At 66.9% G+C, this 56,315-nt stretch carries 46 protein-coding genes, 5 tRNA genes and 1 pseudogene; 9 read left to right on the top strand and 43 right to left on the bottom strand.

The genetic code is table 11. The features are described from left to right. On the bottom strand, nucleotides 1–268 hold a 268-nt coding region (locus tag ABIS05_RS11730), incomplete at its 3' end, for a hypothetical protein (RefSeq protein ID WP_348012428.1). Nucleotides 269–270: 2 nt separating this feature from the next. Here ABIS05_RS11730 and ABIS05_RS11725 point away from each other — a divergent pair. The 5 genes from ABIS05_RS11725 to ABIS05_RS11705 all read left to right on the top strand — a co-directional run bounded on the left by ABIS05_RS11725 (nucleotide 271) and on the right by ABIS05_RS11705 (nucleotide 7,737). Then, the gene (locus tag ABIS05_RS11725) at nucleotides 271–990 is read left to right on the top strand and encodes a hypothetical protein (RefSeq protein ID WP_348012427.1); all 720 of its coding nucleotides are present in this window, start codon (nucleotides 271–273) and stop codon (nucleotides 988–990) included. Nucleotides 991–994: 4 nt separating this feature from the next. Next, nucleotides 995–3,211 (top strand): HD domain-containing phosphohydrolase, encoded by a 2,217-nt coding sequence (locus tag ABIS05_RS11720; protein WP_348012426.1) that lies wholly within the window; start codon nucleotides 995–997, stop codon nucleotides 3,209–3,211. Between the two features lie 38 nt (nucleotides 3,212–3,249). After that, complete coding sequence (locus ABIS05_RS11715) at nucleotides 3,250–5,379, top strand: adenylate/guanylate cyclase domain-containing protein (protein ID WP_348012425.1); 2,130 nt, start codon at nucleotides 3,250–3,252, stop codon at nucleotides 5,377–5,379. Between the two features lie 301 nt (nucleotides 5,380–5,680). Further along, on the top strand, nucleotides 5,681–6,598 hold the full coding sequence (locus tag ABIS05_RS11710; protein ID WP_348012424.1) for an alpha/beta hydrolase-fold protein: 918 nt from the start codon (nucleotides 5,681–5,683) through the stop codon (nucleotides 6,596–6,598). A gap of 407 nt (nucleotides 6,599–7,005) precedes the next feature. Further along, a complete protein-coding gene (locus ABIS05_RS11705; RefSeq protein WP_348012423.1) occupies nucleotides 7,006–7,737 on the top strand; it encodes a prepilin-type N-terminal cleavage/methylation domain-containing protein in 732 nt (243 codons plus the stop codon). 137 nt (nucleotides 7,738–7,874) lie between these two features. On the opposite strand, the gene ABIS05_RS11700 is transcribed toward ABIS05_RS11705, so the two are convergent. The 6 genes from ABIS05_RS11700 to ABIS05_RS11675 all read right to left on the bottom strand — a co-directional run bounded on the left by ABIS05_RS11700 (nucleotide 7,875) and on the right by ABIS05_RS11675 (nucleotide 17,091). Continuing rightward, on the bottom strand, nucleotides 7,875–9,314 hold the full coding sequence (locus tag ABIS05_RS11700) for a GGDEF domain-containing protein (protein WP_348012422.1): 1,440 nt from the start codon (nucleotides 9,312–9,314) through the stop codon (nucleotides 7,875–7,877). 124 nt (nucleotides 9,315–9,438) lie between these two features. Then, nucleotides 9,439–10,788, bottom strand: a complete 1,350-nt coding sequence (locus tag ABIS05_RS11695; RefSeq protein ID WP_348012421.1) for a glycoside hydrolase family 27 protein — start codon at nucleotides 10,786–10,788, stop codon at nucleotides 9,439–9,441. A 253-nt stretch (nucleotides 10,789–11,041) separates the two neighbouring features. Continuing rightward, the gene (locus tag ABIS05_RS11690) at nucleotides 11,042–12,853 is read right to left on the bottom strand and encodes a response regulator (protein WP_348012420.1); all 1,812 of its coding nucleotides are present in this window, start codon (nucleotides 12,851–12,853) and stop codon (nucleotides 11,042–11,044) included. Next, a complete protein-coding gene (locus tag ABIS05_RS11685) occupies nucleotides 12,850–15,936 on the bottom strand; it encodes a two-component regulator propeller domain-containing protein (protein ID WP_348012419.1) in 3,087 nt (1,028 codons plus the stop codon). Before ABIS05_RS11685 ends, ABIS05_RS11690 begins: the two co-directional genes overlap by 4 nt. Nucleotides 15,937–16,147: 211 nt before the next feature. Further along, nucleotides 16,148–16,276 carry a hypothetical protein gene (locus tag ABIS05_RS11680; RefSeq protein WP_348012418.1) on the bottom strand — a complete coding sequence of 43 codons (129 nt, stop codon included), beginning with the start codon at nucleotides 16,274–16,276 and terminating at the stop codon, nucleotides 16,148–16,150. 23 nt (nucleotides 16,277–16,299) lie between these two features. Beyond that, complete coding sequence (locus ABIS05_RS11675) at nucleotides 16,300–17,091, bottom strand: ThuA domain-containing protein (protein WP_348012417.1); 792 nt, start codon at nucleotides 17,089–17,091, stop codon at nucleotides 16,300–16,302. 312 nt (nucleotides 17,092–17,403) lie between these two features. Here ABIS05_RS11675 and ABIS05_RS11670 point away from each other — a divergent pair, with 312 nt between their 5' ends. Both ABIS05_RS11670 and ABIS05_RS11665 read left to right on the top strand, forming a co-directional pair. After that, nucleotides 17,404–18,105: a GH39 family glycosyl hydrolase gene (locus tag ABIS05_RS11670; protein WP_348012416.1), complete on the top strand. Its 702-nt coding sequence runs from the start codon at nucleotides 17,404–17,406 to the stop codon at nucleotides 18,103–18,105. 42 nt (nucleotides 18,106–18,147) lie between these two features. Continuing rightward, a complete protein-coding gene (locus ABIS05_RS11665; RefSeq protein WP_348012415.1) occupies nucleotides 18,148–18,393 on the top strand; it encodes a hypothetical protein in 246 nt (81 codons plus the stop codon). 74 nt (nucleotides 18,394–18,467) lie between these two features. Here the strand turns inward: ABIS05_RS11665 and ABIS05_RS11660 are convergent. The 36 genes from ABIS05_RS11660 to scpA all read right to left on the bottom strand — a co-directional run bounded on the left by ABIS05_RS11660 (nucleotide 18,468) and on the right by scpA (nucleotide 52,073). Further along, nucleotides 18,468–18,544: transfer RNA gene (locus tag ABIS05_RS11660), tRNA-Asp, on the bottom strand. Between the two features lie 73 nt (nucleotides 18,545–18,617). Next, nucleotides 18,618–18,693 (bottom strand) — tRNA-Glu (locus tag ABIS05_RS11655). A gap of 78 nt (nucleotides 18,694–18,771) precedes the next feature. Then, nucleotides 18,772–18,848 (bottom strand) — tRNA-Asp (locus ABIS05_RS11650). A gap of 52 nt (nucleotides 18,849–18,900) precedes the next feature. Next, nucleotides 18,901–18,976, bottom strand: a tRNA-Glu gene (locus tag ABIS05_RS11645). A gap of 49 nt (nucleotides 18,977–19,025) precedes the next feature. Further along, nucleotides 19,026–19,101: transfer RNA gene (locus tag ABIS05_RS11640), tRNA-Ala, on the bottom strand. 91 nt (nucleotides 19,102–19,192) lie between these two features. Next, complete coding sequence (gene gltX, locus ABIS05_RS11635; protein WP_348012414.1) at nucleotides 19,193–20,593, bottom strand: glutamate--tRNA ligase; 1,401 nt, start codon at nucleotides 20,591–20,593, stop codon at nucleotides 19,193–19,195. Then, on the bottom strand, nucleotides 20,590–21,816 hold the full coding sequence (locus ABIS05_RS11630) for an O-succinylhomoserine sulfhydrylase (protein WP_348012413.1): 1,227 nt from the start codon (nucleotides 21,814–21,816) through the stop codon (nucleotides 20,590–20,592). The genes gltX and ABIS05_RS11630 overlap by 4 nt, the downstream gene beginning before the upstream one ends. Nucleotides 21,817–21,820: 4 nt before the next feature. After that, nucleotides 21,821–23,332 carry an amidophosphoribosyltransferase gene (purF, locus tag ABIS05_RS11625; protein ID WP_348012412.1) on the bottom strand — a complete coding sequence of 504 codons (1,512 nt, stop codon included), beginning with the start codon at nucleotides 23,330–23,332 and terminating at the stop codon, nucleotides 21,821–21,823. Nucleotides 23,333–23,343: 11 nt separating this feature from the next. Then, nucleotides 23,344–23,886, bottom strand: a complete 543-nt coding sequence (locus ABIS05_RS11620) for a CvpA family protein (protein ID WP_348012411.1) — start codon at nucleotides 23,884–23,886, stop codon at nucleotides 23,344–23,346. Between the two features lie 10 nt (nucleotides 23,887–23,896). Continuing rightward, on the bottom strand, nucleotides 23,897–24,655 hold the full coding sequence (locus ABIS05_RS11615) for an SPOR domain-containing protein (protein WP_348012410.1): 759 nt from the start codon (nucleotides 24,653–24,655) through the stop codon (nucleotides 23,897–23,899). Between the two features lie 14 nt (nucleotides 24,656–24,669). Further along, entirely contained in the window at nucleotides 24,670–25,980 is a 1,311-nt protein-coding gene (folC, locus tag ABIS05_RS11610; protein WP_348012409.1) for a bifunctional tetrahydrofolate synthase/dihydrofolate synthase, read from the bottom strand. A gap of 68 nt (nucleotides 25,981–26,048) precedes the next feature. Further along, complete coding sequence (accD, locus tag ABIS05_RS11605) at nucleotides 26,049–26,921, bottom strand: acetyl-CoA carboxylase, carboxyltransferase subunit beta (protein ID WP_348012408.1); 873 nt, start codon at nucleotides 26,919–26,921, stop codon at nucleotides 26,049–26,051. 3 nt (nucleotides 26,922–26,924) lie between these two features. Beyond that, nucleotides 26,925–27,728, bottom strand: coding sequence for a tryptophan synthase subunit alpha (trpA, locus tag ABIS05_RS11600; RefSeq protein ID WP_348012407.1), 804 nt, complete (start codon nucleotides 27,726–27,728; stop codon nucleotides 26,925–26,927). Beyond that, complete coding sequence (gene trpB / locus ABIS05_RS11595) at nucleotides 27,725–28,978, bottom strand: tryptophan synthase subunit beta (RefSeq protein WP_348012406.1); 1,254 nt, start codon at nucleotides 28,976–28,978, stop codon at nucleotides 27,725–27,727. Before trpB ends, trpA begins: the two co-directional genes overlap by 4 nt. A 9-nt stretch (nucleotides 28,979–28,987) precedes the next feature. Next, complete coding sequence (locus ABIS05_RS11590; protein WP_348012405.1) at nucleotides 28,988–29,617, bottom strand: phosphoribosylanthranilate isomerase; 630 nt, start codon at nucleotides 29,615–29,617, stop codon at nucleotides 28,988–28,990. After that, entirely contained in the window at nucleotides 29,614–30,396 is a 783-nt protein-coding gene (gene truA, locus ABIS05_RS11585; protein ID WP_348012404.1) for a tRNA pseudouridine(38-40) synthase TruA, read from the bottom strand. Before truA ends, ABIS05_RS11590 begins: the two co-directional genes overlap by 4 nt. Before the next feature lie 57 nt (nucleotides 30,397–30,453). Continuing rightward, nucleotides 30,454–33,018, bottom strand: coding sequence for a FimV/HubP family polar landmark protein (locus ABIS05_RS11580; protein WP_348012403.1), 2,565 nt, complete (start codon nucleotides 33,016–33,018; stop codon nucleotides 30,454–30,456). A gap of 211 nt (nucleotides 33,019–33,229) precedes the next feature. Next, nucleotides 33,230–34,342, bottom strand: coding sequence for an aspartate-semialdehyde dehydrogenase (asd, locus tag ABIS05_RS11575; RefSeq protein ID WP_348012402.1), 1,113 nt, complete (start codon nucleotides 34,340–34,342; stop codon nucleotides 33,230–33,232). Between the two features lie 86 nt (nucleotides 34,343–34,428). Beyond that, entirely contained in the window at nucleotides 34,429–35,529 is a 1,101-nt protein-coding gene (gene leuB, locus ABIS05_RS11570; RefSeq protein WP_348012401.1) for a 3-isopropylmalate dehydrogenase, read from the bottom strand. 4 nt (nucleotides 35,530–35,533) lie between these two features. Continuing rightward, nucleotides 35,534–36,181 carry a 3-isopropylmalate dehydratase small subunit gene (gene leuD, locus ABIS05_RS11565; protein WP_348012400.1) on the bottom strand — a complete coding sequence of 216 codons (648 nt, stop codon included), beginning with the start codon at nucleotides 36,179–36,181 and terminating at the stop codon, nucleotides 35,534–35,536. Then, nucleotides 36,181–37,593 (bottom strand): 3-isopropylmalate dehydratase large subunit, encoded by a 1,413-nt coding sequence (gene leuC, locus ABIS05_RS11560; protein WP_348012399.1) that lies wholly within the window; start codon nucleotides 37,591–37,593, stop codon nucleotides 36,181–36,183. The genes leuD and leuC overlap by 1 nt, the downstream gene beginning before the upstream one ends. Further along, a complete protein-coding gene (locus ABIS05_RS11555) occupies nucleotides 37,590–38,483 on the bottom strand; it encodes a LysR family transcriptional regulator (protein WP_348012398.1) in 894 nt (297 codons plus the stop codon). Before ABIS05_RS11555 ends, leuC begins: the two co-directional genes overlap by 4 nt. Nucleotides 38,484–38,564: 81 nt before the next feature. Continuing rightward, nucleotides 38,565–39,905, bottom strand: coding sequence for a hypothetical protein (locus ABIS05_RS11550; protein WP_348012397.1), 1,341 nt, complete (start codon nucleotides 39,903–39,905; stop codon nucleotides 38,565–38,567). Nucleotides 39,906–40,121: 216 nt separating this feature from the next. Continuing rightward, the gene (locus tag ABIS05_RS11545; protein WP_348012396.1) at nucleotides 40,122–40,601 is read right to left on the bottom strand and encodes a VOC family protein; all 480 of its coding nucleotides are present in this window, start codon (nucleotides 40,599–40,601) and stop codon (nucleotides 40,122–40,124) included. A 5-nt stretch (nucleotides 40,602–40,606) separates the two neighbouring features. After that, nucleotides 40,607–41,806, bottom strand: coding sequence for an NAD(P)/FAD-dependent oxidoreductase (locus tag ABIS05_RS11540; RefSeq protein WP_348012395.1), 1,200 nt, complete (start codon nucleotides 41,804–41,806; stop codon nucleotides 40,607–40,609). Then, nucleotides 41,799–43,844, bottom strand: coding sequence for an acetyl/propionyl/methylcrotonyl-CoA carboxylase subunit alpha (locus ABIS05_RS11535; protein ID WP_348012394.1), 2,046 nt, complete (start codon nucleotides 43,842–43,844; stop codon nucleotides 41,799–41,801). The genes ABIS05_RS11540 and ABIS05_RS11535 overlap by 8 nt, the downstream gene beginning before the upstream one ends. An 8-nt stretch (nucleotides 43,845–43,852) precedes the next feature. Then, nucleotides 43,853–45,121: a type II toxin-antitoxin system HipA family toxin gene (locus ABIS05_RS11530; RefSeq protein WP_348012393.1), complete on the bottom strand. Its 1,269-nt coding sequence runs from the start codon at nucleotides 45,119–45,121 to the stop codon at nucleotides 43,853–43,855. Continuing rightward, nucleotides 45,118–45,438, bottom strand: coding sequence for a helix-turn-helix transcriptional regulator (locus ABIS05_RS11525; RefSeq protein WP_348012392.1), 321 nt, complete (start codon nucleotides 45,436–45,438; stop codon nucleotides 45,118–45,120). The genes ABIS05_RS11530 and ABIS05_RS11525 overlap by 4 nt, the downstream gene beginning before the upstream one ends. An 82-nt stretch (nucleotides 45,439–45,520) precedes the next feature. After that, a complete protein-coding gene (locus ABIS05_RS11520; RefSeq protein WP_348012391.1) occupies nucleotides 45,521–45,811 on the bottom strand; it encodes a helix-hairpin-helix domain-containing protein in 291 nt (96 codons plus the stop codon). A gap of 4 nt (nucleotides 45,812–45,815) precedes the next feature. Next, nucleotides 45,816–47,348 (bottom strand): acyl-CoA carboxylase subunit beta, encoded by a 1,533-nt coding sequence (locus tag ABIS05_RS11515; RefSeq protein WP_348012390.1) that lies wholly within the window; start codon nucleotides 47,346–47,348, stop codon nucleotides 45,816–45,818. An 11-nt stretch (nucleotides 47,349–47,359) separates the two neighbouring features. Beyond that, entirely contained in the window at nucleotides 47,360–47,749 is a 390-nt protein-coding gene (locus tag ABIS05_RS11510) for a VOC family protein (protein WP_348012389.1), read from the bottom strand. Continuing rightward, nucleotides 47,746–48,714, bottom strand: a complete 969-nt coding sequence (gene meaB / locus ABIS05_RS11505; RefSeq protein WP_348012388.1) for a methylmalonyl Co-A mutase-associated GTPase MeaB — start codon at nucleotides 48,712–48,714, stop codon at nucleotides 47,746–47,748. Before meaB ends, ABIS05_RS11510 begins: the two co-directional genes overlap by 4 nt. After that, entirely contained in the window at nucleotides 48,711–49,142 is a 432-nt protein-coding gene (locus ABIS05_RS11500; RefSeq protein ID WP_348012387.1) for a GNAT family N-acetyltransferase, read from the bottom strand. The genes meaB and ABIS05_RS11500 overlap by 4 nt, the downstream gene beginning before the upstream one ends. 1 nt (nucleotide 49,143) lies before the next feature. Further along, nucleotides 49,144–49,551, bottom strand: a complete 408-nt coding sequence (locus ABIS05_RS11495) for a PIN domain-containing protein (RefSeq protein ID WP_348012386.1) — start codon at nucleotides 49,549–49,551, stop codon at nucleotides 49,144–49,146. Then, a complete protein-coding gene (locus tag ABIS05_RS11490) occupies nucleotides 49,548–49,874 on the bottom strand; it encodes a CopG family transcriptional regulator (protein ID WP_348012385.1) in 327 nt (108 codons plus the stop codon). Before ABIS05_RS11490 ends, ABIS05_RS11495 begins: the two co-directional genes overlap by 4 nt. A 30-nt stretch (nucleotides 49,875–49,904) precedes the next feature. Continuing rightward, nucleotides 49,905–52,073, bottom strand: coding sequence for a methylmalonyl-CoA mutase (scpA, locus tag ABIS05_RS11485; RefSeq protein WP_348012384.1), 2,169 nt, complete (start codon nucleotides 52,071–52,073; stop codon nucleotides 49,905–49,907). A gap of 84 nt (nucleotides 52,074–52,157) precedes the next feature. Between scpA and ABIS05_RS11480 the strand changes: the two genes are divergently transcribed. Both ABIS05_RS11480 and ABIS05_RS11475 read left to right on the top strand, forming a co-directional pair. Next, nucleotides 52,158–52,817 (top strand): GntR family transcriptional regulator, encoded by a 660-nt coding sequence (locus ABIS05_RS11480; RefSeq protein ID WP_348012383.1) that lies wholly within the window; start codon nucleotides 52,158–52,160, stop codon nucleotides 52,815–52,817. Between the two features lie 287 nt (nucleotides 52,818–53,104). Continuing rightward, nucleotides 53,105–56,315 (top strand): annotated as a pseudogene (locus ABIS05_RS11475) (heme utilization protein); the annotation flags it as partial.

Below are 56,315 nucleotides of genomic sequence, written 5' to 3'. Positions count from 1 at the left end.
GCACCCGCACCTGCCCCAACGCCGGCACCCGCACCCGCACCTGCCCCAACGCCGGCACCTGCACCCGCACCCGCACCGGCTCCTGCACCTGCACCTGCACCCGCACCCGCACCGGCTCCTGCACCTGCACCCGCACCCGCACCGGCTCCTGCACCTGCACCTGCACCTGCACCGGCTCCTGCGCCGGCTCCCGCACCTGCGCCCGAGCCTGCACCTGCCCCAGCGCCAGCTCCCGTACCTGCACCTGCACCTGCACCGGCGCCCACACCCATGCCCGCCTCGGCCAACGTCACGGCCGGGCTGGTCTGGAGCAATGACAAGGGCGAGAGCGCCTCGGGCCAGATGGCCGGCACCGCCAAGTTCAACGCCCAGAGCGGCCTGACGGAGCTGGCTGACACGGCCGGCAAGAAGCTGATCGAAAAGGGCACGCCCACCGACATCGGCGCGAGCGGCGCCATTGCCTGGGGCCGATGGATCAGCGGCGATAGCAAGGTCAAAGATTCCAGCGGCTCCGGCGGCGGCGAGGGCAATGGCAAGCTCGCCACGCTGCACTACGTCACTGCCCTGTCGACACCCACCGGCTCGACGGCCGGCACGTTCACCTCTTTCGCGTCGACTTCACCCACGGTCGTGCAGTCCAACGGAAAACTGGTGGCCACGGGCACGGTCAACAGCGCCAGCGGCACGTTCAAGGCGGCCCTGTTCCTGCAGACGACAGGCGGTGTCAACTACACGCTGACGGTGCCGGTGTCGGGTCAGACCTTCACGCTCACCGGTATGGCCACGCAGACGTCGCTGTCGACGTTCTCGGGCATCTCCAACATCACGAGCACGGGCACGGGCTGCGCAACCACCTGCACCGGCAGCCTGGGCAACAATGTGTCGGTCATCGGCCAGATTGCCGGGTCGCAGGGCACGCAGGCAGGCGTGCTCTACGGATTCGACAGCCGCCTGGGCAATGTGTCTGGCGTCATCGTCTTCAAGCGTTGAGTTCATGAACCCGTCCGGTCCTGATCGCTCACCCCTGAACGCCGGTCCCTTCGGGCCCGAGTTCACGACGGCGGTGGGCGGCATCCTGCTCGTCAACGGCCCCGCACCGCAGGCGAACCAGGCCCTGGTAGCCGGCCTGCGCCATGCTCGCCTCGTCATCCGCCATTGCAGCGCGCAGGAGGCGCTCGCGCAGGTGGATCGCGGCGACTGGGACGTCGTCGTGCTGGATGCGCAGATCGCATTCGATGACGCGGTGGCCCTGGCCGCCGCCATCCGCGCACGCTATCCCGCAGCAGTGCTGCCCATCGTCATGCTGGGCGCGCCTACCGCAGGCAGCGACCGGCAGCGCGCGTTCGACGCCGGCGCCAGCGACTGGATCAACGACCCCACGGACATCGCCGACATCGGCCGCCGCCTGTCCACGCTGGCGGAGTTGCGCCGGCTGCGCCGCAAGAGCGCGATAGAGCACACCCGCTTCGGCGCGGAGCTGTCGTCACGCTCGCTGCGGCTGAACGGGCTGATCGAGACCTGCATCGCGATGTCGATGAGCCGCGACCGCAACGACCTGCTGCAACAACTGCTCAGCGAAGGCCGGCACCTGCTGAACTGCGACGGCGGGACGATGTACATGGTCACCGAGCAGGAGACGCTGCGCTTCGAGATGCGCACACGCAACGACGAGCTGCCGGCGATGCAGATCCCGCTGCACGACGCGGCCACCGGCCAACCCAACGAGAACTACGTCTCCGTCTACACGGCGCTGCACAACCGATCCGTGCGCATCGACGACGTCTACACCGAGACCCGCTTCGACCTGAGCGGCACACGTGCCTTCGACGAAGCCAGCGGCTACCGCACCGTGTCGATGCTGACGGTGCCGATCGCCCCGCGCGGCGGCGCGCCCATCGGGGTGCTGCAGTTCATGAACGCCATCGACCCGTTCACCGGCGCAGTCATCCCCTTCGACCCGGAGGCCGGCGCGCTGGTGGAGGCGCTTGCCGCCCAGGCGGCGGTGGCGCTGGACAACATGGAACTGGTCGATGCGCAGAAGCTGCTGACGGAGAGCCTGATCCGCGTGCTCGCGACGACGATCGACGCCAAGAGCCCGCACACCGGCCGCCATTGCGAGCGCGTGCCCGAACTGGCCTTGCGCCTGGCGCAAGCGGCGTGCGATGCCGCCGACGGCCCGCTGCAGCATTTCGCCTTCCGCTCCGAGCGGGAGTGGGAGGAGTTCCGCATCGGCGCCTGGCTGCACGACTGCGGCAAGGTGACCACGCCGGAATTCGTCATCGACAAGGCCACCAAGCTCGATGTGCTCTACAACCGCATCCACGAAGTCCGCATGCGCTTCGAGGTGATGCACCGCGACCTCGACATCGAGCGCCTGCGCGCCCAGCTTGCCGGCACCTGGAACGACGCGCAGGACGCCGCTCACCATGCTGCGCTGGCCCGCCTGAAGCAGGAGTTCGAGTTCGTCGCCCGCTGCAATGTCGGCGACGAAACGATGGAGGCGGACGCGCTGGCGGCGCTGGCGCGCATCGGCGCACAGCGCTGGACGCGGCACTTCGACGATCGCCTGGGCCTCTCGGCCGCAGAACTGGCCGCGCGCACCAGCGAGCCTGCGCAAGCGCTCCCCTGCACCGAACCGCTGCTGGCCGACCGGGCGACCGACATCGTCAAGCGGCCGGATGACGAGCAGTTGGACCCCGCGTTCGGCTTCCGCATGGAGGTGCCGGAGCACCTGTACAACCGCGGTGAGCTGTACAACCTGTCGGTGCGCAGTGGCACGTTGACGCGCGAGGAGCGCTACAAGATCAACGAGCACATGGTGCACACCGTGATGATGCTGGAGCGCCTGCCCTTCCCGAAGCATCTGCGGCGCGTGCCGGAATACGCCAGCACCCACCACGAGCGCATGGATGGCCAGGGCTACCCGCGGCAACTCGGGCCCGAGCTGCTGTCGGTGCCCAGCCGCATCATGGCGGTAGCCGACATCTTCGAGGCGCTGACCGCGAGCGACCGGCCGTACAAGAAGCCCAAGCCGGTGTCCGAGGCGCTGGGCGTCATGCAGCGCATGGCCGGCGCGCACATCGACGCCGACATCTTCAACCTGTTCCTGAGCGCCGGCGTCTACCTGGAGTACGCACACAAGTACCTGGGCCCGGAGCAGATCGACGTCACCGACCCGACGCCGTTCTACGCCCCGACTCGGCATGGCTAGCAGCGTGGCCTGCGCGGCGGCGCTGGCAGCCGGTTTGCATGCGGTCCCCGAACGCTGAATCCCGGCTGGCGCGCTGGGCCTGGGCGCTGCCCGCCGCCGCGCTCGCGCTGGCCATCGGCACCTCGTGGATGGACCCGCCGGCATTGCGCGGCCTGCGCAATGCCACGTTCGACCAGTTCCAGCGCTGGCATCCGCGGCCCTACGGCGATCCCCCGGTCCGCATCGTCGACATCGATGACGAAAGCCTGCGTCGCGTCGGCCAATGGCCCTGGCCGCGCGACCAGGTGGCGCGGCTGCTGGCCGACATCGGCAGCAGCCAGCCCGCTGCGGTCGCGGTGGACGTGCTGTTCGCCGAGCGCGACGGCACAGCCCCCGGCGCTGGTGGTGCTGGTGGCGCCGCAGCCCCCGACGCCGACCTCGCCCGGACGCTGGCGCAAGGCAAGGTGGTGCTGGGCTTCGGCCTGACACCTCGGCGGACAGCCCCGCCCCCCGGTGCCGACCCGGACGACGACGGCCTGACCTTGAAGGCCGGCTACTTCCCCCTGGGCGGCGACCCCGTACCCTTCCTGCCCGCCTTTGCCGGCAGCGTTGCCAACCTGGCCGAGCTGCAGCAAGCCGCCGCGGGCCAGGGGGCGATGACCTTCATCCCCGACGTCGACGGCATCGTCCGCCAGGTGCCGCTGGTGCTGAGCCTGGACGGCCGGCTGGTGCCCTCGCTGACGGCCGAGGCCCTGCGGCTCGCTGCGGGCGTGGGCCACTACACGGTGCGCAGTGAGGGCAACAACGGCGGCGTCATCGACGTGCGCATCGGCGAGCGCGTCATCGCCACCGACGCCAGCGGCTCGTTCTGGGTGCACTACGCCCGTCCGCAACCCGCGCGCTACATCCCAGCCTGGCAGGTGCTCGACCACTCGCTGCCGGCCGACGCGCTGAAAGGCAAGGTCGTGCTGGTAGGCACCTCGGCGCAGGGGCTGATGGACCTGCGCTTCAGCCCGCTGGGCGGCATCATTGCCGGCGTGGAGGTGCACGCCCAGGCGCTGGAGCAGGTGCTGAGCGGCAGACACCTCAGCCGGCCAGGCTGGACGCCGGCGCTGGAATGGCTGGCCATGCTGCTGGGCGGCACCCTGGTGGGCGTGCTGGCGATGAAGCGCAGCGCGGCGGTGTCGTCGGCCGGGTTCGTCGCCCTGTCCGGCGCAATGGGCGGAGCGGCCTGGGCGGCGTTCGTGCACGGGCAAGTGCTGGTCGACCCCGTCGCGCCGTTGCTGGGCATGGCGCTGGTGTTCATCCCCACCACGGTGATGCGCTACCTGCAAAGCGAACGCAGGCAGCGCTGGATGAAGCAGACCTTCTCGCGCTACGTGTCGCCCAACCTCGTCGACTACCTGATCACGCACCCCGACGCCCTCGTGCTGGAAGGCCGGCGCCAGCGCTGCAGCTTCGTCTTCACCGACCTGGCCGGGTTCACCAAGCTCATGGAGACCATGGACCCGACGACCGCGGTGGGCCTGGTCAACCGCTACCTCGACCGCATGATCGCCATCGCCTTCGAGCACGACGGCACGCTGGACCGCATCGTCGGCGACGCCGTGGCCATCATGTTCTCGGCGCCCGTCGAGCAGACCAACCATGAACAGCGCGCCTTGCGCTGCGCGCTGCAGATGCACGCGTTCTCGCGCCGTTATGTCGACGACCTGGCGCGCCGAGGCATCGCGTTCTCCGAGACACGCATCGGCGTGCACACGGGCGAGGTGACGGTCGGCAACTTCGGCGGCGAGGCGATCTTCGACTACCGCGCGCTGGGCGACCCAGTCAACACCGCGGCCCGGCTGGAAGGCGCCAACAAGTACCTGGGCACGCTGATCTGCGTGTCCGAGGCGACGCTGGCCGGCTGCCCCGGCGCCCCGGCCCGCCCTATCGGCCGTTTGCGCCTTGCCGGGCGCAGCAGCTACCTGATGGCCCACGAACCGCTGTCGCAGGGCACGGGCGGGCAGCCGGCCGACGTCGACTACCAGCACGCGTTCGACCTGATGAGCGCTGGAAACGACCAGGCGCTCGCCGCGTTCGAGGCGCTGAGCAGCGCCCGGCCGCACGACCCGCTCGTCGGGCTGCACGTGGCCCGGTTGCGGGCCGGCAAGACCGGAGACGCGATCGATCTGCTGGAGAAGTAGGCGCGCCCGCTGCCCTGGCTGCAACTGCTGGCCTGCCAGGCCGGTGATCGCAGCTACGAGGTCTCGGTCGAGCCGCAGATCAGCGAGAACGCCCCAATGGCGACGGCGGCCTGGTCCAGGAAGAGCGCTACCCGGGCAGCTCGAAAGTGATGGAGAAGGTGATGAACGCGATGTCGCAGATGATGCCGTCGGCGCCCCTCACTGCGGCGCAGTAACGCGAGGCCGACGCGCTGGCAAAACAGGTGGTCGACGCCTGGAAGCGCGGGCGCAAGAGCTGAACACATCGGAGACCACCGCACCCATGCAACACACCAGAACCCTCGCCGCCATCGCCCTGCTGGCACTCGCCACCGCCTCGCTGGCCCAGGGCGTCGAGACCGTCACGCCGGACCGCGTGCGCGCCAACTTCGGCCGCCCCATCACGCTCGCGGCCGACGACATTCGCGCCTTCCCCGCGCCACCCGCCGGCTTCGCCGATGCGCGGCCCGGCGTGACGGCCGCCCGCGTCGAAGAGTTCAGTTATGCCTCCGGCGTCACCGGCACGCGGCGCTTGGCCAGCGTCTACCTGCCGGCCGGCTACTCCGCCGAGCGGCACTACCCCGTGCTCTACCTGCTGCACGGCATTGGCGGCAACCAGGACGAATGGCGCGGCTATGTGCGGGCGCCCCAAGTGCTGGACAACCTGATCGCCGACGGCAAGGCATTGCCGATGATCGTCGTCATGCCCAACGGCCGCGCGTTGCCCGACGACCGCTCGCCGCCGGCCGACCGCGTGTTCACGCCGGAGAACGCTGCCGGCTTCGCGAAGTTCGAGCGCGACCTGCTGGAGTTCCTGATTCCGGCCGTCGACGCCAGGTATTCGACGCTCGCCGACCGTCAGCGCCGTGCCCTCGCCGGCCTGTCGATGGGCGGCGGCCAGGCGCTCAACTTCGGCCTGGCCCATCTGGACACGTTCGCCTGGGTCGGCGGCTTCTCCTCCGCGCCCAACACCCTGCCCGCCGCCGAACTGCTGCCCGACCCGGCCGCTGCGCGCCGCCAGCTCGCCCTGCTCTACCTGTCCTGCGGCAACAAGGACGGGTTGATCAACATCTCCCAGGCCGTGCACCGCGCGCTCAAAGACCACGAGATCCCGCACGTCTGGAACGTCGACGACTACGGCCACGACCGCGACAGCTGGGCGGAGAACCTCTTCCACTTCGCGCAGCGCCTGTTCCGCTGAAGGCCGTGTCCGGCAAACGCATCGACGTCGTCGACGCCCTTCGGGGCTCGGCCTCGCTCGGCGTCCTCCTGCTGCACGCCGCAGGGCAGCGGTACTTGATCAGCCTGCCCTTTCGCGCTTCACGCGTGCGTTCGCATGCGGCGCGCGTTCGTAAAAGGCCGTCAGGATCCCTAGTTCAGATGGCGAAGCTCAGAGAGCGCCGTTGCGCGCATCTCACTTTGCTGGCAACCTCTTCGCAGCACTACCGTCGCCGTGTTTACCAAGAATGCCTGTCGGATTCAGCCACGTCGAACCTCGGCCGCAGTTCAAGGGGTTCACGAGCCGGCTTTATTGCGCCCGGTTGAGCTCGGCATTCTGAAAGCGAACTTTCGACCGGGTCTGGTGCGCGCGAATTGAAAGGTGGGGCCATGGCGACAACTCGAACCAACTCCCGGGGATTCACACTGATCGAATTGCTGGTGGTGATAGCGACCATTTCGGTGTTGATCGGGCTCCTGCTGCCTGCTGTCCAGGCAGCTCGCGAGGCGGCCGCCAAGCAGGCGGCCGAGCAACTGCAGGCGGCTGCCCTACTGCCAAACGACGCCTATGGGGCCGCAGTCATGTGCCCGCCGCCTTACTGCGACTCGCTTGTCAACAATCAGTTCCCGGTGACGCTGCGTTACCCGGCAATCGATAGCGGTGTCATCAAGGCGCCGGACATCCTCGCTTCGGGCTTGCGCGTTAGCTATGACTCAGCCGCCCTGCTGCAGAATGGCCAGCCCTTTGGTCTTGTCCCTTGGTCAGACGTAGATCCCCACGACCCGGGCGTCGTCACATTGGAAGCGCTGGCTTATGTATTGACGGATACCGATTACGCCTTCGACGACATCGAGTGGCGAGATGCAGAGCTCGACTTTGTCGTGCGCCAGACGGCGGATGGCCAGACGCTGAACTTGCGCGCGCTGTTCGCAAGCGGCGCCCAATCGGTGAGTGTGGAGGTGCCCGAACCGTCGAGCTTGCTGCTCGTCGTCGCTGCGCTTTCGGGTCTCACACTGGCCAGAACCAGTCGTCGCGGCCGTCAGGTTTCTGGCGATCCAGCGGGCGCCCGGAAGCACCTTCACGTCAGCGTGTGTGAGTCCGCGCGCGCACCAGCAAGCTGATCTCGGCCGTCAAACTTCGTTGTTCGAGCGACGGCTTTCTGGAAGCGCCGGGAAATGTTGGTCCCGGCCATCTTCGGACGGCGGCGGGAGTCGACTTTCGGGATGCCTGTCGAGGCTTCTTACGTCCAGCGCGTGGCCTATGCCGAGATCACACGGTCGCGGCCCAGTTGTTTGGCGATGTACATACGCTCGTCAGCCATGCGCAGAATCGCTTCGACCGTGTCCGCGCCATCGCGCCCGAACTGCGATACGCCAATGCTCACCGTGACATCGGCCAGGTGCTGCACGCCGCTGACAAAGACGTTGCTTGCAATGGAGCTTCGCAGACGCTCGGCGGTGACACGCGCGGCTTCGAGTGCCGAGTTGGGCAGAAGCACCATGAACTCCTCCCCACCCACCCGGGCAACGCTGTCGTTGGACCGGATCACACGCAGGCATCTCTGAACGACCTCCTTCAGGACGTCGTCGCCAACGGGGTGACCGTAACGATCGTTGATGGACTTGAAATTGTCCAGGTCGAGGGCCAGGACGGAAAACGGCGCGCCGCCGCGCCCGACCCGTTCGACCTCGGCTTCGGTGCGTTCGAAGAAGCGACGACGATTCTCCGCGCCGGTCAGCGAATCTGTTGCGGCCAAACGCTCAAGCGCCTGGTTCGTGAGCTTGACTTCCCGAAGCGCGTCTTGAGTACTTGCCATCGACCGGGCTAGCCTCGCCATCAATTCCTCCTGGCTGTAGATCGTCGAGAAAGAGCGCGTGGTGCGGAACGCCTGCGCCACCCCGAAGCTCAGCATGAAGAATGCCGCCGCGAAAATCGCATGAGCGAGCCACCACATGTGGTTCCACGGGCGACCGAGCATGAAGGCCAGGGACGACAGTGCAAACGCTGTGATCGAGATGGCGAAGATCACCATCAGGGGTGAGCGGATGCGGCGCAGCAGGAGCAGCATCACGTTCATTGCGGACAAGGCGAGCGCTCCACCTTCCATCGAGAGGCGCAGCGCAGGGTTGCCGGCGATCGATGAATTTGCGACAAGAGCCACCGCCAGGTCCACCAGCATGAACACGCCCGTCCACATCACCCACGGGCGAGGGCTCATGCGTCGATCAGCGGCGTCGACAGGACGGTGGTACGACAGCAACGCGCACAGCAGCAGCATCGCCAGGACCAAGCGCGAGGCCGGCCCGTACAGAAGAAACAGCCAGATGTTGCTGTTCGCGAACCCGGTGAATGCGCCATGCAGCGCATAGATCAGCGTAAAGCCGAGAAAGCCGAGCGTCATCCAACGCAGCAAGGGTTCCCCGGACGATCGATAGCAGAGCCATGTCACGTAGGCAATAAAAAAGCCTTCCAGGCTGGCTATGCCAATCGCAACGATGTGGAACGGATGACTCTGGAATACGAGCGCGGGATCCTGAAAGAAAAACAAGTACGCAATCAGAAAGGCCGGCACGAGCGCCAAGCCCACGAGGACGAAGCTCGCATAGGTGGTGACCAGGACAAAGATGGGCTCCCTGGGATCGGCGAGGGTCAGCTCGGGTCGCGTTGGCGGTTCGTGGGCAACGATGACGGTACTCATCCCCCACCATGCATGCAAAGCGACGCTTCAGTCTGTCTGCCAACGCACAAATGCGCGTGGCTTGCCCGGACGGCGCTACACGCCGTACCGACCAAGCCTGACGCCCGATGCCCAACTCGCGCTATCAGCCCGCCGCAGACGACAGCCGATAGAGCCCCGCCCCGTGAGCATCCAGCTTGCGGGCGATCTTGCCCGTTGCGCTGCCGTCCGGCTGGCGGCGCCACAGGTCCCGCACGGCGACGCTGCCGCGCACGCCCAGCCATTTCAGGTCGACGCCGACCTCCTTCGCCTCGTCCGCCGTGTTGAACAAGGCGAGGTAGTGATCGCCGCCCGGGGCACGAGCGGTCCAGATGCGCTGGTAGTCGATGACGCACAGCGGCCCGTTGGCGGTGGACGCCTGGTTGACGGCGATGACCTCGGGGTTGGTCAGCAAGGCCTTGGTGGCCGCGTCCAGGTGCCGCAGGTCGCCGCCCATGATCAGCGGCGAGCGGGCGATGGACCAGAGCGTCATGAGGGTGCGCTGTTCGGCCGGCGTGAAGCGGGTGTCGCGTTCGCCGAGGGCCAGTTTGCCCAGCGGCAGCATGTCGGCGTCGGGCCAGCCGCCGTCGCCCATGAACAGGTTCCAGTTTTCGAGCCGGCCGAACTGCGCCGCGAGCATGCCCCATTCGTCCCAGAAGTCGTCCGAGATGCGCCACATCTGGGCGTGTGCGCGGGCATGGGCGCCGCGCACCACCGGCGTCTCGCCCGGCGACATGCTGAGGATCATCGGCCGGCCCGACCGCTTGATCGCCTTGGCGATGGCCTCGATCTCCGGCGCGTGGGCGTCATAGGGGCGGCTCAGGTCGTCGACCTTGACGAAATCCACCCCCCAGGACGCCAGCAGCGCGAACACGCTGTCGTAATAGGCCTGCGCACCGGGCTTGCTCATGTCGACCCCGAACATGTCGGGATTCCAGTTGCAGATGCTGGCGGTGTCGGCGATATCGCGGGCCTTCAGGGTCGTGCCCAGCACCGGCAGGTTGCGCTCCACGGCGAGCCGGGGAATGCCGCGCATCAGGTGGACGCCGAAGCGCAGCCCCATGGCGTGGATCTGGCCCGCCAGCGGCTTGAAGCCGCGGCCGCCCTGGCTGGATGGGAAGCGATTCTCGGCAGGCTGGAGGCGGCCGTAGCCATCCATCGCCGGCTGTGGTTTGTCGCTGTAGGTGTAGCTGCTGGCCGTGGGTTCGTACCACTGGATGTCGACGGTGAAGACGTCGTAGCCCGCTGGCTTCAGCTCACGCGCCATGATGGTCGCCTGCTCGATGGCCTGCGCTTCGTTGATGGTGGTGGCAAAGCTGTTCCAGCTGTTCCAACCCATCGGCGGCGTGGGTGCCAGTTGGGTCTTCTTGCTGCCCTTCGCTGCGGCAAGGGCGCCCGGCGCCAACGCTGCCGCAGCACCCGCTCCACCCAAGGACATCAGTTCACGACGTTTCATTCATGCTCCTCAATTTGTTGACAAGACCCGATCCTGCCATCGGGCGCAACGGCGGGTCGCGGTCTGCGCGGGTCGCCGCCGTGGGCGCCGCCCAGTTTGGGCAGCGACGCCCCAGAGTGTCCCAGCACTCCTGCTGCAGCCGGGCGTGGCCTGCACCAGGCGGGCCTGCGCATCGGTCAGCGCAGCCTCGGCGGCGTGCCCAGCCGGCGCCACCCCGTGAAGCCGGGATGGCGCCGAGACCATTGGGCACCGCTCAGCCAGCGCCTGCAGCCGGCGCCAGCCATTGCAGGCCGAGCTGCTCGCCGATGTGTGTCTGCAGCGTCTGCAGGGACACGGGCTTGGTCAGGAACACGTTGACGCCGGCCTGCATGCAGGCGGCACGGTGCTCAGCGGTGGCCGAGGCCGAGATGGCGATCACCGGCACCGCGTTCAGATCAGCATCCATACGCAGCCGGCGCGTGGCTTCCACGCCGTCCATGGACGGCATCACGCTGTCCATCAGGATCAGGTCCGGCCGGAAGCGCCTGGCGGCCGCCAGCAATTCGCTGCCGTCGCCGACCTGCGCAACGTTGAAGCCGGCTTTGCTGAGGAAGTCGCACAGCAGCGCGCGGTTCGCCGCCACGTCGTCAACCACCAGCACCCGCCGCGCCGGGCCCTGGTAGCGCGCCACGCCGGGCGCCCGCTGCGGCGCGGCCTGCGCCGGCTGGGCCAGCGGCAACTGCAGCTCCACGCGGAACCGCGTGCCGCGGCCGAACTCGCTGCTCACCTGCACCTGTCCGCCCATGTCGTTGACCAGCGCGCGGGTGATGGCCAGGCCCAGCCCGGTGCCGCCGCTGCGGCGCTGCACATCGCCCACCTGCACGAAGGGCTCGAAGATGCGTTCCATGTCGTCGGGGCGCATGCCGACGCCGGTGTCCTCGACATCCAGTCGCAGCAACACCTGGGCCTGGTCTTTCAGCTCGACCGAGGCGCGCAAAGTGACCGAGCCGGTGTCGGTGAACTTGATCGCATTGCCCAGCAGGTTCAGCAGCACCTGGCGCAACCGGCGCTCGTCGGCCAGCACGGTGTCCGGCAAGCCCGCGTGGGCATCCAAAACGAAGGTCAGGCGCTTCTCGTCGGCCTTCACCCGCATGAGGTTCGCGACCGTCAGCAGCAGGTCGCCCAGGTTCAGCGGCGCCGCGTTCAGGTCCGTGTGGCCGGCCTCGATACGCGCCAGGTCAAGGATGTCGTTGATCAGTGCCAACAGGTGCTGCCCGCTCTGGTGGATGGTGTCCAGGCCGCGCGCCTGCCGCGCGCTCAGGCCGCCTTCCATGGTCAACAGTTGCGCGTAGCCAAGAACAGCATTCAGCGGTGTGCGCAGTTCGTGGCTCATGCCGGCGAGGAAATCGCTCTTCGCGCGGTTGGCCGCCTCGGCGGCATGCCGGGCGGCACGCTCAGTCTGGACCATGCCGCGCTTGAGTTCGGTCATCGCAGCATGCGTGCGGTCCTGCGCGTCCAGCTTGGCCAGGATGTTGCGCACCTGGCCCTTGACGGCCTCTTCGCTGAGCACGAGCGCCCTGGCGATCTCGGAGTAGGCGTTGCCCTGGGCGATGAATCGCAGCACGCCGATCTCTGCCGGCGTGAGCGCCTCGGCCGTGACCTGCTCGGCCAGTTCGAACGAGCCTTCCGACGGAAGCGCCTTGCGGCCGGTGTGCACGGCGCGGATGGCGTCGAGCAGTTCCTTGTGCAGGGCGTTCTTCAACAGATAGCCGCAGGCACCGGCCTGCAATGCGCGCTGCGCCTGGGCGTCGCCGGCATAGGTGGTGAGCACGATGATCCGGGCGTCGGGGAACTCGGCCCGGATTGCGCTGATCGCGTCGAGCCCGCCCATCCCGGGCAGTTGCAAATCCATCAGCGTGACATCCGGGCGGTGGGCGCGGAACTGCTGGATTGCTTCGCGCCCGTTCGCTGCTTCGGCCACGAGGGCCATGTCCGGTTCGACGCTGAGCAAGGTCGCGATGCCCTGCCGCACGATCGGGTGATCGTCGACACAGAGTACCTGGATGCGGGGCAGATCTTGGGTCATTCGCCGGTCTCGCTGGGTGCCAACTTCCAATGGAGGAACCACGATTTTGTCGGTGCCGGCTTACTGTACGCCCGCACCCCGGGAGCACTGAACTCCACCAGCGTCCCCTGGCCCAGGCCGCTGACGATAAGCGTGCCGCCGACGAGCTCGGCGCGTTCGCGCATGCCGCTCAAGCCGTAATGCCCTTCCCTTTCGCCCGCGCGCAGCACCTCCGGCGCGATGCCCTTGCCGTCGTCGCGCACGCGCACGCAAAGCTGCTGCGCGTCGTAGCAGATCTCGACGTTGATCTGCGTCGCCTCGGCATGGCGGAAGGCGTTGCGCAGCGCCTCGCCGGCGATGCGGAAGGTCTCGTCGCGCACCAGCGGATGCAGGGCCTGCGGCCGACCCTGCACTTCAACATGTGCTGATGCCGCATGGCCGTTCTCGTTCGCGAGATCCTCGGCGAGCGCGCGCAGGGCGTCCGCGAGGTCGTTCGTTTCGATGGCCGCAGTCCGCAAACCCTGCACCGTGTCGCGGCCCTCCGTGATCGCCTCGGCCGCCCGGTCGATGGCGCTGGCGAGGACCTGCTTCGATTCACGCGGCCGATGAGGCAACAGGTTGAAAGCCGCCTGGAACTGCAGCAGCAACCCGTGGAAATGCTGCAACAGGGTGTCGTGCAGATCACGGGCGATGCGCGTGCGCTCGGCGACGCGTGCCTCCAGCCGCGCCTCGAACTGCCGGTGCAGCCGACGGATGCGCATGCGCAGCCAGAGCTGGAAGCCGCTCCATGCCAGGCCGATCAGCAGGGCCGCGCCGGCCACGCGAAACCAGGTCGTCTGGAAGAAGGCCGGCTGGATGGCGAACGCCAACTGCGCGCCTTCCTCGTTCCACACGCCGCTGTTGTTGGCCGCTTTCACCTGGAAGCGATAGTCGCCCGGCGGCAGGTTGGTGTAGGTGGCCTGGCGCCTGTCGATGGCCTCCTGCCAGTCGGTGTCGTGCCCTTGCAGCCGGTAGCGAAAGCGCGTGCTCTTCGGGTCGACGAGACTCAGCGCGGTGAACGCGATCGTGATGTCGCGAACCTGCGGAGGCAGGCGAAGGCCGTTGTTGACGGCATAAGGCTGTTGGTCGGCGACGAGGGTCTCGATGTGAACCGGCGGAGGCAGCGGGTTGAAGGGCAGGTGATCGGGGGCTATCACCTGCACATCGGCGCCCGACACGAACCAGAGCTTGCCATCCGGGCCTTTCGCCACGGGGGGATTGAAGTAGGCCGGCGAGAAGGCCAGCAGCGGGACGCCATCCGACGCGCCCCAGACCTTCGGGGAGACCCTGTGGCCCGGGTCGGCGATCCAGGCCGTGAGGTCGTCACGCAAGACCCGCACGAGCCCGCAGGCCGTGTACATCCACAGCGAGCCGTTGTCATCCAGCGTCGACCAGTGAACCGCGTTGCAGGCCAGGCCATTGCCGACCGTCAGCGTGGTGACGCGGCCATCCTTGATCCGGCTCAGGCCGCCCTCTTCGGTGGCTGCCCACACCGCCCCTTCGGCATCGAGCCGTAGGCCCGCGACGTGGCCCGCGCCCAGCCCCTGCGCGGTCGTGTAGGTTGCCTCGACTTTCCCGTCCTTGAAATACAGCACCCCACCGTCCTGCCAGAAGGACAGCCACACCCCGCCGCGATCGGCGACGATGACCTTGGCTTGCTGCCGGCGCCCGAGCGCGGCCCACGGGATGCTCTCGACGAATCGGCCCTTGTGCAGTCGTACCAGGCCTTCCTTGATCGACAACCAGAGGTTGCCTGCCTCGTCCCCCGTGATGGAGAAGACCTCCTTGCCGGGCACGCCGCTGACGGCGACAAATCGTTCGTTCGCGAAGTAGACGAGGCCGCCGCCCGTGCTCACCCAGAGCCGCCCGTCGGCGTCCTGATACAGGGACTGCACCGCCGCATCCGGCAGCCCGTCGCGCTGCTTGTAGACGGCAACTTTCGCATCCTTCCACCTTGCCAGTCCATCACCGGTTGCCACCCAGACGCTGCCGTCCGCAGTGGCCAGCACGGACTTCGTGCCATCGCTGGGCAGGCCTTGTTGCGCAGAAATGGTGGTGACAGGCAGCTTGCGGAAACGGTCCAGCCCCTTCTCGCTGCCGAACCAGATGTTGCCCTCGCGGTCCTCGAAAAGACTGCAGGCGATATTGCCCGAGAGCCCGTCTGCCCGGGTGAAAGCGTCCGCCTTGCCGTCTTGCAGATGGATGAGGCCATGCCCTTCGGTGCCGACCCAGAGACCGCCATCACGCGTGCGCAGCAGCTTGTTCGATTTGACGGCGCCGTCGGCGAGCCACTCATGGGGCTTGACGGGGCTTCGCATCGGATAGGGCAGCAACTTGTCGCCGACGATCCGCTTGATCCCAGCGCCACGGATGCCCGCCAGCAGCTCTCCGTCGCGGGTCGTGCTCAAGTCGCCCAAGCGCATGCCGGGCGTCTCAAACCGTTGGGGCGGACCGGGTTTCCATCGCCAGAGGCCGGACTCCGCACCCGCCCACAGCGCCCCGGCGCCGTCCTCGGCCAAGCTCCAGACGAAGGAGCCGAACCGGCCCTCCTGCCCGAAGCACTCGGCCTGCCCCGCACGCACAGCGCACAGCCGCCCCTGTTCGGCGAGCATGCCCGCCCAGATCGTGCCGTCGCGATCCTCAAGCAACGACGTCACGAACCCGTTGGCGGTTTGCGGATACCGGGTCAGTTCGACGCCATTCCAGCTGGCAATGCCATTGAAGGTGCTGATCCACAGCGTTCCGTCGCGGGACACCAGCAGGGCATAAGGACTGCCTGGCAGCGATTGACCCCTCGGCGGTTGCCAGGGAACGAACCGCAGGCCATCAAAGCGGAACATGCCAAATGACCCGCTAACCCACAAATAGCCGTCGGGCGTCTGTGCCATCCCGAAGACGAGGCCCAGCAAGGCCCCGTCCCGCGCCGCCCACGAGGTGTGCGCGTATTGGGCGATCTGCAGCGGCGGATCGAGCGCGAGAGCGGCGCGCGGTGAAGTGAACAGCGCCGCGGCCAGGAGCAGGCTTGGCGCGAGGCATTGTGGGCGCTGGCCTTGCGAGTGGCTCACGGTAAATCCAATATCCGTTGGAGGTGCGGTCAGCGTATCGCGAAAGGCCCGTTCACGGCGGGCCCACTCGTCATCGCTGGCGCCTCCGGCGGCCGGTTCGGTTGCTTCAGTGAGGCGGCAGCGGCGGCACGGCATTCGAAGGCACCTGGAACAGGTAGCGCCCCAAGCCCAACCGCAAGGCAAGGACACCATTCCTGCCAGTTCGCCTGGCTCACGCGAGCGAGCTGTCGTCGGCCGATATGCCCAGCGGGTTGGCACGCGCATTCGTCGTCATGCCGTCCAAGCTGAGTTCACCCACCGGCGCAGCGGTAGCGGCGTTGCCGATGAACGCAGCCAACATCAGCCAGCGCTACGGCACGGATCTCATCGCAGCCCTAGCGCCCATTCGATGCCGCCGAGTAAATGCTGTTGGAACGCCGGCATGCGCCACACGGCCTCGTTGTGGCCGAGCGCCGTGTAGAACACCCGCCCCTTGCCGAACTCGCGGCTCCACGAGATGGGGAAGTTGCCCGGCGCCCCGGTGTTGGGATGGCGGTCCAGTGCGAGCAGTTCCTGCACCTGGGCCGGCCGGTAGTTCTTGATGACGTAGATCTCTTCGAGCTGACCGTCGAGGTTCCAGATAGCCGGCAGGTGGCGGTTGGCCGGGTGTGAGGCGTCGCGGTTGATGGCCTCGATGCGCACCTGCTCGCGGTGGTAGTCGAACTCGCCGCCCAACATGTCGGCGTAGGGCCGGTAGCCGTGCAAGGTGTCGGACGCACTGTGGATGCCGATGAAGGCGCCGCCGTCCCAGACCCACTGGATGAAGGCGTCCTTGTCGGGCAGCGGCAGTTCGCCCGTGGTGCTGGCGAAGACGATGCCGTCATAACGCTTCAGCGCTGCGGCATTGAGCTTGCGCTCCAGCATGGCCCTAACCTGCTCCTTGTACGTCTCGGACTCGCCATTGCCGATGGGCGCCACCGAGGCCAGTTCCACCTCGAAGGTGCCCGACGATTCGCCGAGCGAAGCCAAGACGCGCTCGGCCGTTTCGATGGACGCGTGGCGAAAGCCCAGCGTCGTCGTGACGACGAGGATCTTTCTGGCCGGCGCGGCCATGGCGTCGGTGACGAACACGCTAGCCAGAGCGGCAAGGCAAGTTATCCAGAAAAAGCGTTTCATGGTTCGACTCCTGTGGGCTGGGGCACGCATCCTAGGATCATGCGATGGTAGGCCGCCACGGGCCGAACAGGCCACCGCCGCCGATGGTCTTCGCAATGAGCGCGCGGACGCGTGACTGGCTTGATCAATTTGGACATGACTTGCTGCGTTCGCTTTACGAATGCGTGAATACGCCTAGCCGCTTCGCGCACGTGAACGGCGCAGTTGCGGCCCAGCCGCCGCACAGGGAATTCGCAGGGGCACGGCCCGCGGCGAAGTGAGCGTCACTCCAGGCACGATCTCCGTCGGTAGCACGATCGAGCTGCGGTTTCCTTGCATGACAGCTACATCAGCGCGCCGTGGATCTTGACCCAGCTACGCGGCACGCGCGGTCACGCCCAGGCGATGAGCTACTGGACGTACAGCGACCTCTTCGAGGAACCCAGCCCTCCCAACGCCGCCCTTCACGGCGGCTTCGGCCTGATGACACGCGACGGCATTCGCAAGCCGGCTTGGTTCGCCTACAAATACCTCAACGCACTACGTGGCAACGAGGTGCCCAGCGCGGACAAGACACTGCTTGCTGCGCGCGATGGCAACAAGGCGGCTGTCGTGGTGTGGAACTGGCAACACCCGGAGCAGCCCAACCAGCAATGGCGTCTATTTCGGCAAGCCGGTCCCCACGCGGCAGCACCCACCGTCACACTGAATCTGCGCAACGTCAGCGCTGGCACCTACCGCGTGCAGGTGCGCCGCACCGGTCACAAGGTCAACGACGCCGACACCACCTACCTGGAAATGGGTTCGCCAAAGGATCTGAACGAGGGCCAGTTGAACAAACTGCATGCTTTGACGGCCGACAAGTCCGAAGTCGATCAGGTCCACCGTGACGCCAAGCAAGTGAAACTGCGCTGCGGCGCTCTGGGCCCTTTTGCTTTCTGGCTCGGACTAAATGACATAGAGCATCGTCTGCAGTTCATCCCCGGGAAAACGCAATTCGTCGCTCAAGCCTGGTTTGATAGGCGGACTTGCTGAACACTCGCGGTCACCTTGCCGGATGCAAGGCTGGAGTTGGAAATGCGACGAATCAAGGGATGGTTGAGTCTGGGCCTGGTTCTCGGCGTGCTGGCCGGAGGACTGCCCGCACAAGCCAGCGAAGTGGTCAAACTGGCGAGGCTCGTCGTCAGTGGCAAGCGCGCCCCCAGCGAGGCCCCGCGCAGCACCCCGCCTGAACAGCGGCCGGCGCCAACAGTTCAGAGTCAAGGCGGCGGTGGCGGCGATGAAGCCGGTAATGCGCCCGCGCCATCACGCGGCGTTTCCTGAGCTTCTTGAACCACCCCAATTACCCAAAAGCAAAATGCGCCCAAACCCGGAAAGGGTTTGGGCGCATCGCATTTTGGCGGAGTGGACGGGGCTCGAACCCGCGACCCCCGGCGTGACAGGCCGGTATTCTAACCAACTGAACTACCACTCCATGTGGGATGAATTCAGCACCGTCTTTCAACAATACTCAAGCTCATCAAACTCGCTCGTCTTTCGACAAGAATTGGCGTCCCCTAGGGGATTCGAACCCCTGTAGCCACCGTGAAAGGGTGGTGTCCTAGGCCTCTAGACGAAGGGGACAAACTCGCAAATCAAACTCAAAAAACAAACGGCCAACGAATTGGCCGTTTGCGTATCGGGCGGACCCGATGGAATCCTTGGCGGAGTGGACGGGGCTCGAACCCGCGACCCCCGGCGTGACAGGCCGGTATTCTAACCAACTGAACTACCACTCCGTGTGGGATGAATTCAGCACTGTCTTTCAACAATACTCAAGCTCATCAAACTTGGCGTCCCCTAGGGGATTCGAACCCCTGTAATCACCGTGAAAGGGTGGTGTCCTAGGCCTCTAGACGAAGGGGACTAAACCTTCGCCGCTTGAACTGCGCGCCGCCATAAACCAATGGTTTAAATGGTGGAGGTAAACGGGATCGAACCGATGACCTCTTGCATGCCATGCAAGCGCTCTCCCAGCTGAGCTATACCCCCAATTTGATTTTGATTCAGTCGTTACCGACCTTGTCGCAAATCGCTTTGTTTGCAGCGCTGTTCAAGCGAGACAAAGAGTATAGGACGATTTTCAGACCGATTGCAAGCGTTCGAGGACTTTTTTCTTGTCGAAGTGCTCGAGCACGGCATCAAGCGACGGCGTCTGTGCACGGCCGCACACCAGAACCCGCACTGGCACGGCCAGTTGCGGCATCTTCAGGCCGGTCGCCGCCAGGGTTTCTTTCAGCGCTTGCTGAAGAGTTGTTTTGTTCCATTCGGCCAAGGCCGCCAGCTTCACAGCCAGCGCAGACAGAGCTGGGCGAATGGCGACGGTGATGTGTGCAGCCAGATCATCGGCTGAAGGCTTGACCGGCGCGAAATACATCGCCAGCCAGTCGGCCAGCGCGGCGACGGTGGCGCAACGGTCCTTGAACAGGCCAACCTTGGGCTGGATCTGTTCGGCGGTCACAGTGATGCCCTGGGTTGCCAGTTGCTGGACGACGAGGCCGGCAAGACGCGCCTCGTCGACGTGCTTGACGTAGTGGCTATTGACCCAGTCGAGCTTGGCCGGATCCCATTGCGCCGGGCTTTTGGACAGGTGGGCACCGTCGAACCAGCGAACCATCTGCTCGGCCGAGAACAACTCGTCGTCGCCATGGCTCCAGCCCAGGCGCGCCAAGTAGTTCAGCATGCCCTCTGGCAGGTAGCCGTTGGCGGCGTAGTCCATCACGCTGACGGCGCCACGGCGCTTGGAGAGCTTCAGGCCGTCGTCACCCAGGATGATGGGCAGGTGGCCGAAGGATGGCAGCGGCGCGGCTAGGGCGTTGAAGATGTTGATCTGCCAGGGCGTGTTGTTGACGTGCTCGTCGCCACGGAAGACGTGGCTGATGCGCATGTCCCAGTCATCGACGACGACGGCGAAGTTGTAGGTCGGCACACCGTCCGTCCTGGCGATGATGAGGTCGTCGATCTCGCGGTTGTTGATCGTGATCGGACCCTTGACCAGGTCATCCCAAGTCACGTCACCATCCACTGGATTGGCAAAGCGGATGACGGGCTTCACGCCCTCGGGAGGCGCTGGCAGCGTCTTGCCCGGTTCGGGGCGCCAGCGGCGGTCGTAGAGCGTTTTCTCGCCACGCGCTTTCTGGGCCTCGCGCATCTCGGTGAGCTCTTCGGGCGTCGCATAGCAGCGGTAGGCCTTGCCTGCGGCGATCAGCTGCTCGATGACTGCGGTGTAGCGGTCCAGGCGCTGCATCTGGTAGATCGGGCCCTCGTCGTAGTTCAGGCCAAGCCAGTTCATCGCGGCAATGATCTGGTCGACCGAGTCCTGCGTCGAGCGCGCAACGTCGGTGTCCTCGATGCGCAGCACGAACTCGCCGCCGTGGTGGCGGGCATAGGCCCAGGAATAGAGCGCCGTGCGGGCCGTGCCCAAGTGCAGGAAGCCGGTCGGCGACGGCGCGATGCGCGTGCGGATCTTGTCGAAGGAGCTCATCGGGTGTTCAAGGTAGAGAGACCGCGAGCCAAGTCGTCGGTGATGTCGTCGACATGCTCCAGGCCGACGGCCAGGCGGATCAGGCCCTGGCTGATGCCCGCAGCCTGGCGCTGGGCCTCGCTGAGGCGGCCGTGCGAGGTCGTCGCGGGGTGGGTGATGATGGTTTTCGTGTCGCCAAGGTTGGTGGCGATGGAGACGACGCGGGTGCTGTCGATGACGTGGAAGGCGGCGGCGCGGGCGGCGTCGGACGAGTCAGCCCTGACATCGAAGGACAGCACCGCCCCGCCCTGCCCGCTCTGCTGGCGCATGGCCAATTCGTGCTGCGGGTGGGAGGCCAGGCCGGGGTAGTGGACTCGGGCGACGCCGGGCTGCGCTTCCAGCCAGCGGGCGACGGCCAGCGCCTGCTCGCTCTGGGCCTTCATGCGCAGAGACAGCGTCTCCAGGCCTTTCAGCACGACCCAGGCGTTGAACGGCGCCAGCGTCATGCCGACGGTGCGCAGCACAGGGCCGAAGACATCGCGGATGAGCCTGTTCGGCCCGCACAGCGCACCGGCCATCACGCGGCCCTGGCCGTCCATGTACTTGGTGGCCGAGTGCATGACGACGTCGGCGCCCATCTCGGCCGGGCGTTGCAAGGCGGGCGACGAATAGGTGTTGTCGACGGCCAGCAGCGCGCCCGCGTCGTGCGCCATGTCGGCCAGCGCGCGGATATCGCAGATCTCGGTCAGCGGGTTGGTGGGCGTCTCGGCGAAGAAGAGCTCGGTCGTCGGCCGGATGGCCGCGCGCCATTCGGTCAGATCGGTCTGCGAGACGAAGGTCGTCTCGACGCCGAACTTGCCGAACTCCTTGGCAAACAGGTTGATCGTCGAGCCGAACACCGAACGGGAACAGACGACGTGGTCGCCGGCCTTCAGCACGCCCATGCCGAGCAGCAGGATGGCGCTCATGCCGGTCGACGTCGCGATGGCCGCCTCGGTGCCCTCCAGCGCCGCCATGCGCGCTTCCAAGCTGCGCACGGTCGGGTTGCTGGTGCGCGAGTAGGTGAAGTCCTCAGAGTTGGCGAACTTGCGCGCCGAGGTCTCGGCGTCGGCTTGCACGTAGGCCGTGGTCAGGAACAGCGCCTCGGAGTGCTCGCCGTGCTGGCTGCGCGGCAGGCCGGTGCGGATGGCGAGCGTTTCGGGGCGCAGGCCGTCGGGCAGGTTGCTGCGGGTGTCGTCACTCATGCGCTCAGCCCTCGCTGTCGCCTTGCAGCGCCAAGCGGCCACGTGTATCGGCCTCCTCGTCGCTGGGCTGGCTGGCGCGTTGCGCACGCAGCGTGGCGAAGTCTTCCAGGCTGACGTCGCCGGTCACGTAATGGCCGTCGAAGCAGCTCGCTTCGAAGCCGGCGAGGCCTGGGCGCAGCGCGGCGACGACGCGCTTCATCGCATCCACGTCCTGGTAGATGAGCGCATCGGCGCCGATGTACTCGCGGATCTCCTCGATGGAGCGGTTGTGCGCAATCAGTTCCTCGGCTGTCGGCATGTCGATGCCGTAGACGTTCGGGTAGCGCACCGGCGGCGCGGCGGAGGCGAGGTAGACCTTGTGCGCACCGGCCTCGCGGGCCATCTGCACGATCTCCCGGGACGTGGTGCCGCGCACGATGGAGTCGTCCACCAGCAGCACGTTGCGGTTTTTGAACTCCACGCCGATGGCATTGAGCTTCTGGCGCACGCTCTTCTTGCGCGCGCCCTGCCCCGGCATGATGAAAGTGCGGCCGACGTAGCGGTTCTTCACAAAGCCTTCGCGATAGGGCTTGCCGATACGGTGGGCCAGTTGCATCGCCGAAGGGCGGCTGCTCTCGGGAATAGGAATCACCACGTCGATCTCATTGGGCGGCATGGTCGAGATGACACGCTGCGCCAGCGTCTCACCCATGTTCAGGCGCGCTTGGTAGACGGAGATGCCATCCATCACCGAGTCCGGCCGCGCGAGGTAGACGAACTCGAACATGCAGGGGTTCAGCGACGGGTTGTCGTTGCACTGTTCGGCATGCAGCTTGCCGGTCATGTCGATGAACAGGGCTTCACCGGGCGCCACGTCGCGCTCCAGTTGGTGACCGGTGCCCTCAAGAGCCACGCTTTCGCTGGCCACCATGAACTCGCCGTTCGCCGAGCGGCCAAAGCACAGCGGGCGGATACCGAAGGGGTCGCGGAAGGCCAGCAGGCCTTGGCCGGCGATCAGCGCGATGACGGCGTAGCTGCCCTTGATGCGCTTCTGCACCGCGCGCACGGCGGCGAAGATTTCCTTCGGGCTGAGCGGCAGGTCCCGCGCGGCCATCTCCAGCTCGTGGGCCAGCACGTTGATCAGCACCTCGGTGTCGCTCTCGGTGTTGATGTGGCGTCGGTCAATGTCGAACAGCTCGTCCTTCAGCGCATGCGCGTTGGTCAGGTTGCCGTTATGAACCAGCACGATGCCGAAGGGCGCGTTCACGTAGAACGGTTGCGCCTCTTCCTCGCTGTACGCATTGCCTGCCGTCGGGTAGCGCACCTGGCCGAGCCCGATGCTGCCCGGCAGACCACGCATGTTGCGCGTGCGAAAGACGTCCCGCACCATTCCGCGAGCCTTGTGCATGAAGCACTTCTGACCCTGCATCGTGACGATGCCGGCCGCGTCCTGGCCGCGGTGCTGCAAGAGCAGCAGCGCGTCATAGAGCAGTTGGTTGACGGGAGAGGCAGCGAGAGCGCCGACGATGCCGCACATGGCGTGGGTCCTTAATCTGTCGATTCCGCCTCAGATGGGGTCATCGAGCGCGAAACAAAACGGGCAATGGGTTCGGGCAGCATCGGCGCGGCGTCGCGCAGCACGACGGTCAGCCGGGGCACGGCGAGCGAGGCGCGCCAGGTTTGTGATTCGGCCAGCGGCGAGGCACCGATCACGAGCACCAGCAGCAGCGCAATGATGACGCCGCGCAGCGCGCCGAAGCTGGCGCCGCCAAGGCGGTCCACCACGGACAGCGGCGTGGCGTGGATCAACGCCTTGACCAGGCGTGTGGCCAGGCTCCAGACGATGAGGACGAAGAAGAAGGCGATGGCGAGGGACATCACATGCAGCACGCTGGGGCTGAACCGGGCCGCCATCGAGTCGGGCAACAGGTCCAGCACGACGGGCGCCAGCGGCGAGGCGGCGAAATAGGCGATCACCCAGCCGGCCAGCGACATCACCTCGAAGACGAGACCGCGCCAAAGGCCGATGGCGATGGACAGCAGCAGCAAGCCTGCCAGCGCGAGATCGACCCAGCTCAGCGCGATGTCCATGGTCGTGGCGTCAAAGGGTGAGGATGGCGCTAGGCAGGCCAGCGCCCTTGAGCTTGGCGGCGGCGCGCTCGGCCTCGTCGCGACTGGCGAACGGCCCCAGGCGCACGCGGATGCGCCGGCCATCGGCCGTGTCGACGGCCTGGGCGTAGGTCTTGAGGCCGAGCTTTTCGACCTTGCTGCGCACGTCCTGCGCCGTCTTGTTCTCACCGTAGGCGCCCACCTGCACGATGAAGCGGGCCGCAGCCGCAGGTGCCGTTTCCTTGCCCTCCAGCAAGGCCCGGGCGCGAGCGCCGTCGTTGGCGGGCTTGGGCTTGTCGGTCGACTTGTCCACGGGCTTCTCGGCGACCTTGACGGGCGGCTTCTCGACGGGTTTCTCAGCGACCTTTTCAACCGGCTTTTCAACGGGCTTTTCGGCGACCTTGGGTTCGACGGGCAACTCCGCGTTGGCGGTGGGCGTCGGCTGGGGCGCTGGCTCGGCCTGGCTCAGCGGCTCACGCGTCGGCACCGTCAGCGGCGGCGCGGTCTCCTTGCGGGGAATCTCGATGGGTAGGTCGACGGGGATCGGCCGCGGCTGGGTTTCGAAGATCAGCGGGAAGCCGACGACGCCGGCAGCCACCAGCACGGCGGCGCCGATAAGCCGGCGGCGGGCGCGCGCGCGCAGCACCAACACATCGTCGGCCGCGCTCGCCTTGGCGCCGGACTTGGCCGACTTCTTGGGCGCCGCCGCAGTGGCGGCGTCATCGCGCTTGAGAAAGGAAAACAGGCCCATCGGCAGCGTCAGGCTCAGTGGAGGGTGGGAGGTGTCGGCTCGGCAGCGCCGGCCGTCACACGGGGCAGGCCCTGCTGGAGCACCCCACCCACGGTGTAGAAGGAACCGAAGACGAGGATTCTATCGGCCGTGGTCGCGCCGGCCGCCGCCGCGTGCAGGGCATCGAGCGGGTTGGCGTGGGTGTACGTCGTCACGCCGGGCGGTGTCTTCAGCCCGGCGGCGAGGAAGGCTGCCTCGAGCTGCGCGGCCGTGGCGGCGCGCGGGATTGGCAGATCAGTGAAATGCCAGACGTCCACCAGCGGCGCGATGCGCGCCAGGATGCCGCCCAGGTCCTTGTCCGCCATCGCGCCGAAGACGGCGTGAGTGCGGGGAAAAAAGCCCATCTGGTCGAGGTTCTGGGCCAGGGCCGCGACCGCGTGCGGGTTGTGGGCGACGTCCAGCACGACGGCGGGCTGGCCGGCCAGCACCTGGAAGCGGCCGGGCAGCTCGACGAGGGCCAAACCGGTGCGCACGGCCTGGGCGCTGATTGGCAGCTTGTCGGAGAGCGCCTCCAGCGCCGCCAGCACGCCGGACGCATTCAGCAACTGGTTCACGCCCCGCAGCGCCGGGTAGGCCATGCCCGAGAAGCGCTTGTTGCGCCCAGCCCATTGCCACTGCGCGCGGTCGCCGCTGAAGGTGAAGTCGCGGCCGAGCTGGCGCAGGTCGGCGCCCAGTTCGGCAGCGCGCGCCGCAAGGGACGCCGGCGGCACGGGGTCGCTGACGACGACCGGCCGACCGGCGCGCATGATGCCGGCCTTCTCGCGGCCAACGCTCTCGCGGTCGTTGCCAAGAAACTCGGTGTGGTCGAGGTCGATGCTGGTGATGACGGCGCAGTCGGCGTCGATGACGTTGACGGCATCCAGCCGGCCGCCGAGGCCGACTTCGAGGATGACGAGGTCGAGCGGCTCGTGCTGCAGGCGCCGCATGATGGCCAGCGTCGTGAACTCGAAGTAGGTCAGCGTGATGTCGCCGCGCGCAACTTCGACGGCTTCGAAGTGCGGCTCCAGCGACGCGGCCTGAACGGGTTCGCCGCCGACGCGGCAGCGCTCCTGGAAGTGCACGAGGTGGGGCTTGATGTAGAGGCCGACACGGTAGCCGGCATGCAGCGCAATGGACTCCAGCATCGCGCAGGTCGACCCCTTGCCGTTGGTGCCGGCGACAACGATGGTCGGGCAGTCGAAGGCGATGCCCAGGCGCTCGCGCACGGTGGACACGCGGTCCAGCGTCATGTCGATGGTCTTGGGATGCAGGCGCTCGCAGTGGGCGAGCCAGTCGTCAAGCGTCATGGCGGGCTACTGATCAACAAAAACAAAAGCCAGGCGCGGGGCCTGGCTTGGAACTCTGCGGGCGACGTTCAGGCGACGGCGTCCGTGCTCTGGCGTTGCAGCATGGCGAGCTGACGGGCGATCGTTTCGCGCAGCTGGCGGCGGTCCACGATCATGTCGACGGCGCCCTTTTCCAGCAGGAACTCGGCGCGCTGAAAGCCCGGGGGCAGTTTCTCGCGCACGGTGTTCTCGATGACGCGCGGGCCGGCAAAGCCGATCAGCGCCTTGGGTTCGGCAATGACGACGTCGCCCACAAAGGCGAAGCTGGCGGACACGCCGCCCATCGTCGGGTCGGTCAGCACGCTGATGTAGGGCAGCTTGGCTTTGGCTAGGCGCGTCAGCGACGCGTTGGTCTTGGCCATCTGCATCAGGCTCAGCAGGCCTTCCTGCATGCGCGCGCCGCCGGTTGCGGTGAAGCAGATGAAGGGCGTCTTCTGCTCGATGGCCGATTCGACACCGCGCACGAAGCGCTCGCCGACGACCGAGCCCATCGAGCCACCCATGAAGTCGAACTCGAAGCAAGCCGCGACGACCGGCACGGTCATGACCGCACCGCCCAGCACAACCAGCGCATCGGTCTCGCCGGTGTTCTCCAGCGCTTCCTTCAGGCGGTCGGGGTATTTCTTGCTGTCCTTGAACTTGAGCGCGTCGACCGGCAGGATTTCCTGACCCACTTCATAGCGGCCCTCGGCGTCGAGGAAGGCATCCAGCCGGGCGCGCGCGCCGATGCGGTGGTGGTGCGAGCACTTGGGGCAGACATTGATGTTCTGCTCCAGGTCGGTCTTGTAGAGCACCGTCTCGCAGCTCGGGCACTTGATCCACAGGCCCTCGGGGACCGTACGACGGTCGGCGGGGTCACCTTGCTGGATCTTGGGCGGGAGGAGTTTGTCGAGCCAACTCATGTGTCAGTCCTTCTTGTCGAGTGCCGCGCGGATTTCACGGATGAAGGCCGCGCCGGTCAGGGCAACATTATCGGCTGGCTGCTGCTCCAGCAGCTCGACCAGCTTGGAGCCGATGACGACCGCGTCCGACACGTCGGCCACCGCCCGCGCCGTGGCGCCGTCGCGGATACCGAAGCCCACGCCCACCGGCGTGCTGACGTGGCGGCGGATGCGCGGCACGGCCTCGGCCACGGCGGCGGTGTTCAGGTGGCCAGCGCCGGTCACGCCCTTCAGCGACACGTAGTAGACGTAGCCGCTGGCGAGCTTGCCGACTTGCGCCATGCGCGTCTCGGTGGACGTGGGCGCAAGCAGGAAGATCGCGTCCATGTCCGCCGCACGCAGCTTGGCGGCGAACTCCTCGCACTCCTCGGGCGGGTAGTCGACGATGAGCACGCCGTCGACGCCAGCCGCCGACGCATCGGCCACGAAGGCGTCCAGGCCGTAGCGCTCGACCGGGTTGGCGTAGCCCATCAGGACGAGGGGCGTCTTGTCGTTGCGCGCGCGGAACTCGCGCACGAAGCCGAGCACCTTGCGCAGGCCGATGCCGTGCTTCAGCGCGCGTTCACCAGCGCGCTGGATGACGGGGCCGTCGGCCATTGGGTCGGAGAAAGGCACGCCCAGCTCGATGACGTCGGCACCGGCCTCGGCCATCGCCAGCAGCAGGTCGACGGTCGCCTCGGGGTACGGGTCACCTGCAGTGACGAAGGGGATCAGTGCCTTGCGGCCATTGGCCTTGAGCTGATCGAAGGTGGTCTTGATGCGGCTCATTGCTTGACCTTCTCGCCGGCTTGCGACGGGCGGTCGAAGTAGGTGGCGCCGGACAGGTCGGCGACGGTACCGATGTCCTTGTCGCCGCGGCCGCTGAGGTTGATCAGCAGCACCTTGTCCTGGCCGAGCGTCGGCGCGAGCTTGATGGCATAGGCGACCGCGTGGCTGGATTCGAGCGCGGGGATGATGCCTTCGGTGCGGCACAGGCGGTGGAAGGCCGACAGCGCCTCGGCGTCCGTGACGCCGACGTACTCGGCGCGGCCGATGTCCTTCAGGTGCGCATGCTCGGGGCCGACGCCGGGATAGTCCAGGCCGGCTGAGATGGAGTGCGTCTCGATGATCTGCCCGTCATCGTCCTGCAAGAGATAAGTGCGGTTGCCGTGCAGCACGCCGGGGCTACCGGCAGTCAGCGTGGCGGCATGCTTGCCGCTGGCGATGCCCTGCCCTTCGGCCTCGACGCCGATCAGGCGCACCGACTCGTGCGGGATGTAGGGATGGAAGATGCCGATGGCATTCGACCCGCCGCCCACGCAGGCCACCACGACATCCGGCTGGCGGCCGGCCAGCTCGGGCATCTGTACCAGGCATTCCTCGCCGATGACGCGCTGGAAGTCGCGCACCATCATCGGATAGGGGTGCGGGCCGGCCACGGTGCCGATGATGTAGAAGGTGTTCTCGACATTGGTGACCCAGTCGCGCATTGCCTCGTTGAGCGCATCCTTCAACGTCTTGCTGCCACTCTCCACCGGCACGACCGTGGCACCGAGCAGCTTCATGCGGTAGACATTGGGCGACTGGCGCTTCACGTCCTCGCTGCCCATGTAGACGACGCACGCCAGCCCGTAACGCGCGCAGATCGTTGCCGTGGCCACGCCGTGCTGGCCAGCACCGGTCTCCGCGATGACGCGCGGCTTGCCCATGCGCTTGGCCAGCAGCGCCTGGCCGATGACGTTGTTGATCTTGTGCGCCCCCGTGTGGTTCAGATCCTCGCGCTTGAGGTAGATCTGCGCGCCGCCCAGCTCACGGCTCAGGCGGTCGGCATAGTAGATCGGGCTTGGGCGGCCGACGAAATGCTTGAGCTCACGCTGGTACTCGGCGATGAACTCGGGATCGTTGCGGTAGTGCGCGTAGGCGTCCTTGAGCTGGTCGAGCGCGTGGACGAGGGTCTCGGAGACGAAACTGCCGCCAAAGGTGGCAGTGCCCGCATGGCGGAAATGCCCGGTCGCGTCGGGCTGGTCGTACTGGAACATGGTCTTCCCCTATTGGGAGAGTTCGGCATCGGCGCGCTTTACTGCGCGGCAGAACTCATGGATCAGGTCGGCGCTCTTGATGCCCTTGGACACCTCGACGCCGGAACTCACATCAACGGCCCAAGGCCGCACCTGCCTGATGCCATCGCCGACGTTTGCTGCATTCAACCCACCAGACAAAACGAGGCGAGAGCTGACGCTTGGAGGAATGAGTGACCAATCGAAGACCTTGCCGCCACCGCCATAACCGTCGACAGGGGCGTCGAGCAGGATGGCCTGGGCACTGGAAAAACGGGAGCTGAAGTCTACCAAGTCGAAGCCAGGCGCTACGGCAGCCGCACGCAGGTAAGGCCGGTTCACGCGCTCGCAGTCAGCCAGCGTCTCGTCGCCATGGAACTGCACGAGCATGTTGGGCAGCGCGTCGAAACCGGCTTGCAGTTCGGCATCGGTCGCGTTGACGAACAGTCCCACCGGCGTGACGAAGGGCGGCAGCAGCCGCGCCAGCACCCTCGCCCGCTCCGGCGTCACCGCGCGTAGGCTCTTGGCATAGAAGACAAAGCCGATGGCGTCGGCGCCGGCTGCAATGGCCGCTTCAACATCGGCCTCGCGGGTCAGCCCGCAGATCTTGATTCGGGTCATGGGAGCCAGTTCAAAGCCGGGACTTCGCGTGGGATGTCGAATTCGGCATCGTAGGTCGGGCCGAGAAAGTACAGGCCGTCGGGGGAGAACGTAGGCGCTGCCACCTTGCGATCGCGGGCGGCGAGCACATCGCTCACCCAGGCCACCGGGCGCGTGCCGTTGCCGACCGCCAGCAGGCAGCCCATCAGGTTGCGCACCATGTGATGAAGGAAGGCGCTGGCCTCGAACTCGAGGCGCCAGTAGGCGCCGCGGCGCTGCACGCGGATCTCGCGCAAGGTCTTGATGGGCGACGCGGCCTGGCACTCCGCCGAGCGGAAAGACGAGAAATCGTGTTCGCCAATCAGGCGCGCGGCGGCGGCTTCCAGCGCGGCCTGGTCGAGCGGGCGAAACACCCAACCACACTGACCCGATTCGATGGCCGGCCGCACGGCCGATTCCAGCAGCAGATAGGCATAACGCCGTCCACGTGCGGAGTAGCGCGAGTGGAAGGCATCACCCGGAAAACGGCACCACTGGATGGCAATGTCAGGCGGCAAGTAGCGGTTGCTGCCGCGCACCCACGAGGACAGCTCACGCTCGACCTCGGTGTCAAAGTGGACGACCTGATTGATGCCGTGAACACCGCTATCCGTGCGGCCGGCGCAGATGGTGCGGATCGGCTGGGCCGCGAAGGCGGACAGACCCTTTTCGAGTGCGTCCTGCACCGTTCGGCCATCGGCCTGGCTCTGCCAGCCGTTGTAGCCGCCGCCGCGGTAGCTCACGCCAAGTGCAACTCTCATCGGGTCCGGAAGTAAAAACGCCCGGCCAGGCCGGGCGTCGAAGTATCACGGTTGTGCTTAGCGGAGGTCGTTCAGCATCGCCTGGGCGCGGTCGCGCAGCGAACCGCTGGCACGCTGGATCAGCTCCTGCAACACCTCGCGGGCGCCTTCGGTGTCGCCGATCTGGCGGAACTCATCGGCCAGCTCCAGCTGACGCACCAGCGGGTCGCCGTCATCGTCACCCAGTGCTTCCAGGGCCACGGCGAGATGGTCCGGATCGGTTTCGCCCGGTTGGGTAGGTTCACCGAAGTCGAAATCCAGTTCCGTCGGCGCCGTGGCGGGCGACAACGATGCGCTGCTCGACAGGCCGCCCATGCTGCTGAGGTCGAAGCTCAGATCCGGAGCCGGTGGTGCAACGCGGGCTCCGCGACCGGAGATATCGAAGTCCATCGTCAACGGCGCGTGCTCGATCGAGGCCGGCATGGCCTGCGTCGCGGCCATTGCGTGGGGCGAGACGGGCTCGACGGCGTCGAGGTCCAGGTCCAGCGCCAGGTCGAAACCGCTGACGGGGCCGGTGTCCGGACCGCTGCGGCCCATCGTGTCGGTTCCCAGATGAGGCGCTACGGAATGCGCGCCGCTCGGCAGCGCAGTCTGCGGCAGCGTGCTGGCGTTCATGGGCTCGGGACGCAGCTCGGGGCCGTCCTCGACATGGGCTGGTGCACCACCCGGCTGGTACAGCGGGTTGTCCGGGTCGATGCCACGGCCCAGTTCCTGCGCCTTGGCCCAGTCCTCGCCCGACCCACGGGTTTCGGCAAACAGCTGCACGGCGAGCTGCTCGAAGCCCTTGGTGTCGCGGCGCTTGGCGTAGACCTCCAGCAGCTTCAGGCGAATGGCCAGGCGCGTCGGGTTGGCGCGCAGGGCCTCCTTGAGGATTTCCTCGGCCTGCAGGTCGCGGCCGTAGGCGAGGTAGACGTCGGCCTCGGCCACCGGGTCCACGTCGCCAATGGCGTCGAGCTGGCTGAGCGAGTAGCTCATCGACGACTGGCCGCTGTTCTGCGTGTCGCGGGTGTCGACACGCTGGCCGCCGGTGCCGCCGAAGAAGGAGTCGGGCTGCAGGCGGCTTTCGTGGAAACCGGTCTCGGCGGCGTTGGCCGGGCGGCGCGAACGCAGGCGATAGAGGCCAAGGCCGCCCAGCACGGCGACAAGAACGGCGGCCAACGGCAGGACAAAGCGGTTGTCGAGCAATTCCTCGATGAAGCCGGGTGGCTCGGCGGCCGGAGACGGGGGCAGCGGCGCACTGGCGCGGGGAGCCGGCCTGGACGCAGCCATGCTGGCTGCAGCAACCGGGGCCGGCATGGAAGCGGGCTCGACGGCAGCCACGACCGGAGAAGGCAAGGTCGACACTCCAGGCGCAGGAGCCGGTACGGCGGCGCCCGGCGCCGCAGGCGTGGCGGCGGCGGCGTTGGAGAGCTTCTTCAGCTCCTCGACATTGCGCGTCAGTTCGGCCACACGGGCGGCGGCGTCCTTCTTCTCGGCTTCCTTGGAGAGCTTGGTCTCGCCAGCGCTGGCGGCCTTGCTGAGTGTGAGCTTGTCGGGCGTTTGTGCGGCTGCGGGCTTGCGGTCCTCAACGGCGGCCTGCACCTGGCCCCTGGCCTGACGTTCGCTCTCGGTGCTCTTCAACGTGGGGGCGGCAGAAGCCAGCCGCTGGCGGTAGGCCGCGAAGTCGGCGCTCTGGGCCAAGATGATTCGACGGGCCTCAGGCGCGGGCACATTGGCCAGTGCCTCGCTGGACGGCACCTGCAACACGGCGCCCGCCTTGAGCAGGTTCATGTTGCCGTCGATGAATGCGTCGGGGTTGTTGCGGAATAACCCGACGAGCATCTGGTCCAGCGAAATGCCGCTGACCTGGGTGCGGCCGGCAACCTTGGACAGCGAATCGCCCGGGCGGACAACGTATTCGGAGCCGGCGGTGACGGCGGGGCGCATCGGAGCAGATGCTGGTGCAGGAGTCGGCGCTGCGACCGGCGGTCGAGCCACCGCCATGGGTGGCTGCCCGGGCAGGATGCGTGGCAGCGCCGTGGTCACGGCAGGCGCCGGTGCGGGCACCGCTTCGCTGGCGACCGCTGGTGCGCCGGCAACAACAGGCGGTGCGGTGATGAGGGGCGCGGGCTTGGGCAGGCTCGGCGGGTCGAAGAGCAGCGTGTATTCGCGCACCAGCTTGCCGGTGGACCAGGTCAGCTCCAGGATGACGTCGATAAACGGCTCCTGCACCGCGCGGTCACTGCTGACGCGCAGCAGCGTACGGCCATCGCGGCGAACGATCAGCACCTGGGCCGACGTCAGCACCGGGTTGTAGTCGACGCCGCTGATGCGGTAGGAATCGGGCGGCGCGACGCGCACCTTGAGTGTGGCGGCCTCTTCGGGCGTCAGGCTGGTGACGTCGATCTCGGCACGCATGGTCTCGCCGAGGGCGGACTGCACATTCAACTTGCCCAGGCCCAACGCCTGCGCACCACCCGTGGCTACCAGCAGCGCGGCGGCCAGTGCGAGGTGGTGGCGGGTGAAGCCGGTCGGGCGGACGCCCTCGAATGCGTCGCGGATGTGGTCTTTCAAGGCATTCCCCAAAGCAACAAGGCGGGGCATCGTGCCCCGCCTGTCTCGATCTTCAGCACGCGCTGTGCGAACTTGGTCCGCACGCTGATCTGCACATTGCCGGCGTCGAGTTTCGAATTAAAAAACACAACAGCATCAAGCATATACGCGGAAATGCTCAAGCGGTATCTGATGTGTCGCTTGGTGTCGATAACGAGCCGAGGGTCAACCCTAATTCGAATCGTAAAAGACCGTAAGCAGATCAACGATCGAGCAGGATGCGCAGCATGCGGCGCAGCGGCTCGGCGGCGCCCCACAGCAGTTGGTCGCCGATGGTGAAGGCGCCAACGTACTCGGCGCCCATTGCCAGCTTGCGCACGCGGCCGACGGGAATGGTCATGGTGCCCGTGACGGCCACGGGGGTCAGGTCACGGATGGTGGCCTCGCGGGTGTTGGGCACCAGCTTCACCCACTCGTTGTCGGCGGCGATCATGGCCTCGATGTCGGCCAGCGGCACGTCCTTCTTGAGCTTGAAGGTCAGCGCCTGGCTGTGGCAGCGCATCGCGCCGACGCGCACGCAGAAGCCGTCGACCGGGATGGAGCCGCTGCCGAGGATCTTGTTGGTCTCGGCCATGCCCTTCCACTCCTCCTTGGACATGCCATTGCCGAGGTCCTTGTCGATCCAGGGGATCAAGGAACCGCCCAGCGGCACGCCGAAGTTGGCCGTCTCGTCGGCGGAGAGCGAACGCTGCTTGGCGATGACCTGGCGGTCGATTTCGAGGATGGCGCTCTTGGGGTCGTCCAGCAGCGGCCTGACGGCTGCGTTCAGCGTGCCGTACTGCGTCAGCAGCTCGCGCATGTGCTGGGCGCCGCCGCCGCTTGCCGCCTGGTAGGTCTGCGTGGACATCCACTCCACCAGCCCGGCCTTGTACAGCGCGCCCACGCCCATCAGCATGCAGCTGACGGTGCAGTTACCACCGATCCAGTTCTTGCCGCCGTCGCTCAGCGCCTGGTCGATGACCGCGCGGTTGACGGGGTCCAGGATGATGACGGCGTCATCGGCCATGCGCAGCGTGGAGGCGGCGTCGATCCAGTGGCCCGTCCAGCCCGCAGCGCGCAGCTTGGGGTAGACCTCGGAGGTGTAGTCGCCGCCCTGGGCGGTGATGATGATGTCGCAGCGCTTGAGCTGCTCGATGTCGAAGCCGCTTTGCAGCGTCTTCTCGTTCTTGGCCTGCGTCGGGGCAGCGCCACCGGCGTTGGACGTCGAGAAGAACAGCGGCTCGATCAGGTCGAAATCGCGCTCGGCGGTCATGCGGTCCATGAGCACTGAGCCCACCATGCCGCGCCAGCCTACGAGGCCTACCAAGGTCGTCATCATCATTCCTTCAGTTCACCAAACCCCATCCACTTCGGGCCCCGGCTCGTTCGCCGGGTTTGGAGGGGCGAGACGAGACGGAGCTGTTAGCTCTTGATGGTTTTCGTGGTCGTAATGGCTTTCACCACGGCGTCGCCCATCTCAATGGTCGAGACCTTCGTGGTGCCATCACTCCAGATGTCGGCGGTGCGCAAGCCCTGCGCCAGCACGGACTGCACGGCCGTCTCGATACGAGCGGCAGCGTCGCCTTGGTTGAGGGAGAACTTGAGCATCATGGCGGCAGACAGGATTGTAGCCAGCGGGTTGGCAATCCCCTTGCCGGCGATGTCCGGCGCGCTGCCGTGGCTGGGCTCGTAGAGGCCCTTGTTGTTCGCGTCCAACGAGGCGGACGGCAGCATGCCGATGGAGCCGGTCAGCATCGCGGCTTCATCGGACAGGATGTCGCCGAACATGTTGCCGGTCACGACGACGTCGAACTTCTTCGGCGCCTTGACGAGCTGCATCGCCGCGTTGTCGACGTACATGTGGTCCAGCTCGACATCGGGGTACTGGGCGTGGACCTCGATGACGATGTCCTTCCAGAACTGCGAGGTCTCCAGCACGTTGGCTTTGTCGACGCTGGTGAGGCGCTTGGACCGTAAGCGGGCGGCCTGGAAGGCGACGTGGGCGATGCGCTCGATCTCGGGGCGCGAGTAGCGCATCGTGTCGAAGGCTTCATCGGCGCCGGGGAAGTGGCCGTCCACGGCCGTACGGCGACCGCGCGGCTGGCCGAAGTAGATGTCGCCGGTCAGCTCGCGGATCAAGAGGATGTCGAGGCCGGCGACGAGCTCAGGTTTCAGCGACGACGCATGCGTCAGTTGCTCGTAGCAGATGGCCGGGCGGAAGTTTGCGAACAGGCCCAGCGCCTTGCGCAGGCCAAGGATGGCCTGTTCAGGCCGCAGCGAACGCTCCAGCTTGTCGTACTTCCAGTCGCCCACGGCGCCGAACAGCACGGCGTCGGCTTCCTGCGCCAGCTTCAGTGTGGCGGGCGGCAGCGGGTGGCCGCTGGTGTCGTAAGCCTTGCCGCCGACGTCGGCCCAGTCGAGCTGCAAAGGCAGGTCGAGCGCGTTCAGGACCTTGACGGCCTCGGCCATGATTTCGGGGCCGATACCGTCGCCCGGCAGAACGGCAATCTTCTTGATCGTCATGACGTCAAATCACTCGGTTGGCCAGCCAGGGTTTGGCGGCGATGCGTTGCGCCTCGTAGGCGCGGATCTTGTTGGTGTGCTGCAGCGTCAGGCCGATCTCGTCGAGGCCGCCGATCAGGCATTCCTTGCGGAAAGGCTCGATGTCGAAGGGCAGTTCGGCGCCGTCGGGCTTCACGACGACCTGGCGTGGCAGGTCGACGACAAGCTGGTAGCCGGGGAAGGCGTAGACCTCGTCGAACAACTGCGCGATCGCGCGCTCGGGCAAGACGATGGGCAGCAGGCCGTTCTTGAAGCAGTTGTTGAAGAAGATGTCGGCAAAGCTCGGTGCCAGGATGGCGCGGAAGCCGTATTGCTGCAGCGCCCAGGGCGCATGCTCGCGGCTGGAGCCGCAGCCGAAGTTGCTGCGCGCGATCAGCACGCTGGCACCCGCATAACGCGGCTGGTTCAGCACGAACTCGGGGTTGGGCTTGCGGCTGGCCGGGTCCTGGCCGGGTTCGCCGTGGTCCAGGTAGCGCCACTCGTCGAACAGGTTGGGGCCGAAGCCGCTGCGCTTGATCGACTTCAGGAACTGCTTGGGAATGATGGCGTCGGTGTCGACGTTGTCGCGGTCCATGGGCGCGACGAGACCCTTGTGAATGGTGAACTTGTCCATCAGGAGAGCGTCCTCACGTCGACAAAATGACCCGCCATGGCCGCAGCGGCAGCCATGGCAGGGCTGACCAGATGGGTGCGCCCACCGGCGCCCTGGCGGCCTTCGAAATTGCGGTTGCTGGTCGACGCACAACGCTCGCCCGGCTCCAGCCGGTCGGCGTTCATCGCCAGGCACATGGAGCAACCCGGTTCGCGCCATTCGAAGCCGGCGGCTTTGAAGACCTGGTCCAGCCCTTCGGCTTCGGCCTGCGCCTTGACGAGGCCGGAGCCCGGCACGACGAGGGCCAGCTTGATGTTCTTGGCCAGGCGCCCGCCGACGCGGCGCACGACGGCGGCGGCCTCGCGCATGTCCTCGATGCGGCTGTTGGTGCAAGAGCCGATGAAGACCTTGTCGACGTGGATGTCGCTGATGGCCTTGTTGGGCTCCAGCGCCATATAGGTCAGCGCGCGCTCGATGGCGCCGCGTTTGACGGCGTCTTTTTCACGTTCCGGGTCGGGCACGCGGTCGTCGATGGCCAGCACCATCTCGGGCGACGTGCCCCAGCTGACCTGCGGGCGGATCTGTGCGGCGTCGAGTTCGACGATCTTGTCGAAGTGCGCGCCGGCGTCGGTGTGCAGCGTGCGCCAGTAAGGCACGGCCTGTTCCCACTCCACGCCATTCGGCGAGAAGGGGCGGCCTTTGACGTAGTTGATGGTCGTGTCGTCCACACCGATCAGGCCCGCGCGGGCACCGGCTTCGATGGCCATGTTGCAGACGGTCATGCGACCTTCCATCGAGAGTGAGCGGATGGCCGCGCCCGCGAACTCGTTGGTGTAGCCGTTGCCGCCGGCCGTGCCGATCTTGCCGATGATGGCGAGCACGATGTCCTTGGCGCCAACGCCCTTGGGGCATTGGCCTTCCACCTTGACGAGCAGGTTCTTGGCCTTCTTGGCGGACAGCGTCTGCGTGGCCAGCACATGCTCGACCTCGCTGGTGCCGATGCCATGCGCCAGCGCGCCGAAGGCGCCGTGCGTGGAGGTGTGGCTGTCGCCGCAGACGACGGTCATGCCGGGCAGCGTGGCGCCCTGCTCCGGGCCGATGACGTGCACGATGCCCTGGCGCTTGTCGTTCATCTTGAACTGCGTGATGCCGACGCGGTCGCAGTTAGCGTCCAGCGTGTCGACCTGCAGTTTGGAGATGGGATCAGCGATGCCTTGCGACCGGTCGGTCGTCGGCACGTTGTGGTCGCTGACGGCCAGGTTGGCGGACAGGCGCCAGACCTTGCGGCCGGCCAGGTCCAGGCCTTCGAAGGCCTGCGGGCTGGTCACCTCGTGAACGAGGTGGCGGTCGATGTAGAGCAGTGCCGTGCCATCCGGTTCGGAGTGCACGACATGCTCGTCCCAGAGCTTGTCGTAAAGGGTACGGGGGGTCATTGCTTTTCTCGAGGAATGAGGGTGTCCACGAAGCGTTGCACCACGGTGGGCAAGCGCTGTTGGCGCAGCACACCCAGGTAATAGTCGCGCTCGGCCCACGGCTCTTCAAGTCGCAGGCAGCGCACGCCGAAAACGCGCGTGAAGCGTTCGGCGGGTTGTTCAGGCAGCACGGCCACGCCGAGACCGGATTCGACCAGTTGGGCGATGCCGTCGAAGCCGCGCACCTGCAGGCGCGCGTTGAGCGTCTGGCCACGGGCGGCGGCTTGTTCGCGCATCAGTTCCTGGGCGCTGGCGCCGGCATTCAGGCCGATGAGGTCATAGCCCAGCAAGTCGTCGAAGCTCACAGCCTCGCGGCTGGCGAGCGGGTGCTTGAGCGGGACAAGAGCCGCGAGGCGGCTGCGGGCGAAGACCCAGGTCTGGACCCGGTTGTCGAGCACCGGCGCGGTGAAGACGCCGACGTCAGCACGCCCTTCGGCCACGGCGGCCTGCACCTCGGCGCTGGTCAGGTCTTCCAGGCTGATGCGGATTTGCGCGTGCGCCTGCGAGAACTCGACCAGATAGGGCGGCAGGCACTCGGCAATCGCGCTGGTGTTGGAGGCGATGCGCAGGTGGCCCTTGATGCCGCGAGAGAACTCCATGACCTCGGTTTCGAGGGCGTAGAGCGACGCATGCAACGAGCGGATATGGCGCACCAGCGCCCGGCCCGCCTCGGTCGGCTCAACCCCGCGAGCGCGCCGCTCAAACAGTTGTACGCCGAGGCGGCTTTCGAGGTCGGACAAGCGCTTGCTGGCCGCAGCCAGCGCCAGGTGCTCCTGGGCCGCGCCACGGGTGATCGAGCGGGTCTGCTCGATGGCCAGCACGAGATTGAGAGTGGTGAGGTCGTGGCGCATGATCGATTGACTCCAGCATAGCCTTCGCGAAGAACGAGATTCTGCGCCAAAAAGCGATAGTGATTTCGCCAAATACGAACTTCAACGTGGCGACTGTCTGTTCGCCTGCTTCAGCAACCCGCGAAGCGCATTGCGACTGTGGGCACCGAAGTGGCCCAGCAATTCAGCGATGCGCGCCCGCAGCGCGTCACGCTGACCCTGCATGTCGCGCGCAAGTTCCGGGCCGAGCTGGGCCTCATTCGCGGCGAAGTCGAAATTGGGGTCAGTGACGAATTTCGCCGGCGCCCCTACGACGACGGCCGCGTCGGTCGCCGGGCCGGCGGCGAAAGCTTCAGCAGCGACCACATCGCGGACGTAGATCGGGCTCCAAGGTGGGTAGCGCGCATCGTGCGTGGCATCACGCAGCGCCATTTCGAGTGGTCCGTCGCGCCGCTGGCGGGCGGCGTCCATGACCCAGCGCGTCTGGAACTGCTCCAGCACGAAGTGGCGGTTGCTCTGTAGCACGACCAGACCTTGGCGGTCGACCGGCGCGCCGAGCTGGGCCTTGAGATTGACCCACATCATGTGGCCCAGCGTCGCACCCGGGGCGGCGCTGGCGTGATAGGGCTGCGTCAGGTCCTCGACGTGATGCAGCGCCAGGCCGGCGAAGCGCCAGCCCCAGTAGGCATGGCCCGTCTGCCAGGCCAGCACGGCCAGGCCGCCGTACTGCTGCACGCGCAGTTCGGCAAAGGTGCGCGCGAAGCTGGGCGCCAGCGTATTGAAGATGGCGCCCTGGTGGAAGAAGCCCATGTGGAACGGCGCCTGCGAGCCGATAGCGACGGCTGGGTTGCCGAAGGGCTGCTTGCCGAAGCCGTAGCGCGGGTTGGCCGGGCTGCCCAAGTTGTCGTCGAAGAGATTGAGGTCATGGCCGTAGTCGGGCTCGTCGCAGGCCGAGGCCAGCACGGCCAGCGGCGCAACCTCCTCTCCCGGCCGCAGCGCGACGAAGCGCTGCGTGGCGCCTTTGCCTGGCATGACGACGGAGACTTCATTGAAGTCGATGGTGGGCCGCGCGGACTCGGCGTCGCGCGGATCCACCTGCAGGTAGAGCGCCAGCTTGGACTGCGGCGACAGGCGCAGCGCGCGCAGGAAGGCGGTGCGGCGGTCGGCGTCGCTGCGCTTGGCGTCGGGCACGAAGCGCAGCGCATCCGGGCGCGGCGCGTGGCCTTTGAGATGCTCGCGGGCCCAGGCTTCCTGGGCGTCCAGTGTGCGGGCGATGGCTGCTTCCTGGTCACGCAGGAAATCACCGAGCGGTTCAGCCTTGACGACCGCAGCGCCCGCAACCTCGGGCATGCGCTCGAAGGCTCGGTAGCACATGGGGCTGTGGTTGCCCCATGCCTGCGCGAAGGTGGGCAGCAGGGCCAGCAGGAAAAAGAGGTGGCGCATCGGGCGGCGTGGAAAGCGAAGGCGCAGATTCTGGCCCCGAGCGGCCGAGCAAAGCCTTGCGACCGAATTCACGAGGCCGCTTGTGACCACCCCGTCTCCCGGTGTGCCACGGGCCGGTCAGCCCAGCGCGGCACGCGCAAGATTTGCAGTGCGCAGGTTACGGGCGGGCGCCGCGCAGCAGAAGCTTTGATTGAGGAAGCGGCGCTTCGCGGAAGTTCAAGCGCCGGCCAGCGCGAGTGCCTGCACAACGTCCGCCGGCGCCTGGACCAACTCGATCAGCACGCCCTCCCCGCCGAACGGGAACTGGTCGTTGCCCTTGGGGTGGACGAAGCAGATGTCATGACCGGCCGCGCCGCAGCGTATGCCGCCGGGGGCGAAGCGCAGGCCCTGCGCCTCCAGCCACTGCACGGCGGCGGGGAGGTCGTCGACCCACAGGCCGACGTGATTCAGGGGCGTGGCGTGCACGGCCGGCTTCTTCTCCGGGTCCAGCGGCTGCATCAGGTCCACCTCCACCGCATGGGCGCCCTGCCCCAGCGTGCAGATGTCCTCGTCGACGTTCTCGCGCTCGCTCCTGAAGTTGCCGGTCACCGGCACGCCGAGCAGGTCCACCCACAGGTGGCGAAGCCTGGCCTTGTCGAGGCCGCCGATGGCGATCTGCTGCAGGCCGAGGATCTTGAAAGGTCTTGCGTTGCTCATGGCGATCACAGCTTGAGCCGCCCCCACAGCCAGCCGGTCTTGACGCCGGCCAGCGTGGCGATGGATTGTTGATGGATGTAGGGCAGGCGGCCACCCCAGCCGAAGAAGCGGTCGCGCAGCCAGGGCGCGACGACAGCGTGGGACTGGAACATCGGCGTCAGGCCCTTGCTCGCCTGACCGTAGAAGCGCAGATGGGCGCGGCGGCGCCGGCTGTAGCGCTCGAAGACGCTTGACCATTCATCACCGACTTCGGCCGCCAGTTCATGCGCGTCGATGAGGGCCATGTTGGCGCCCTGCCCCAGCTGCGGGCTCATGCCGTGGGCGCAGTCGCCGATGGCGAGCACGCGGCCGTCGTGCCAGCGGGCCATGTGCACGTCGGCGTAACGGGCCTCGCGGAGTTGTTCAGCGTCGTGCAGCCCGGTGAGCAGTGGCGCCACGTCCGGGAAGAGGTCGGCCATCTGCTGCTTGAGATGATCCAGACCAATGCGGTTCTGCCAGCCGTCCAGCTCGGCCACCGGCAGGCTCCAGAACAGGTTGATGCCGCGCTCGGCATCGTCCGCAGCCGCCTTGCCAACGGGCATGAGCCCGAGCATCTGCGACGCTGATCGAAAGCGCTGGCGCAACTCGATCTGCGGAAAGCCCGGCGGCGCGGGCAGCACGGTCCAGACGGCGCCCCAGGGGAAGAGGCGTGCGCGCTGGCCCACCTTCATGCCCTCACGCAGCCGGGAGAAGCTGCCGTTGGCGAGGATGAGCGCGGTGTGTCGCACGGGCTCGGCGCCGGCCAGGCGCAGGGTCACACCGTCAACGTCCTGCTCGAAACCCTCGACCGCGACGCCGCAATGCCACGGGATGCCCAGCTCGCGCACGCGCTTCCACAGAAGCCCCATCAGCGCGCCGCGCTGCAAGCCCAGGCCGTAGGCCTCGGGGTGAAAGCGCCGGTAGCTCATGTTCAGCACGGCGCGGCCCGAGGGCGTGTCGCCAAACAGCCGGTCCACGCGCACGCCCAGGGCCAGCGCTTCGTCCAGCAGGCCCATCGCCGCCAGCACGCGCTGGCCGGTGGGCTGCAGCAACAGACCGGCGCCGATGGGGCGTGGCTCGGACACGGTCTCGTAAAGCGTGACGGCTATGCCGCGCTCGGCCAGGCGCACGGCTGCGGCGGCGCCGGCCACGCCTGCGCCGACGATGGCGAGGCTGGCCTCAGGCAAAACGCAGGATGGGCTGATCCACCGACAAGCTCTCGCCCGGCTTGGCCAACACCTCGGCCACCGTCACATCCTGCTGTGCAGTGAGGATGTTCTCCATCTTCATGGCCTCGATGACGGCCAGGCGCTCACCCGCCTGCACGGTCTGGCCGACCTGCGCGCCCAGATGAACTAGCAGCCCGGGCATGGGCGACAGCAGCAGCTTGGACGTGTCGGGCGGCGCCTTGTAGGGCATCAGCGCCTGCAACTCGGCCGCGCGCGGGCTCAGCACGGTCAGCTCGACGGAGCGGCCGCCATGGTGGATGCGGTAGGCCAGCGGGTTCTTCGCCGTGCCGCGCTCGGCCTGGGCGGTGAAGGTCAGGCCATTGACGGTGCCGGTGATGCGCACGTCGTTCAGGCGCGAGCGGCTGACGATGCGGTAATCCTTGTCGTCGACCTGCACGCGCGCCTCGCCCATCGCACCGCCGAACTCGCTGATGTGCAGCGCATGACGTTCGCTGCGGCCTTGCCCCAGGTTCACGACAGCGACGTAGTCGTGCTCGATCTGCACCTCGTGGCCACGCAACTGGCCGCTGATGCCGGCCTCGCGCTCGCGGGCTTTGCGGCGGATGAAGCCGGCAAGCGCCACGAGGAAAAGCGGGTCGGCGTGCGGCACGTCCTCGGCCTTGAAGCCGTCGACGTAGTGCTGGGCGATAAAGCCGGTGTTGAAGTCGCCGCTGGCGAAGTCCGGGTGGGCCAGCAGCGCGGCCTGGAAGGGGATGTTGCTGGACACGCCACGGATGACGAAACCGTTCAGCGCCTCGCGCATCTTGCCGATGGCGTCGGCGCGGTCGCGGCCGTGCACGATGAGCTTGGCGATCATCGAGTCGTAGAACATCGGGATCTCGCCGCCTTCGTAGACGCCGGTGTCCACGCGGACGCCGAAGCGGGCCGGCTCACCTTGCTGCATGCTCGTTTCCGGCGGCTGATAACGCACCAGTCGGCCGGTGGACGGCAGGAAGTTGCGGAACGGGTCTTCCGCGTTGATGCGGCATTCGATGGCCCAGCCGTCACGCTTGATGTCGGCCTGGCCGAACGACAGCGGCTCGCCTGCTGCGACGCGGATCATCTGCTCGACGAGGTCCAGCCCCGTGATGCATTCGGTGACCGGGTGCTCCACCTGCAGCCGCGTGTTCATCTCCAGGAAATAGAAGCTCTGGTCCTTGCCGACGACGAACTCCACCGTGCCGGCACTTTGGTAATTGACGGCCTTGGCCAGCGCCACGGCCTGCTCGCCCATCGCCCGGCGCGTGGCCTCGCTGATGAAGGGCGACGGTGCTTCCTCGATGACCTTCTGGTGACGGCGCTGGATGGAGCACTCGCGCTCCCACAGGTAGACGACGTGGCCCAGCGAGTCACCCAGCACCTGGATCTCGATGTGGCGCGGTTCTTCGACGAACTTTTCGATGAAGACGCGGTCGTCGCCAAAGCTGTTGCGCGCCTCGTTGCGGCAGGACGTGAAGCCCTCGAAGGCTTCCTTGTCGTTGAAGGCCACGCGCAGGCCCTTGCCACCGCCACCGGCGCTGGCCTTGATCATGACGGGGTAGCCGATGCGCGCCGCAATGCCCACGGCCTCGTCGGCCGACAGGATGGGCTCGTTGTGGCCGGGGATGGTGTTGACGCCGGCCGCAGTGGCCAGCTTCTTGGACGCGATCTTGTCGCCCATCGCCGCGATGCTGGCGTGCTTGGGGCCGATGAAGACGAGGCCTTCCTCCTCCACCCGGCGCGCGAAGGCCTCGTTCTCGCTGAGGAAGCCGTAGCCGGGGTGGATGGCTTGCGCGCCCGTCTGCTTGGCTGCGGCAATGATCTTGTCAGCGACAAGATAGCTCTCGCGCGACGGAGCCGGGCCGAGCAGCACGGCCTCGTCGGCTAGGTCGACGTGGCGGGCATCCTTGTCGGCCTCGGAGTAGACGGCGACGGTGGCGATACCCATCTTGCGGGCGGTCGCGATCACTCGGCAGGAGATCTCTCCGCGGTTAGCAATCAATATTTTGGTGAACATGCTTTGTCTCACTCAGCAGCAATTCGTGGAAGTCGGGCGAGCAGGTCGCGCCTCGTCGTCGCGCGGATGGGCGCATCAGCCAGGAGGCCCGGCAGCGTCTGGAACACCTCACGCCAGTGCTCGATGACGCGCTTGGCGTCAGCGGGCTTGACGCCGCCCTGCCCGGCCACGCGCATCAGGTCGCCTCGCCCGGGCGCGCGGCCCTCGCCGGCAACGCTGGTGGTGTGCTCACCGCCGGGGCCGAAGGAGAAGGTCAGGTCGAACGCGGGCGACAGGCGCCACTGGCCCGCAGCATCGCGGGTGAAGGCAAAGTTCTTGGCGTGGTCGTCGCGGTTGTGGGCCATCACGTTGAAGACGCAACGCTCGAAGGTCTTCACCACCTCGCGATAGTCACCGGTGACGCGCTGGGTGGCGAGCATCAGCGTCGCATAGTCGAGCGATGGCAGGCGGAAGTCGGCGTCAAGCAGGCCGGCGAGGCTCAGCAAAGGCACACGCTGTTCGCCGCCGGGCGCGGCCACGCGGTCGAAGCGGCGGGTGCCGAAAGCAGCATGCGGTTTGGGCAAGGCCAGATAGGCAGTGGCGGGCATGGCTACGCCACCGTGGCGCGCCAGGTCGGCGTAGGCCTGCTCGATGGCACAGGCTTCCGCGTGTTCACCGGGCGCAGGGAACTTGACGAGGATGGGTTCTCCCAAATCTTCAAAGGCGCCCGGCCCGTCTGCCCACCACTGCCGGTTGCGCCAGCGCAGCAGTGCCTTCGGCCTCGCGCCTTGAGCCGAGCCGCCGAGGCGAAACAGGCGCTGCAGCTGCTGCTCGGGGCTGTGCAAGCCTTCGTCGGCCAGCACGGCGGCCGTGTCGAGCGCGAGCCGCTCCAGCGTCAGCGCGGGCCAGGCCTCGGTGCCTGCATCGTCAGCGGGCTCGAAGGCCAGCGCGCCGGGTGCGCGGTCACCCACCATCGCGAGCCGGTCCAGCACGGAGACGGTGCGCGGGTCCTGCCCACGGCGGCGCAGGGCGCGGTCCATCAGCAGCAGGCCCCAGCCGTCGGGCAGCGCGTCGGCGATGAAGCCGGGCAGGCCGTGGCTGTGAGCAGGACCGCTCACGGCCAAGGGCTGAGCGCCTGGGTGCGGCAGTGGCGCGCGCAGGGGTGACGCCTCAACGCCGCGCGAGATGGCTTCGGGCGAGAACTCGAACAGCAGCCTCCCGCCCGTGTCGGCCAGCGTGCCCAGCGGCAGGCGCTCGCCCCAGCCGAGGTCGACGACACGCAACTTGGCCAACGTCATTTGGCCGCCCCCTCGGCGCGACGGCTGGCACGGCGGCGGGCTGGGGTGCCGGCCATTGCCTCGGCCTGCGCGATGCTGGTCAGCGCGGGAAGTTCGAACAAGGATCCCAGGCCATCTGCCGCCTGCAGCGCCTGTGCCACCCGCACCACCATCTCCAGGCTGCCCTGCCCACTGGCCTCCAGCCGCCGCACAGCAGACAGCGAGCAACCCGCACGCGCCGCCAGTTCGGCCTGGCCGAAATTGCGCACCAGGCGCAGCGCACGCAGGCGCTCGCCCAGTTGGGCGCAGACGATGGGAGCGGGCAGGAGGTCGATCATCAATGGTTCACCAATGAATCTTTAAGGCGTATTTTTGCATTCAATCGTTCAAATACGAACGTTTATTGAAATCGGCTATGCATCACTTTTCCGACGCCAGCAGCCTCTTGCGCTGCTCGGTGAAGTGCCACCACGGCTGGGCCGGGCCGCCGTTCATGAAGTCGCGAGCCGCCATGAAGGTGTCCAGCACGCAGGGGTCGTGGCGCTGGCCCGTCGGGCCGCGCAGGCGGTCATAGGTCCTGAAGGGGTCCATCGCCTTGACGTGCGCGGGCGTCGTGAGGCCCAAGCCCACCAGGTCGGCGGCCATCGCCTTGCCGATGTTGGGGATGTCCGTGAGTTGCCGCGCTTCGGCGGCGCAAACCGCTTTGCTCATGACGTCACAGCGGAATGTTCCCGTGCTTGCGCCACGGGTTCTCCAGCTTCTTGTCCTTGAGCATCGACAGGCTGCGGCAAATGCGCTTGCGGGTCTCGTGCGGCTGGATCACGTCGTCGATGAAGCCGCGGCTGCCGGCCACGAAGGGGTTGGCGAAGCGGGCCTTGTATTCGGCTTCGCGCTCGGCCAGCTTGGCCGGGTCCTTCTTGTCCTCGCGGAAGATGATCTCCACCGCGCCCTTGGCGCCCATCACGGCGATCTCGGCGTTAGGCCAGGCGAAGTTCACGTCGCCGCGCAGGTGCTTGGAAGCCATCACGTCATACGCGCCGCCGTAGGCCTTGCGGGTGATGACGGTGATCTTGGGCACCGTCGCTTCGGCGTAGGCGTAGAGCAGCTTGGCGCCGTGCTTGATGATGCCGCCGTACTCCTGAGCAGTGCCGGGCATGAAGCCGGGCACGTCGACGAAGGTGACGACCGGGATGCTGAAGGCGTCGCAGAAACGCACAAAGCGCGCGGCCTTGATGCTGCTCTTGATGTCCAGGCAGCCGGCCAGGACCAGCGGCTGGTTGGCGACGATGCCCACCGTCTGGCCCTCCATGCGCGCAAAGCCGGTGACGATGTTTTTTGCGTAGTCGGGCTGCAGCTCGAAGAAGTCGCCGTCGTCCACGACCTTGAGGATCAGCTCCTTGATGTCGTAGGGCTTGTTGGCGTTCTCGGGCACCAGCGTGTCCAGCGAGTAATCCAGCCGCGCTGCCGGGTCGCCGCTCGGGCGGCATGGCGCCTTCTCGCGGTTGGACAGCGGCAGGTAGTTGAAGAAGCGGCGCAGCATCAGCAGCGCCTCCACGTCGTTCTCGAACGACAGGTCGGCCACGCCGCTGCGACAGTTGTGCGTGGTGGCGCCGCCCAGTTCCTCGGCCGTCACTTCCTCATGCGTCACGGTCTTCACGACCTCGGGGCCGGTGACGAACATGTAGCTGCTGTCCCTCACCATGAAGATGAAGTCGGTCATGGCTGGTGAGTAAACCGCGCCGCCGGCGCAGGGGCCCATGATCATGCTGATCTGTGGGATGACGCCGGAGGCCATTACGTTGCGCTGGAAGACGTCGGCATAACCGCCCAACGAGGCGACACCTTCCTGGATGCGCGCGCCGCCTGAGTCGTTGAGGCCGATGACCGGGGCGCCGACCTTCATGGCCTGGTCCATCACCTTGCATATTTTCTCGGCGTGGGCTTCGCTGAGCGCACCGCCGAAGACGGTGAAGTCCTGGCTGAAGGCGAAGGCGAGGCGGCCGTTGATCATGCCGTAGCCGGTGACGACGCCGTCGCCGGGGATCTTGTTGCCTTCCATGCCGAAGTCCACGCAGCGGTGCTCGACGAACATGTCCCATTCCTCGAAGCTGCCTTCGTCGAAAAGGATTTCCAGCCGCTCACGCGCGGTGAGCTTGCCCTTGGCGTGCTGGGCGGCAATGCGCTTCTCGCCACCGCCGAGCCGGGCGCGGGCGCGCTTGGCTTCGAGCGCTTGCAGGATGTCTTGCATGGTCGGAGGTCTCAGAAGGGGAAGTTGATCTCCACGCCGTTGCCGGCGGGGTCTTGCAGGAAGAACTGGTGCTGGCGCGTCAGCTCCGAGCGCGACTCATGGAAGGTGACGCCCATGGCGGCGAGGTGCGCAGCCATCGCCTTGTAATCGGTGCCGTAGAAGGCGGTGTGGTCGAAGGTCGTCGGTGCGGCGGGATTCATCGGGCCGCGCACCGTCTCGTTAGCTCGCTGCGTGGACAGGTGAACGATGGGGTGGCCGCCGGCGAAAAGCCAGAAGCCGTCGCTGTCGAAATCGGGCCGAGGGCCGACCGTGAGGCCAAGCACGTCGCGGTAAAAGTCGCGCAACGTGGCCAGCAGTTCGGCGGGTGCGCGCAGGTTGATGTGATGCAGGCCAGTGATCATGAAGAGCTCCGAAGCTGAAAGGCCGCCAGCAACTGACGTGCCGCGGTGGATGCAGGCGTGCGGCCGTCGCGCACGTCGGCCGTGGCGGCCTGCAGACGCGCGGCCATGCCGGGGTGGGTGATGAAGGCCTGGCGCAGGCCGGCCTGGAGGCGTTCCCACATCCAGGCGAGGGATTGCTCGCGGCGCTTGGCGCCCCAAGCGCCGCTCGCCTGGCGCTCGTCGCGCTGGGCACTGATGGCATCCCACAGCGGCGCGATGCCGTCGGCCTTCAGCGCACTGACCTGCAGCACGCGCGGCGCGGTGGGCGCATGCGTGGGCAGCAGCCGCAGCGCAGATGTGATCTGGGCCTGCGCGCGCATGGCGGCGGCCGGGTCGAGGTCGGCCTTGTTGACGACGACGAGGTCGGCGAGTTCCATGACGCCCTTCTTGATCGCCTGCAGATCGTCGCCCGCGTTGGGCAGTTGCAGCAGCAGGTAGAGGTCGGTCATGCCGGCCACGGCGGTCTCGCTCTGGCCGACGCCCACGGTCTCGACGATGACGATGTCATAGCCCGCAGCCTCGCACAGCAGCATGGCCTCACGCGTCTTCTCGGCCACACCGCCCAGCGTGCCGCTGCTGGGGCTGGGCCGGATGAAGGCGCGTGTGTCCATGGAAAGCTTTTCCATGCGCGTCTTGTCGCCCAGGATGGCGCCCCCGGACACGCTGCTGGACGGGTCGACCGTCAGCACCGCGACGCGATGGCCGCGCTCGAGCAGCAGCAGGCCGAAGGCTTCGATGAAGGTGCTCTTGCCCACGCCAGGCACGCCGGAGATGCCCAGCCGCAGCGCGGCGCCGGTGGCGGACATTAGCGCCGTCAACAGCGCGTCGGCCTGCTCGCGGTGGTCGGCGCGCGTGGACTCGACCAGCGTGATGGCCTTGGCCAGCGCGCGGCGCTCGCCGGCCTGCAGGCGCTCGGCCAGGCTCATGCGCCAGGCTCCCAACGGTATTCGATGTCGAACTCTTGCTCCGCGACAACCTGAAAACCGTGGCTACGGTAGAAGGCGTTCGCGCGGCTCTCGCGCAGCGCACCCAGCGTGATCGGCAGGCCCCGCGCCTTGATCTGGTTGATCACCCAGGCGCCGACGCCCTGCCCTTGCGCGTCAGGCCGCAGGTACAGGTGATGCAGGCGTAACTCGCCCGCGCGCGGCTCGACGGTGAAGTAGCCGATACGCTCTCCATCCACCAGCAGGTGCTGCATCCACTCCGGGCGGAACAGTATCTTCAGCCGCGCGCGCTGGGTGTCAGGATCGAAGCGGCCCAGCCGCTCCAGGCTCTCGCGCAATGCCTCGATGCGGATCACCAGCATCGACTCGAAGTCCTCAGGCAGCACGGCTTGCAGCTCGACGCTCGGCATTTCAGAGAATCTCGAACGCCCGGCCATCGGCCAGGCGGTAACGGGAGAAGTCGCGCACATCCATCGTCATCACCTGCGTGACCCCAGCCTCAGACGCCAGCCAGACCAAGGTGGCGTCAGCAAAGTCCATCTCGGTGCGAGGCCATTCGGTGTAGCGAGCCATCAGGTCGGCGATGTCCGGGAGCTGCGAGACGTCGAAGGGGAACACCGCCACCGCGCCTGCAGCCACCCAGCTGAGCAGTCGCTGGTTGGCGGCAGGCTTCAGAAAGTGGCTGGCCTCGACCACGCAGGGCCAAGTCGTCGTCAGCATCCAGCCCTGCGGCAGCAATTGCGCGTAATGCCGGTGGGCGACGCTCGTCGGATCGAACAGCGCGATCAGCGGGCCTGCGTCGATGAGGGCTGCGTTCAAGCGGCCGGCTCCTCGCCGGCCGGCGGCCACGGTTCGCCGCGTTGCTTGGCTTGCTGATAGGCGAGCCAGTCCGCCGCTTCGGCGTCGTGTTTGCCTTGCAGCTTGACGCGTAGTGGCTGCGCTGCTTGTGACGCGTCGGTGTCAGCCGCGTGGTAGGTGGCAGCTTGTTCCATCACCTGTTGGTAGAGCGCGGCGGGGTCCTTGCGGCCCAGTGCGCGTTCCACCGCCTCGATGATGAACTGCGACTTGGTCACGCCCTTGCGCTTGGCGGCCAGTTCGAGTTCCTTTTCCATCAGCGGGTCCATGCGGACAGATACGGCCATGGCGATCTCCTGAAATACGGTATTACCGTATCACAAAGCACGGCGGATGTGTTCGAGGACATCCTTGGCGCTGGCCGGGATCGGCGTGCCCGGGCCGTAGACGCCCTTGACGCCAGCGGCATGGAGGAAGTCGTAGTCCTGCGCCGGGATGACGCCGCCGACGAAGACGATGATGTCGTCGGCGCCCTGCTTCTTCAGCTCTTCGATGATGGCCGGCACCAGTGTCTTGTGCCCGGCGGCGAGCGTCGACACACCTACCGCATGCACATCGTTCTCGATGGCCTGGCGGGCGCATTCCTCGGGGGTCTGGAACAGCGGGCCGATGTCGACGTCGAAGCCGAGGTCGGCGAAGGCGGTGGCGACGACCTTGGCGCCGCGGTCGTGGCCGTCCTGGCCCAGCTTGGCGATCATCACGCGCGGGCGGCGGCCGTGTTCGTCGCCAAAGGCGGCGATCTCACCCTGCAGCTTGGCCCAGCCTTCGGCCGAGTCGTAGGCCGCCGCGTAGACGCCGCTGACCTTGTGCGTGTCGGCGCGGTGGCGGCCGTAGACGGCTTCGAGCGCGTCCGACACCTCGCCCACCGTCGCCCGTAGGCGCACGGCGTTGATGCTCAGGTCCAGCAGATTGCCCTCGCCGGTTTCGGCGGCCTGCGTCAGTGCGGCCAGTGCCAACTGGACAGTGGCGGTGTCGCGCGTGGCCTTGATTTTTTTGAGCCGCTCTATCTGCCCGTCCCTCACCTTGACGTTGTCCACGTCAAGGATGTCGATGGGGTCTTCCTTGGCCAGCTTGTACTTGTTGACGCCGACGATCACGTCCGCACCCGAGTCGATGCGCGCCTGCTTCTCGGCGGCACTCGCCTCGATCTTCAGCTTGGCCCAGCCGGAGTCCACCGCCTTCGTCATGCCGCCCATCGCGTCGACTTCCTCGATCAGCGCCCAGGCCTGGTCGGCCATGTCCTGGGTCAGCTTCTCCATCATGTAGCTGCCGGCCCAAGGGTCGATCACGCTCGTGATGTGGGTCTCTTCCTGGATGATGAGCTGGGTGTTGCGCGCGATGCGGCTGCTGAACTCGGTGGGCAGCGCGATGGCTTCATCGAGCGAGTTGGTGTGCAGGGACTGCGTACCGCCGAACACGGCGGCCATGGCTTCGATGGTGGTGCGCACGACGTTGTTGTATGGGTCCTGTGCGGTCAGGCTCCATCCCGAGGTCTGGCAGTGGGTGCGCAGCATCAGGCTTTTCGGGCTCGTCGCGCCGAAGCCTTTCATGATGCGGGTCCACAGCAACCGGGCCGCGCGCATCTTGGCGATCTCGAGATAGAAGTTCATCCCGATGGCCCAGAAGAAGGACAGACGCGGCGCAAAGTCGTCCACCGGCAGGCCCTTGGCCATCGCCGTCTTCACATACTCCTTGCCGTCGGCGAGCGTGAAGGCCAGTTCCAGCGCCTGGGTCGCCCCCGCCTCCTGCATGTGATAGCCGGAGATGCTGATCGAGTTGAACTTCGGCATCTTCTGCGCCGTGTATTCGATGATGTCGCCCACGATCCTCATCGACGGCGCCGGCGGGTAGATGTAGGTGTTGCGGACCATGAACTCCTTGAGGATGTCGTTCTGGATGGTTCCGGCCAATTTGTCCTGCGACACGCCCTGCTCTTCCGCCGCGACGACGTAGCCGGCCAGCACCGGCAGCACCGCGCCGTTCATGGTCATGCTGACGCTGACGGTGTCGAGCGGAATGCCGTCGAACAGGATCTTCATGTCCTCCACCGAGTCGATGGCGACACCCGCCTTGCCGACGTCACCGGTCACGCGCGGGTGGTCGCTGTCATAGCCGCGGTGGGTCGCCAGGTCGAAGGCGACTGACACGCCCTGGCCACCGGCGGCGAGCGCCTTGCGATAGAAGGCGTTGCTCTCCTCGGCGGTCGAGAAGCCGGCGTATTGGCGGATCGTCCACGGCCGTGCCGCGTACATGGTGGCCTGCGGGCCGCGCAGGAAGGGCTCGAAGCCGGGCAGCGTGTCCGCGTGCTGCAGGCCGGCGGTGTCGACTGCTGTGTACAGGGGCTTAACGACCAGGCCCTCAGGCGTGACCCAGTTCAGCGCGCCCACATCGCCGCCGGGGGCGGACTTGGCGGCGGCTGCAGCCCACTGCTCCAGAGAGGCAGTCTTGAACTCCGGGGCGTCCCCGGCGCGGCTGGCGTCCGACATCTGAAATCTCCTGAAGCTGGCGCGCATCTTAGCCGACGGCGTTATTCATAATTATAAATTCAGATTGACACTACACTTTGCCGCATGACTGCAATGCCCTCGCTTGCGCCGCGCGCCCTCTATCAAGAGGTGGCTGAGCGGCTGCGCCAGCAGATTTTTGCGCGCGAGCTCGAACCGGGCAGCTGGATCGACGAGCTCAAGCTCTGCGGCGAATTCGGCATCAGCCGCACGCCGCTGCGCGAGGCGCTGAAGGTGTTGGCCGCCGAGGGGCTGGTGACGATGAAGGTTCGGCGCGGCGCCTACGTGACGGAAATGTCCGAGCGCGATGTGCGTGAGGCGTATCAACTGCTCTCGCTGCTGGAAAGTGACGCGGCGGCTCAAGTGGCGGCGCACGCGGACGATAACGAGCTGCGCGAGCTGCAGCAGTTGCACGACGTACTGGAGTCGCAAGTGGGGCAGCGCGACGCGTTCTTCGCCGCCAACGAGCGCTTTCATCTGCGGCTGCTGGAGATCGAAGGCAACCGCTGGCGGGTGCAGATCGTCACGGACCTGCGGCGCGTCATGAAGCTCAACCGCCACCACTCGTTGTTTAAGCAAGGTCGGCTGGCGGAGTCTTTGGCGGAGCATCGGGCGTTGATGCAGGCGCTGCTGCAACGCCAACCGGAAACGGCTGCGATGCAATTGCGCATGCATTTTCAGAACGGCCTCGCGGCGGCCACGCCGCCGGAATCCGCAGCGGTCTGAAGTCACGCTTCAGCCGCTCGGTTGCGAGGTCAGGGGGAATGACCTTGCTTATGCAGTGATCGCCAAGCCGGCGCTTTTCTAGCATTCCGGCACGAACAGTCGACGCTCCGCGAGTTACATCCGCTCAAGTTTGTAAACCAGCGTCCGAAAATCGACTGAAGGCCGCGGCACAGCTTGATCACACCCCGTTTCTGCGCCCGCACGACGACTTGTCTTGCGGGCGCCTTGACAGGTGCACAAGCCCCCACGGTGCACGTACCTAAATGATTTCGCTCCAGGAGCAGACGATGGCTTCACTGATTACCAATCTGACCACGGCACAAGTCGCCGCACTCTCGACAAGCACCTTGTCGCGGCTGACCAGCGAGGATTGGGTCGCCTTCTCCACGGAGCAGTTCCAGGCTCTGACGACGTCACAGTTCGCGTCATTCACCACACGCGCCGTGACGAACTTCACGACCGCGCAGATGGGGGTGATCGAGAGCCAGGACTTGCGGGCGTTGAACACGGGCTCCATCCGCAGCCTGAACACCGCGCAGCTTGAAGCGCTGGGGTCCGAGCAGATCGGCGCGATGGGCACCAACCAGGTCGGCGTGCTGACCACGGCCCAGGTGGCCAGCCTGTCGAGCGACGACCTGAACGCACTCGAAACGGCGCAGTTCCGCGCGCTGGGCACGTCGCAGATCGCCGCGCTGTCCACGTCGCAGGTCTCCACGCTGGAGAGCGCCGACGTCGCCGCGCTGAGCACCGGCCAGATCCTCGCGCTGAACTCGTCGCAGCTCGGCGCGCTGGCTACCGAGAACATCGCCGCGCTGGAAACCAACCAGGTTGCCGCGCTGAACTCGCGCCAGGTTGCTGGCCTGAGCACCGATCAGATCGCCGCGCTGGAAACGCAAGACCTGCGTGCCATGAACACCGCCGCTCTGCGCGCGCTGAGCACCGCCCAGCTCGAAGCGCTGGGCTCTGCCCAGATCGGCGCGCTGAGCACGCAGCAAGTCGCCTCGCTGACCACCCAGCAGGTGGCCGGCCTCGTCAGCGATGACCTGAACGCGCTGGAGAGCGCTCAGATCCGCGCCTTGAACACCGCGCAAATCGGCGCGCTGTCGACCGGCCAGATCTCCACGCTGGAGAGCGCCGACGTCGCCGCGCTGAGCACCGGCCAGATCCTTGCGCTGAACTCGTCGCAGCTCGGCGCGCTGGCCACCGAGAACATCGCCGCGCTGGAAACCAACCAGGTTGCCGCGCTGAACTCGCGCCAGGTCGCCGGCCTGACCACCGATCAGATCGCCGCGCTGGAAACGCAAGACCTGCGTGCCATGAACACGGCCGCACTGCGCGCGCTGAGCACCGCCCAACTCGAAGCCCTGGGCTCTGCCCAGATCGGCGCTCTGAGCACGCAGCAAGTCACCTCGCTGACGACCCAGCAAGTGAACGGCTTGGTGAGCGATGACCTGAATGCACTGGAAACCGCACAGATCCGCGCGCTGAACACCGCGCAGATCGGCGCACTGACCACCTCACAAGTCTCCACGATGGAGAGCGCTGACGTGGCTGCGCTCAGCACGGGCCAAGTCGGCGCCATGAACTCGTCGCAACTCGGCGCACTGTCCACCGAGAACATCGTCGCGCTGGAAACCAACCAGGTCGCCACGATCAGCTCGCGCCAGGTCGCCGGCCTGACGACCGACCAGATGGGCGCTCTGGAAACGCAAGATCTGCGCGCCATGAACACGGCCGCCCTGCGCACGCTGAGCACCGCGCAGCTCGAAGCGCTGGGCTCCGCCCAGATCGGCGCGCTGAGCACGCAGCAAGTCGCCTCGCTGACGACCGCCCAGGTCAACAGCCTGAGCAGTGACGACCTGAACGCGCTGGACAGCGCCCAGATCCGCGCGCTGAGCACCGCGCAGATCGGCTCGCTGACGACCAGCCAAGTCTCCACGATGGAAAGCGCCGACGTGGCTGCGCTCAGCACGGGCCAAGTCGGCGCCATGAACTCGTCGCAGCTCGGCGCGCTGGCCACGGCCAACATTGCCGCGCTGGAGACCAACCAGCTTGCCGCGATCAACTCGCGCCAGGTGGCGGGCTTGACGACGGACCAGATGGCCGCCATCGAGACGCAAGACCTGCGCGCCATGAACACCGCCGCCCTGCGCGCGCTGAGCACCGCTCAGCTCGAAGCGCTGGGCTCCGCCCAGATCGGCGCGCTGAGCACGCAGCAAGTTGCCTCGCTAACGACCCAGCAGGTCAACAGTCTGAGCAGTGATGACCTGAACGCGCTGGACAGCGCCCAGATCCGCGCGCTGAACACTGCACAAATCGGCGCACTGCCCACCTCGCAAGTCTCCACAATGGAGAGCGCTGATGTGGCTGCACTCAGCACGGGCCAAATGACCGCGCTGAGCTCGTCGCAGCTGGGTGCGCTGGCTACCGAGAACATCGCTGCGCTGGAGACCAGCCAGGTCGCCGCACTTGCCTCACGCCAGGTCACCGCGCTGGGCACCGACCAGATGGGCGCCCTGGAGACGCAAGACTTGCGTGCCATGAACACGGCAGCACTGCGTGCGCTGAGCACCGCGCAGCTGGAAGCGCTGGGCTCCGCCCAGATCGGCGCGCTGAGCACGCAGCAAGTCGCCTCGCTGACGACGCAGCAAGTCAACGGCCTGGTGAGCGATGACCTGAACGCGCTGGACAGCGCCCAGATCCGCGCGCTGAACACAGCGCAGATCGGCGCACTGACCACCTCGCAGGTCTCCACGATGGAGAGCGCCGACGTCGCCGCGCTCAGCACGGGTCAAGTGACCGCGCTGAGCTCGTCGCAGCTGGGTGCACTGTCCACTGAGAACATCGCTGCGCTGGAAACCAATCAGGTCGCCGCGCTCGCCTCACGCCAGGTCACCGCGCTGGGCACCGACCAGATGGGCGCCCTGGAAACGCAAGACCTGCGTGCCATGAACACGGCAGCGCTGCGTGCGCTGAGCACCGCGCAGTTGGAAGCGCTCGGCTCCGCCCAGATCGGCGCGCTGAGCACCCAGCAAGTCGCCTCGCTGACGACCCAGCAGGTGGCCGGTTTGGTGAGCGATGACCTGAACGCGCTGGAAACGGCACAGATCCGCGCGCTGAACACCGCGCAGATCAGCTCGCTGACGACCAGCCAGGTCTCGACGATGGAAAGCGCTGACGTCGCTGCCCTGAGCACCGGCCAGATCCTCGCGATGAATTCGTCGCAGCTTGGCGCGCTGGCCACGGCCAACATCGCCGCGCTGGAGACCAACCAGCTCGCTGCGATCAATTCGCGCCAGGTCGCCGGCCTGACGACCGACCAGATCGCCGCCATCGAGACGCAAGACCTGCGCGCGATGAGCACCGCCGCGTTGCGCGCGCTGAGCACCGCCCAGATCGAAGCACTCGACTCCGCCCAGATCGGCGCATTGAGCACACAGCAGGTCGCAGCGCTGACCAGCACGCCGCAAATCGTCGGCCTGGTCAGCGAAGACTTGA

The organism is Roseateles sp. (assembly GCF_039929605.1).
Taxonomy (GTDB): Bacteria; Pseudomonadota; Gammaproteobacteria; order Burkholderiales; family Burkholderiaceae_C; genus Pelomonas.
The sequence above is the reverse complement of the archived record's forward strand: the minus strand, read 5'-3'. Positions and strand labels throughout refer to the sequence as shown.

Bases quoted from the DNA above. Each gene is read 5' to 3' on its own strand.
- ABIS05_RS11725 (WP_348012427.1), top strand. From the start codon at position 271: ATGCCCGCCTCGGCCAACGTCACGGCCGGGCTGGTCTGGAGCAATGAC.
- ABIS05_RS11720 (WP_348012426.1), top strand. From the start codon at position 995: ATGAACCCGTCCGGTCCTGATCGCTCACCCCTGAACGCCGGTCCCTTC.
- ABIS05_RS11715 (WP_348012425.1), top strand. From the start codon at position 3,250: ATGCGGTCCCCGAACGCTGAATCCCGGCTGGCGCGCTGGGCCTGGGCG.
- ABIS05_RS11710 (WP_348012424.1), top strand. From the start codon at position 5,681: ATGCAACACACCAGAACCCTCGCCGCCATCGCCCTGCTGGCACTCGCC.
- ABIS05_RS11705 (WP_348012423.1), top strand. From the start codon at position 7,006: ATGGCGACAACTCGAACCAACTCCCGGGGATTCACACTGATCGAATTG.
- ABIS05_RS11700 (WP_348012422.1), bottom strand. From the start codon at position 9,314: ATGAGTACCGTCATCGTTGCCCACGAACCGCCAACGCGACCCGAGCTG.
- ABIS05_RS11695 (WP_348012421.1), bottom strand. From the start codon at position 10,788: ATGAAACGTCGTGAACTGATGTCCTTGGGTGGAGCGGGTGCTGCGGCA.
- ABIS05_RS11690 (WP_348012420.1), bottom strand. From the start codon at position 12,853: ATGACCCAAGATCTGCCCCGCATCCAGGTACTCTGTGTCGACGATCAC.
- ABIS05_RS11680 (WP_348012418.1), bottom strand. From the start codon at position 16,276: ATGTTGGCTGCGTTCATCGGCAACGCCGCTACCGCTGCGCCGGTGGGT.
- ABIS05_RS11675 (WP_348012417.1), bottom strand. From the start codon at position 17,091: ATGAAACGCTTTTTCTGGATAACTTGCCTTGCCGCTCTGGCTAGCGTG.
- ABIS05_RS11665 (WP_348012415.1), top strand. From the start codon at position 18,148: ATGCGACGAATCAAGGGATGGTTGAGTCTGGGCCTGGTTCTCGGCGTG.
- gltX (WP_348012414.1), bottom strand. From the start codon at position 20,593: ATGAGCTCCTTCGACAAGATCCGCACGCGCATCGCGCCGTCGCCGACC.
- ABIS05_RS11630 (WP_348012413.1), bottom strand. From the start codon at position 21,816: ATGAGTGACGACACCCGCAGCAACCTGCCCGACGGCCTGCGCCCCGAA.
- purF (WP_348012412.1), bottom strand. From the start codon at position 23,332: ATGTGCGGCATCGTCGGCGCTCTCGCTGCCTCTCCCGTCAACCAACTG.
- ABIS05_RS11620 (WP_348012411.1), bottom strand. From the start codon at position 23,886: ATGGACATCGCGCTGAGCTGGGTCGATCTCGCGCTGGCAGGCTTGCTG.
- ABIS05_RS11615 (WP_348012410.1), bottom strand. From the start codon at position 24,655: ATGGGCCTGTTTTCCTTTCTCAAGCGCGATGACGCCGCCACTGCGGCG.
- folC (WP_348012409.1), bottom strand. From the start codon at position 25,980: ATGACGCTTGACGACTGGCTCGCCCACTGCGAGCGCCTGCATCCCAAG.
- accD (WP_348012408.1), bottom strand. From the start codon at position 26,921: ATGAGTTGGCTCGACAAACTCCTCCCGCCCAAGATCCAGCAAGGTGAC.
- trpA (WP_348012407.1), bottom strand. From the start codon at position 27,728: ATGAGCCGCATCAAGACCACCTTCGATCAGCTCAAGGCCAATGGCCGC.
- trpB (WP_348012406.1), bottom strand. From the start codon at position 28,978: ATGTTCCAGTACGACCAGCCCGACGCGACCGGGCATTTCCGCCATGCG.
- ABIS05_RS11590 (WP_348012405.1), bottom strand. From the start codon at position 29,617: ATGACCCGAATCAAGATCTGCGGGCTGACCCGCGAGGCCGATGTTGAA.
- truA (WP_348012404.1), bottom strand. From the start codon at position 30,396: ATGAGAGTTGCACTTGGCGTGAGCTACCGCGGCGGCGGCTACAACGGC.
- ABIS05_RS11580 (WP_348012403.1), bottom strand. From the start codon at position 33,018: ATGCCCCGCCTTGTTGCTTTGGGGAATGCCTTGAAAGACCACATCCGC.
- asd (WP_348012402.1), bottom strand. From the start codon at position 34,342: ATGACGACCTTGGTAGGCCTCGTAGGCTGGCGCGGCATGGTGGGCTCA.
- leuB (WP_348012401.1), bottom strand. From the start codon at position 35,529: ATGACGATCAAGAAGATTGCCGTTCTGCCGGGCGACGGTATCGGCCCC.
- leuD (WP_348012400.1), bottom strand. From the start codon at position 36,181: ATGGACAAGTTCACCATTCACAAGGGTCTCGTCGCGCCCATGGACCGC.
- leuC (WP_348012399.1), bottom strand. From the start codon at position 37,593: ATGACCCCCCGTACCCTTTACGACAAGCTCTGGGACGAGCATGTCGTG.
- ABIS05_RS11555 (WP_348012398.1), bottom strand. From the start codon at position 38,483: ATGCGCCACGACCTCACCACTCTCAATCTCGTGCTGGCCATCGAGCAG.
- ABIS05_RS11550 (WP_348012397.1), bottom strand. From the start codon at position 39,905: ATGCGCCACCTCTTTTTCCTGCTGGCCCTGCTGCCCACCTTCGCGCAG.
- ABIS05_RS11545 (WP_348012396.1), bottom strand. From the start codon at position 40,601: ATGAGCAACGCAAGACCTTTCAAGATCCTCGGCCTGCAGCAGATCGCC.
- ABIS05_RS11535 (WP_348012394.1), bottom strand. From the start codon at position 43,844: ATGTTCACCAAAATATTGATTGCTAACCGCGGAGAGATCTCCTGCCGA.
- ABIS05_RS11530 (WP_348012393.1), bottom strand. From the start codon at position 45,121: ATGACGTTGGCCAAGTTGCGTGTCGTCGACCTCGGCTGGGGCGAGCGC.
- ABIS05_RS11525 (WP_348012392.1), bottom strand. From the start codon at position 45,438: ATGATCGACCTCCTGCCCGCTCCCATCGTCTGCGCCCAACTGGGCGAG.
- ABIS05_RS11520 (WP_348012391.1), bottom strand. From the start codon at position 45,811: ATGAGCAAAGCGGTTTGCGCCGCCGAAGCGCGGCAACTCACGGACATC.
- ABIS05_RS11515 (WP_348012390.1), bottom strand. From the start codon at position 47,348: ATGCAAGACATCCTGCAAGCGCTCGAAGCCAAGCGCGCCCGCGCCCGG.
- ABIS05_RS11510 (WP_348012389.1), bottom strand. From the start codon at position 47,749: ATGATCACTGGCCTGCATCACATCAACCTGCGCGCACCCGCCGAACTG.
- meaB (WP_348012388.1), bottom strand. From the start codon at position 48,714: ATGAGCCTGGCCGAGCGCCTGCAGGCCGGCGAGCGCCGCGCGCTGGCC.
- ABIS05_RS11500 (WP_348012387.1), bottom strand. From the start codon at position 49,142: ATGCCGAGCGTCGAGCTGCAAGCCGTGCTGCCTGAGGACTTCGAGTCG.
- ABIS05_RS11490 (WP_348012385.1), bottom strand. From the start codon at position 49,874: ATGGCCGTATCTGTCCGCATGGACCCGCTGATGGAAAAGGAACTCGAA.
- scpA (WP_348012384.1), bottom strand. From the start codon at position 52,073: ATGTCGGACGCCAGCCGCGCCGGGGACGCCCCGGAGTTCAAGACTGCC.
- ABIS05_RS11480 (WP_348012383.1), top strand. From the start codon at position 52,158: ATGACTGCAATGCCCTCGCTTGCGCCGCGCGCCCTCTATCAAGAGGTG.